Genomic DNA, 57,671 nt, shown 5'->3' with positions numbered 1-57,671 from the left:
TGTCGCCGGCGACGCGGGACTACTTCCTTCCGGGCGGCCGCCCGGTCGCGGCCGGCGACCTGCTCCGCAATCCGGCCTACGCCGACACGCTCGAGGCGCTGCGCGACGGCGGCGCGGACGCCTTCTACGCCGGGCCGATCGCGGACGACGTGGTCGCCGCGGCGCGCTCCGCCGCCCGGCCCGGCGCGCTCGCGGCCGAGGACCTGAAGCGCTACCGCGTGATCGAGCGCGAGCCGGTCTGCGCGCCCTACCGCGTCTACGAGGTCTGCGGCATGGGCCCGCCCTCGTCCGGCGGGATCGCGATCGCGCAGATCCTCGGCATGCTGGAGCCGACCGACCTCGCGCGCCTCGGACCGGACAGCGCCGAGGCGTGGCGGCGGATCGGCGACGCCTCGCGCCTCGCCTTCGCCGACCGCGAGCTCTACGTCGCCGACCCGACCTTCGCGCCGCAGCCGGTCGCCGGACTGGTCGCGCGCGACTACCTGCGGGATCGCGCCCGCCTGCTGGAGCGCGGCCGCGCTCTCGACGCCGCCGAGCCCGGCCGGCCCAAGGGGTCGCGCACGCTCAACCTCGCGCCCGGCCGGGCGCACGACGTTCCGGCGACCAGCCACCTGTCGATCGTCGACGCGCAGGGCAACGTGGTCTCGATGACGACCACGATCGAGGCGGGCTTCGGGTCGCGCCTGATGGCGCGGGGCTTCCTGCTCAACAACGAGCTGACGGACTTCTCCTTCATCCCCGACCGCGACGGCCGGCCGGTGGCGAACCGCGTCGAGCCGGGCAAGCGGCCGCGTTCGACCATGGCGCCGACGATCGTGTTCCGCGACGGCCGCCCGACGCTCGCGGTCGGCTCGCCCGGCGGCAGCCAGATCGTTGGCTACGTGCTGAAGACGCTGGTCGCCCATCTCGACTGGGGGCTGGACGTGGCGCAGGCCGCGGCGCTGCCGAACATGCTGAACCGCTACGGGCCGTTCGAGCTGGAGAAGGGGACCGCGGCCGAGGCGCTGGCGTCGCCCCTGCGCCAGCTCGGCTTCGGCATCGAGACCGACGACCTGACCTCTGGCGTCCATGCGATCGCGATCGGGCCTCACGGGCTCGAAGGCGGCGCCGATCCGAGGCGGGAGGGCGTCGCGATCGGCGAATGAAGGCCGTCGCGTTTTCGGCTCCGCGGGTCTATGCCTCGGGCCCCGTCCCGCGCCGCGCCGGCGCAAGCTCCGCCGTCGACCCATGATCTCGCTGTCCATCGAGACGCTCGGACTGTTCGCGCTCGTCGGCCTGCTCGCGGGCGTCGTCGACGCGATCGCGGGCGGCGGCGGGCTGGTGACGGTGCCGGCGCTGCTGCTCGGCGGGCTCGATCCGGTGTCGGCGGTGGCGACCAACAAGCTGCAGGGCACGATCGGCACCGCCGCGGCGACCGCGCGCTTCGCGAAGGCCGGCATGCTGGAGATGCGGTCCCGCACGCTGTGGCTGCAGGCTGGGCTCGCCTTCGCCGGCGCCGTCCTGGGCTCCGCGCTGGTCTCCTTCGCGCCTGTCGAGGCGATGCGGACCGGGCTGCCGTTCCTGCTGGTCGCGGTCGCGCTCTATTTCGCCTTCGGCCCGGCGCTCGCGGATCTCGACGGCCGCGCCCGCATGACGCCGCTCGCCTTCGCCGTGGGCGTCGCCGCGCCGATCGGCGTCTATGACGGCGTGTTCGGGCCCGGCGCCGGCTCGTTCTACATGATCGGGCTGGTGGCGCTCGCGGGCCTCGGCGCGGTGAAGGCGGTGGCGCGCACCAAGCTCCTGAACCTCTCGTCCAACCTCGCGGGGCTGATCGTGTTCATCCTGGCGGGCCACGTGGTGTGGTCGGCCGGCCTCGCCATGGCGGCGGGCACGCTCGTCGGCGCAAGGCTCGGCGCCGGCCTCGCGCTGAAGCACGGCGTCAGGCTGGTGCGGCCGCTCGTGATTGTCGTCGCGCTTGCCCTGAGCCTCCGCCTCATGCTGGACTCCGGCCACCCGGTGGGGGCGCTCCTGCGGACGATGATCGCCGCGACGCCCTGAACGACGCCCGCCGGCCGCGTCGCTGGACGCCTTCTCTTCCGCCGCGCATCCCAGCGGCGACGTCGCTCGTCCCGTCACAGATGCGCCGGCGGCCGCGGCCACCCGGCCAGCGAAGGAACGCGCCCCATGAAGATCAGCGCTCGCAACCAGTTCAAGGGCAAGGTCGTCGAGGTCACCAGAGGCGCGACGACCGCGCATGTGAAAGTCGACATCGGCGGGCAGGTCGTGACGTCCTCGATCACCAACGCCGCCGTGGACGACCTCGGCCTCGTGGTCGGTTCCGAGGCTTACGTCGTGATCAAGGCCTCCGACGTGCTGGTCGCCGTCGAATGACGCGCCTTTCGACGGCCGTCGCCGTTCTCGCCCTCGCGGCCGCTCCCGCTCTCGCCGCCGAGACCGGCGGCTGCGGCGCTTTCGCCTGGCCGATCGAGCCGGACAAGGCGCTGCTGGCGGCCGCGCCCATGGCCGAGACCGGCGCGCGGCTCGATCTCTCCCGCCCCGCCGCCGTGCGCCTGGTGCTGACGGACGCCGCCAAGGCCGGCTTCGAGCTGCCGCCGGGCAAACCGGCGGCGGCCGCGGCGCCGGCCGGCGCGTTGCGCTTCGAAGCCAGAACCGGCGTCTACCAGATCACCACGACGGAGCGGGTCTGGATCGACGTGGTGCAGGCCGGCAAACGCCTGGACGAGGCGGGGTTCTCCGGTGTGCTCGACTGCGAGGGGGCGCGCAAATCCGTCCGCTTCCAGCTCCAGGACGGACCCGCGACGGTCCAGATCAGCGGCTCGCCGTCGCGCACCGTCGGAATCGCGGTGACAGCCCTGCCGCGGTGAGCGGATCGCGGCCCTGATCGCGCCGCAATCCGCGCGCGACGTCGCGCTTCCGGATCGCCTGCGGGACCTCGCCGATGACGCCGCGCCGCGCCCTGATCAGCCTCGCCTTCGCCGGCGCCGCCCTCGCGGCGACGCCGGTCCTCGCCCGGACCTTTCATCACTGGTTTCCCGGCTTCGCGGAGGCGGCGCTGCCGCCGGGCGAAACGCTGCCGGAGATCGCGGACCTCCCCGTCGTGGCGGTCGCGCCCCGCGCGGGGCCGCCCCGCGCCGCCGTGATCCTGGTCACGGGAAGCGGCGGATGGGCCGACCTCAACCGCAAGCTCGCCGCGGGTTTCGCCGCCGAAGGGATCGCGACGCTCGGTCTCGACAGCCTGCGCTATTTTCTCGCGCCGCGGTCCCCGGACGAAGTGGGGGCCGACGTCGGCCGCATGATCGAAGCCGCCCGCCGCGTCTGGGGCGTCGAGGACGTGGCGCTGGTCGGCTACTCCTTCGGCGCCGACACGGCGCCGGTGGCCTACAACCGGCTTCCGCCGGCCGACCGCGCCGCCGTGCGCGCCGTCGCCATGCTCGGCCTGTCCGACACGGCGGATCTCGCGATGGGCGTCGCCAAGATCGTCGCGCGGATCCAAGGCTACCCGCAGTCGACCGCGGCCGAGGTGGCGCGCGTCGCGCAGGCCCCGGAGCGCCCGGCGATCGTCTGCGTCTACGGCGAGGAGGAGCAGGCGGAGGGCCGCACGCTGTGCCCATCGCTCGACCCGTCGCGCGTGCGCTTGATCGAGACGCCGGGCGGTCATCATTTCGACGGCGATTACAACGCCCTCGCCCACGCCGTGGCGGCGACGCTGAAGCGCGCGTGAGCCGTTGCAAACGAACGGGAGCCCGCGTATAAGCCCGGCTTCCGCGCGGGCCCGGCCGGTTATGGGCTGCCGTGGCGCGCCCTTTTAACTGCTCGAAGCCTCGGGCCTGGCCGGCCTCCCTCGCGGGGGGCGGGCCGATCGCCGGAGGCTTCTCCTCATCGGAGAGCGAAATGCCCAAGATCAAGTCCAAGTCGGCGGCGAAGAAGCGCTTCCGCTTCACCGCGACCGGCAAGGTCATCTCCGCCCAGGCCGGCAAGCGCCACGGGATGATCAAGCGCACCAACAAGCAGATCCGCAACCAGCGCGGCACGACCATCCTGACGCCGCAGGACGCGCGGATCGTCCGGACGTTCCTGCCCTACGGCTGACGCCCTGCTGTTTCGAAGCGCTTTCCCGAACACCTGACTCTGAGAGATTTGACCCATGGCTCGCGTTAAACGGGGCGTCACGTCCCACGCCAAGCACAAGAAGACGCTCGACGCCGCGAAGGGCTTTTACGGCCGTCGCAAGAACACGATCCGCGCCGCCAAGGCGGCCGTCGATCGGTCGATGCAGTACGCCTACCGCGACCGCAAGAACAAGAAGCGCACCTTCCGCGCGCTCTGGATCCAGCGCATCAACGCCGCGGTTCGCGAGCACGGCCTGACCTATTCGCGCTTCATCGACGGCCTGGCCAAGGCCGGCATCGAGGTCGACCGCAAGGTGCTTTCGGATCTCGCGATCCACGAGCCGGCGGCCTTCGCCGTGATCGCCGCCAAGGCCAAGGACGCGCTTCCGCAGGAAGCCGCCTCGGCGTGAACTGAACCGGGCGTCATGGACGCCCGTCTTCAGAACTAACCTCGTCATGGTCCGGCTTGACCGGACCATCCATCTCAGGCGTAGAGCTCTGGGCCCGACATGGGTCCTCCGGTCAAACCGGAGGATGGCGCCGCGGGTGGGATGGCCGTCGGCGCGACGCCGTCCCGAACGGAAGCGGCGTCGCATGACCGATCTCGACAGTCTCAATGCCCTTGAAGCCGACGTGCTGGCGCAGGTCGCCGGCGCCGCCGACGAAGCCGCGCTGGAAGCCGTGCGCGTCGCGGCGCTCGGCAAGAAGGGCTCCGTCTCCGAGAAGCTGAAGACGCTGGGCTCCATGAGCCCGGACGAACGCAAGACCTTCGGTCCGGCGCTCAACGCCCTGCGCGACCGCGTGGCGGCGGCGCTGGCCGAGCGGAAGGCGGCGCTCGCAGACGCCGCGCTTGACGCCCGGCTCGCCTCCGAGCGGCTCGACGTCTCGCTCCCCGTGCGCGAGAGCGGGCTGGAGACCGGCCGCATCCATCCCGTCAGCCAGGTGATGGACGAGCTGACCGCGATCTTCTCCGCCATGGGCTTCTCGGTCGCCGAAGGCCCGGACATCGAGACCGACGAGCTCAACTTCACCGCGCTGAACTTCCCTGTGGGCCATCCGGCGCGGGAGATGCACGACACCTTCTTCCTGCCGGAGAAGGCGGACGGCGAGCGCCTGCTGCTGCGCACGCACACCAGCCCCGTGCAGGTGCGCACCATGCGAAGCGCGCAGCCGCCGATCCGGGTGATCTGCCCCGGCCGCACCTATCGCTTCGACATGGACCAGACGCACACGCCGATGTTCCATCAGGTCGAGGGCCTCGTCATCGACAAGGAGGCCCATCTCGGCCACCTGCGCTGGGTGCTGGAGGAGTTCCTCAAGACCTTCTTCGAGGTGCCGTCGGTCGAGCTCCGGTTCCGCCCGTCGTTCTTCCCCTTCACCGAACCGTCGATGGAGGTGGACGTCCGCTGTCGCAAGCTGCCCAACGAGGTGCGCATCGGCGAGGGCGACGACTGGCTCGAGATCCTCGGCTGCGGGATGGTGCATCCCAACGTGCTGCGCAACTGCGGCGTCGATCCGGACGTCTACCAGGGCTTCGCCTGGGGCATGGGGATCGACCGCATCGCGATGCTCAAATACGGCATGCCGGACCTGCGCGACCTGTTCTCGGCCGACGTCCGCTGGCTGCAGCACTACGGCTTCCGCCCGCTCGATTTCCCGACGCTTGCGGGCGGATTGTCCTCCTGACGCGCGCATCGTCCCGGACGGCCGCAAGGCCGGGCCGGGATCGTTCGCCGATAAGCGCTTGTTCCTGACGACGACCCCGGCTCTGCGCTCCGCTTGGCCGGGATGACGCCGCAAGGCTCTAGGTTCGATCCGATGAAGTTCTCCCTCTCCTGGCTGAAAGAGCATCTCTCCGGCGACGCCGACCTCGTGGAGGTGACGGACACGCTGACCCGCGTCGGGCTGGAGGTCGAGCACGTCGAGGACAAGGCCGGAGAACTGTCGGCCTTTGTCGTCGGCCACATCCTCGACGCCCAGCGCCATCCCAACGCCGACAAGCTGCAGGTCTGCTCGGTCGACATCGGCAAGGGCGCGCCGCTGCAGGTGGTGTGCGGCGCCCCGAACGCCCGCGCGGGGCTGAAGGTCGTGTTCGCCGCGCCCGGAACGGTGATCCCCTCGTCCGGGGTGAAGCTCGGCGCCTCCGAGATCCGCGGCGTCGCCTCGGGCGGCATGCTGTGCTCGGCAAAGGAGCTCGGGCTCTCCGAGGAGAGCGAGGGCATTCTCGAACTGCCCGCGGACGCGCCGGTCGGCCGGCCGTTCGCGCCGTTCATCGGGCTCGACGACCCGGTGATCGAGATCGCCGTGACGCCGAACCGGCCGGACTGCCTCGGCGTCCACGGCGTCGCCCGCGACCTCGCGGCCGCCGAAATCGGCGAACTGATCGAACCGTCGGTCCGCGCGGTCCGTGGCGCGTTTCCCTGCCCGACCTCGGTCCGTTTCGAGTTCGGCGACACGGAGCCGCTGTCGCCCTTCTTCGGCCTGCGCCTCGTGCGCGGCGTCAAGAACGGCCCATCGCCGGACTGGCTGCAGCGCCGGCTGCGCAGCATCGGCCAGAAGCCGATCAACGCGCTGGTCGACGTCACCAACTACCTGACCTTCGACCGCGGCCGCCCGCTGCATGTGTTCGACGCCGCCAAGGTGACGGGCGACCTCGTCGTGCGGCGCGCCCGCGCCGGCGAGAGCGTCGTCGCGCTCGACGGCAAGACCTATGCGCTCGACGCGAGCATGTGCGTGATCGCGGACGACGCCGGCGTGCAGTCGATCGCGGGCGTGATGGGCGGCGCGGCCACGGGCTGCGACGAGGCCACCACCGACGTGCTGATCGAGAGCGCTCTGTGGGATGCGCTCAACATCGCCCGCACCGGCCGCACGCTGAACGTCCACTCCGACGCCCGCCACCGCTTCGAGCGCGGCGTCGACCCGGCTTTCGCGCTGCCGGGCCTCGAACTCGCGACGGGGCTCATCCTCGACATCTGCGGCGGCGAGCCCTCGGAGATCACGACCGCCGGCGACGTTCCCGAGCGCGACCTGATCATCGACTTCCCCGTCTCCGAGGTGAAGCGCCTCGCGGGTCTTGCGGTGACGGCGGCCGAAGTGAAGGCGCCGCTGACGCTGCTCGGCTTCTGGGTGACCGGCCAGGGCGACCATCTCAAGGTGGCCGTGCCGAGCTGGCGCCCGGATGTGTCGGGCAAGGCGGATCTCGTCGAGGAGGTCGTGCGCATCGTCGGGCTCGATCGCGTCGAGGCGACGCCGCTGCCGGCGGGCGCCAGCGTCGGCGGCGCGAAGCTCAGCCCCGCCCAGCGCCGCGCCCGGGTCGCCCGCCGCACGCTCGCCGCGCGCGGGCTGGTCGAGGCCGTGACCTGGTCCTTCGTCTCGAAGACGCAGGCGGAGACCTTCGGCGGGGCGAAGCCCGAGCTCGCGCTCGCCAACCCGATCGCGGCCGACCTGTCCGACATGCGGCCGAGCCTGCTGCCGGGCCTGATCGCCGCCGCCCAGCGCAACGCCGACCGCGGCCTCCCCGACACTGCGCTGTTCGAAGTGGGACAGGTGTTCTGGGGCGACCGTCCGGACGACCAGAAGATCGCCGCGACCGGCCTGAGGCGCGGAACCGCGAAGGCGCGGGGCGCCGGCCGGCACTGGGGCGAGGCGACGCTGCCCGTCGACGCGTTCGACGCCAAGGGCGACGCGCTGGGCGTGCTCGCCAATCTCGGGCTGCAGCCCTCTGCGGTGCAGATCGCGCAAGGGGCGGCGCCCGGCTGGTTCCATCCCGGCCGCTCCGCCGCGCTGCAGCTCGGCCCCAAGGTCGTGCTCGGCGCCTTCGGCGAGCTGCATCCGCGTACGCTGGCCGCGCTCGGCGTCTCCGGTCCGCTCGTGGGCTTCGAATTGATCCTCGACGCGCTGCCGCAGCCGAAGGCGAAGCCCACGCGCGCTAAGCCGCCGTTCGAGGGCTCGGCGTTCCAGCCGCTGTCGCGCGACTTCGCCTTCGTGGTGGATCGCGACGTGGCCGCGGGCGAGCTGATCCGCGCCGCTCAGGCGGCCGAGCGCAAGCTGGTCACGCGGGTCGATCTGTTCGACCGCTACGAGGGGCCCGGCGTGCCGGAGGGCAAGGTCTCGCTCGCCCTCGCCGTGACGCTGCAGCCGCGCGAGAAGACGCTGACCGACGCCGAGATCGAGGAGATTTCGGCCCGCATCGTCGCGCAGGTCGCGAAGGCCACCGGGGCGACGCTGCGCGGCTGACGCCGCGGCGGGCGTCAGCCCGCCTTGGCGCGCGGGGCGGCCGGCGCGATCGCGCCCCAGAGTTCGGCGACCGAGAGCGGCTTGACCACCACCGCGTCGACCCCGGCGCGCTCGAACGCCGCGATCTCGTCGTCGAACGCGCGCGCCGTCACGCCGACGATGCGGATCCCGCTCGCCGGCGCCGGCAGCGCCCGGATCGCGCGCGTCGCGGCGAGGCCGTCGAGGCGCGGCATGGTGGCGTCCATCAGCACCAGGTCGTAGCCGCCGCGCGCGACCGCGGTCACCGCCGCCTCGCCGTCCGTCACCATGTCGTAGCTCAGCCCGAAATGGTCGAGCAGCGTTCCGATGACGCGGCGGTTGATCGCGTTGTCCTCGGCGACGAGCACATGGGGGGAGGGGCCTGCGGGCGCCGGCCGGGCCGCGCCGAGGCGCAGCACGACGCCGACCTCCGCGCCGCCGGCGGGACGGTTCGCGGCCTCCGCCTGCCCGTCCATCGAGGCCGCGAGCTCGGCGACGAGCGCGAGCCCGAGTCCGGCCGCGCCGCGGGATTCGGGGCCCTGCACGAAGGGCTCGAACAGGCGTTGGGGCTCGTCCCCGAGGCCGCGGCCGGTGTCACGCACCGAAAGCCGCAGCGTCACCGACGCCGTGTCGCCCTCGACGCGTTCGAGCGCGAGCTCGATCGCGCCGCGCTCGGTGGCGCGGAGGGCGTTGTCCGCGAGATTGTCCACGATCTGGCGCAGCGCGCCCTCGTCGGCCAGCACGTGATCGGGCACGCCCGCCCCGCGGGTGACGCGGAAGCCGACGCGCTGGAGCGCGGCCCGCGCCGCAATCGGCGGCGCGACGCGCGCGAGGAAGGCGTCGACGTCGAGCTCGCCGACCGTGGGCGCGCGCTCCGCGACGCCGAGCAGGGTGCTGGCGACGCCGAGCAGGTGCTCGGCCGAGGCCTTCAGCGCGCTGGCGTGGCCGCGGGCGGTCTCCGACAGCTCCTCGGCGAGCAGCAGTTCGGCGAGCGCCAGGATTCCGCCGAGCGGGGTGCGGATCTCGTGAGCCGCGACGGCGATGCGCCGCGCCGGATCGGGCGCGTCTCGGTCGTCGAAAAGGCTCGCGGTCGCAGTCATACGGCAGGCGTCTCGTTTTCGGGGGGCGGCGTTCGTCGTCCGGCGAAAGTGACGTTCAGGCTTTAATGATGGGCTAAGCCGATCGCCGAATACATGGTGTTTCACTCCTCATCCCCAGAAGGGTAGGCCTGCGGCGTCCTGCGTTGACCCCTAGCGTCTCAACGCGTATCGCATCGGATGATCCGTCGCCGTCCCCATCTGCTCGCCGGTTCGCCGGCGTCCGGCCCCCGATGTCCCAGCTCATCGCCATCGTCCTGCCGACCTTCGGGCTCATCGGGCTCGGTTTCGTCGCGGCCCACCTGAAGCTGCTGGGCGATCGCGCCGGCGACGGCCTGTCGGACTACGTGTTCCTGATCGCGGTGCCGGCCCTGATTTTCCGGACGCTGGTGGGCGGGGGACCGATCGGCGACAACCCCTGGGGCTACTGGGTCGCCTATTTCGCGGGCGTGGCGGTGGTCTGGACCCTCGGCATGGTGTTCGCGACCCGGCTGTTCGGGCGCGACCGCCGCGAGGCCGCGATCCACGGCTTCGCAAGCGGCCAGTCCAACACCGTGCTCGTCGGCGTGCCGCTGATCCTTCAGGCCTATGGCGACGCGGGCGCGACGCCGCTGTTCCTGCTGTTGGCGATCCATCTGCCGATCATGATGTCGACCGCCGCGCTGCTGATCGAGGCGGCGTCGTCCGAGGGGCGCAAGCTCAAGATCGCCACCGGTCTCGCGCGCACGATCGTCACCCATCCGATCATCCTCGCGCTCGCGGCCGGCGTCGCCGCGAAATCCGCGGGCGTGCAGCCCACCGGCGCCGCGCTCTCGATCGTGGACCAACTCGCCGCCACCGCGAGCCCGTGCGCGCTCGTCGCCATGGGCGTGGCGCTCAAGCGCTACGGCATGCTGAGCGACCGTCTGCCGGTGCTGGCGATCAGCGGGCTGAAGCTGGTGCTGCACCCGTTCCTGGTCTGGGTGCTTGCGGTGCACGTCCTGCCGGTGCCGCCGGTCTGGGCCGGCGTCGCGGTGCTGTTCGCGGCCATGCCGTGCGGCATCAACGCCTATCTCGTCGCGGCCCGCTACAAGGTCGGCGAGCGCACGGCGTCGGCCGCGGTGGCGGTGTCGACGGCACTGTCGGTCGTCACCGTGTCGGGCTGGCTCTGGGTGCTGGGGCTCGTCTGAGCCCTGCGCCGCGCATCATCTGGGAGAAGACCTCATGGCCGAACCGGAACGCCGGACGCTGACGGTGGGGCAGGGCGCCGAGGCGCGCGAGATCGCGGTCCTGCATCGCGCCGGAGAGGGCCCGTGCGTGGTGTGGCTCGGCGGCTTTCGCTCCGACATGACCGCGACCAAGGCCAGCGCGATCGACGCCTGGGGCGCGCGGACCGGCCGCGCGGTCCTGCGGATCGACTATTCGGGGCACGGCGCCTCCAGCGGCCGCTTCGAGGACGGCACCATCGGCTCATGGCTCGAGGACGCGCTCGCCGCGATCGAGGCCTTCGCGGGCCCGGCGCCGGTGCTCGTCGGTTCGTCCATGGGCGGCTGGATGGCCCTGCTCGCGGCGCGGCGGATGGCCCGGCCGCCTTCTGCGCTAGTGCTGATCGCGCCGGCGGTGGATTTCACCGAGGAGCTGATGTGGGCGCGCTTCTCCGACGAGGTGCGTCTCGAAATTCTGGAGACGGGACGCTGGATGCGCCCCTCCGAATACGCGCCGGGTCCCTATCCCATCACCCGCGAGCTGATCGAGGAGGGCCGGCGCCACCTCATGTTGGGCGGCCCGATCCGGGTCGGCGCGCCCGTGCGGATCCTGCAGGGCATGCGCGATCCGGACGTGCCGTGGGAGCACGCCATGCGGCTGGTGGAGCTGCTGGCCGACGACGACGTCGTCGTCACGCTGGTCAAGGACGGCGACCATCGGTTGTCGCGCGATGAAGATATCGGGCGCCTGATCGCGGCCGTGGACGGCGCGGGCGCGGGCGCCTGAGGGGGCTCGCCTCGCGGGAATCGGCGCAGGTAAAGTCGCCAGCGTCCTGATTCGCCGTCGTGGTCGACGGCGATCCGCTCCCGACGGTCGTCATGTCCCTGCTTCGCGTCTTCCGCTCCCGCCCGTTCCAGTCGCGCCCCGACCCGCGGGTCGTCGGCGACGCGCTGGTCGTCGACACGCGGCTGGGCCAGGTCGCGATCTCCGTCCGGCGCAGCGCGCAGGCGCGGCGCATGACGCTTCGCGTGCGCACGGCGGCGCGGGACGTGACGCTGACCCTGCCGGCGCGGACGCCGCTGGGCGCCGCGCGCGACTTCGTCGAGCGCCATGTCGGCTGGATCGAGCAGCGGCTGGCGCGGCTGCCCGAGCGGGTGCCGTTCGCGGCCGGCGAGATCGTGCCGCTGCGCGGCCAGCCGCACCGCATCGCGTTGCGGGAAGGCGTGCGCGGCGTCGTGCGGGTGGAGCCCGGTCTGCGCGGCGACGACCCCACGCTCGCGGTGCACGGCGCGGCGGCGCACATGTCCCGCCGGGTGACCGATTTTCTCAAGCGCGAAGCGCGGCGGGATCTCGCGGCGGCCGTCGCCCGCCACGCCGCGGCGCTCGGCGTCTCGGTCGGGCGGATCTCGCTCAAGGACACCACGACGCGCTGGGGGTCGTGCTCGGTTTCGGGCGATCTCGCCTTCTCGTGGCGGCTGATCCTCGCTCCGGCCCATGTGCTGGACTATCTCGCCGCGCACGAGGTCGCGCACCGCAAGGAGATGAACCACGGTCCGCGCTACTGGGCGAACGTAGCCCGCCTCGCGCCGGACTACGAGCGCTCCGAGGCCTGGCTGAAGGCGCACGGGGCGACGCTGCACCGCTACGGCTGAGGCCCGCGTCTCGAAGCGTGGCGCCTGCGCGCTATGTGAGCGCCCTCCGACGCCCGCCGCGCCAGCCGTTCGATCTCACGCCATGCTTCTGCGACCCGACACGCTCGCGCTGACCGCCGTGCTCGCCCTGCTGACCGCGGTCGGCCCGCTCGCGATCGACATGTATCTGCCGTCGCTGCCTCACCTGACGGCGGCGCTCGGCGCGAGCCCGGCCGGCGGGCAGATGACGCTCTCCGCCTTCCTGCTGGGCTTCGCGGTCGGCCAGATCATCTACGGCCCGCTGTCCGACGCCCGCGGGCGCAAGCCGACGCTGCTCGCGAGCCTCGCGCTGTTCACCTTCGGCAGCGCGCTCTGCGCGATCGCGCCCTCGATCGAGATGCTGATCGCCGCCCGCTTCGTGCAGGCGCTCGGCGGCGCGGGTCCTGTCGTGCTGGCGCGCTCGATCGTCCGGGATCTCTATTCCGGGCCGCGCGCCGCCCGCGAGCTCGCCCGCATGGCGACCATCCTCGGGGTGGTGCCGGCCGCCGCTCCGCTCATCGGCGGCGTGCTGGAGACGCAGTTTGGATGGCGCGCCACCTTCGTGCTGCTGACCGTGGTGCTCGGCCTCGAGATGCTGATCGTCGCCGCCATGCTGCCGGAGACGCTGCGCGTCCGGGCGCCCTCGCTCAGCGTGCGCGCCGCGCTCGCGAGCTACGGCGTGTTGCTGCGGCACAGCGGGTTCCTGTCCTATCTCGGGCTCACGGTGATCGCCTTCGGCGGCCTGTTCGCCTACATCTCGACCTCGTCCTTCATCCTGCAGTCGGTCTACGGGCTGTCCGAGATCGCCTATGGCGCGGCCTTCGCGATCGGAGTGATCGGCTTCATCGGCGGCACGCTGACCGCGGGGCCGCTGGTGCGGACGCGGGGGCTCGACGGCGCGATCGGCGTCGGCTCCGCGGCGGTCGCCTGCGGGGGGACGCTGATGCTCGCGCTCGTGCTGTTCGCGCCGCCGACGCCGGCCTCGGTGGTCGTCCCGATGATGGTCTATCTGTTCGGGGTCGGCCTCGTGATGCCCCAGAGCATGGCCTCGGCCCTGCAGCCGTTTCCGGAGCGCGCGGGCGCGGCGTCGTCGCTCGTCGGCTTCAGCCAGATGGCGTTCGGGGCGCTGGTCGGAATCGCGCTCGGGCGCACGCTTGGCGGCGGCGTGCTGCCGCTGCCGGTCACGGTCGCGTTTTTCGGCGTCGCCACGCTGGCGCTGTTCCGCCTGTCGCGCGCCGCGCGGCGGGGCGTCACGTCCGTCGGAAGATGAGGTAGCTGCCCTTGCGGCCCTCGCGGATCGCCTTGGCCTCGTAGCGCGTGCCGGGCCAGCCGGCCCAGGGCTCGCGCCAGTCCGCGGCGCGCTCCGCGGTCCATTGGAAATCGGGCGAGCGCCGCACATGCTCCAGCGTCCAGGCGACGTAGGTGTCGATGTCGGAGGCGAAGCGGAACGGCGCGCCGGGTTTCAGCACGCGGGCGATACGGGTGAGGTTCTGGTCGGAGACGAAGCGCCGCTTCCAGTGCCGCGTCTTGGGCCAGGGATCGGGATAGAGCAGGTCGACCCGCGACAGCGAGGCCTCCGGCAGCGCGTCGAGCAACTGCGTGGCGTCGTCGTCGAACAGTCGGACGTTGGTCAGCCCGAGACGTGAGACGCCGTCCAGACCCTTGGCGAGGCCGGCGAGAAACGGCTCGACGCCGATGAAGCCGGTCGTCGGATGTGCTGACGCCTCGTGCAGCAGATGCTCGGCGCCGCCGAAGCCGATCTCGAGCCGGACGTCGTCGACGGGATGCGGAAACAGACGCGCGAGGTCGGCGGGAACGGACGCAGGGTCGACCCGCAGCCGCGGCAGGTCGTCGGCGATCAGGGCCGCGCGGCCGGCGCGGAGCGGTTTGCCCCGTCGCCGGCCGAAGAACGAGCCCTCGTAACGCGCTTCGTCGGACATGCTGAACCTGGTCGACGCCCGACGCGGCGCTTCGGTCTTAGAACTGCGACTTGAGAGCTTCGGCCAGGTCCGTCTTCTCCCAAGAGAAGCCGCCGTCGGCGTCGGGCTCGCGACCGAAATGGCCATAGGCGGCCGTGCGGGCGTAGATCGGCTTGTTGAGCTGCAGGTGCGTGCGGATGCCGCGCGGGCTCAAGGAGATGATCTCGCTCAGCACCTTCTCCAGCTTGGCCTCGTCCACGCGGCCGGTGCCGTGCAGGTCGACATAGATCGACAGCGGCTCGGACACGCCGATGGCGTAGGACAGCTGGATGGTGGCGCGGTCCGCGAGGTCGGCCGCGATCACGTTCTTGGCGAGGTAGCGCGCGGCGTAGGCGGCCGAGCGGTCGACCTTGGTCGGGTCCTTGCCGGAAAACGCGCCGCCACCGTGCGGGGCCGCGCCGCCGTAGGTGTCGACGATGATCTTGCGGCCGGTCAGGCCGGCGTCGCCGTCAGGGCCGCCGATCACGAAGGCGCCGGTCGGGTTTACGTGCCAGACCGTCTCGTTGGAGATCCAGCCTTCGGGCAGGGTCTCGCGGATGTAGGGCTCAACGATCGCGCGGATGTCGGCCGAGGACTGGTTCTCGTCGGTGTGCTGGGTCGACAGCACGATCGAGGTGACGCCGACCGGCTTGCCGTTGGCGTAGCGGACGGTGACCTGGCTCTTGGCGTCCGGTCCGAGCGTCGGCTGCTCGCCGGAATGGCGGACTTCCGAAAGCCGCTTCAAGATCGAATGCGAGTAGTGCAGCGGCGCCGGCATCAGGCTCGGCGTCTCCTTGCAGGCGTAGCCGAACATGATGCCCTGGTCGCCGGCGCCTTCGTCCTTGTTGCCGGACGCGTCGACGCCCTGCGCGATATGGGCGGACTGGGCGTGCAGGTAGACGGCGACGTCGGCGTTCTTCCAGTGGAAGCCGTCCTGCTCGTAGCCGATGTCCTTGATGGCGGCGCGGGCGGCCTCGGCGATCTGCTCCTTGGTGACGCTGTCGGGTCCGCGGACCTCGCCGGCGATCACCACGCGGTTGGTCGTGACCAGGGTCTCGCAGCCGACGCGCGACTCCGGGAAGGCACCGAGATAGATGTCGACCACCTCGTCCGAGATGCGGTCGCTCACCTTGTCGGGATGACCTTCGGAAACGGATTCGCTCGTGAACAGATAGTCAGCGCGGGCCAATGCTTGCTCCCTGACCGAAAAGAACGACGGAAACGTTCGATCTAACGAACGTTCCGTTCTTCGCAGATGCGAACATTCCGGTCAAGCGAACGGCCCGCGCTCAGGCCGCCGGCTTGCTTGTGTCGGCCAGCGCTGAAACCAGATCCACGATTTTGCGCCGCACCTTGGAATCGCCGATGCGCACGAACGCCTTGTTGAGCTGGAGGCCTTCGGTCGTGGTGAGAAAGTCGACGACGTAGTCCGAGCCGGGCGCTTCCGCCATGCCGGGCGTGGTCGGCTCCGATCCGGGGGCGTCGTCGAAGAAGTAGGAGACCGGAACGCCCATCACCGTGGCGATCTGCTGCATCCGGCTGGCGCCGATGCGATTGGTGCCTTTCTCGTACTTCTGGATCTGCTGGAAGGTGATGCCGAGCGCTTCGCCGAGCTTTTCCTGACTCATACCGATCAAGACACGCCTCATTCGGACCCGACTGCCGACATGCTTGTCGACCGGGTTCGGCGTCTTCTTAATCATAACTTTCTCCTCGCAGCTCTCGCGTGCGGCGTCACCCCCCGCCGTACAACCCTAAATGGACCGCGCGAACGTCCACGAGCGTTCGGCTTCTCGACGCCATCTGGCGCTGCGGAAATTGGCCACTTCGCGTTTCTAATGTCAAACGCGGCGGCGCGCCCGTATCGCAACCAGCACGAAAAGAACGGGAAAGATGAGAAACAACAAACCTGAGGTAGAGTAATAGGCGGTTGAACCTATCGGAAGGGGCAGCTGCGCGTCGACCACGCCCCGTTCGCCCAGCGGAAGCGAAGAAATTGTGCGCCCATACGCGTCGACCACCATCGAGATACCGCCGTTAGCGGAGCGGACGAGCGGAAGACCTTGCTCCACGGCGCGGACGCGGGCCTGGGCGGCGTGCTGGTAGGGCCCGGGCGTGCGGCCGAACCATGCGTCGTTGGTGACGTTCAGCAGGAAATCGGGCCGATCTCCCGGCGTGATCTCCCAGGGAAAGATCGCTTCGTAGCAGATCAGCGGCCGGAAGCGCGGCCCCTGGGGCAGGGTGATCAGGTTCGCCCGCGTTCCGGACGCGAAGCCGCCTTGCAGCCGGGTGAGCTGCTCCAGTCCGATCGCCTCGAGCAGGCTCTGGAACGGCAGGTACTCTCCGAACGGAACGAGGTGGAGCTTGTCGTAGGTGTCGTCGATCGCGCCGTCGTCGCCGACGAGATGTACGGCGTTCCAGAACGTAGCGCCCGAGCCGTCGGCGGCGCGCTCGCCGCGGACCGCGCCGGTGACGAGCGTCGCGCCGGGTTCGAGGCTCTGCGCGATCCGCGCCAGCGCCTCCGGCGTGCGGGACAGCAGGAACGGGAAGGCGGATTCGGGCCAGACCAGCAGGTTGGCGTCGGCGAAGCCGCGCCGGTCGGGACCGCGCGCCTCGTCGGACAGCGCGACATAGGCGTCCATGATGGTGTCGCGCGCGGCGTCCTGGGACTTCATGTCCTGCGGGATCTCGGGCTGGATCGCGCGCACGGAGACGCGGGTGTCGAAGCCGGTCTCCGCGAGGCCGAGGCGGACGCCGCCGAAGACGGCGAGCGCGGCGAGCGCCGCGACGGCGAACGCGACGCCGCGCTTCGCCGGCCGCGCGTCGGCGAGCGCCGCGGGCGCGGCGAAGATCGCCAGCGCGAGGAAGGTCAGTCCCTCGACGCCGACGACGGACGCGAACTGGCCGAGCCAAGCCTGGTCCGCGAGCGCGTAGCCGAAGGCGTTCCAGGGAAAGCCGGTCAAGATATGGCCGCGCGCGGTCTCGGCGAGGCCGAGCGCGGCCGCGAAGGCCAGCACGCGGGCGGGGGTTCCGCTCCAGAGCGCCCGGGCGAGCGCGAAGCCGAGCGCGTGGAACAGCGCGAGCCCGGCCGGCAGGCCGGCGACCGCGAAGGGCAGGAGCCAGCCGAACACGTCGGCGTCGACGAGGAAGGCGGAGCCGATCCACCACAGGCCGGCGAGGAAGTAGCCGAAGCCGAAGCACCAGCCGGCTCCGGCGGCGGAGAGCAGCGTCCGGCCCTTCGTCGCGCCTGCGGCTCCGTCGATCAGCCAGACCGCGACGGGAAAGGTGAGCGCGAGGACCGGCCAGAGCGAGAAGGGCGGCATCGCCAGCGCCGACGCCGCGCCGGCCGCGAAGGCGATCAGGGCCCTGCGCCAGCCCGAGGCCAGCATGATCGATCCGGCGGCCGCCGCGAGGGTCTCGATGCGTCGCGTCATGGCGGTGTTCCGGTGGGCGCCGGGGCGGCGGCGTCAGGCCGCGTCGGCGGCGCCTCCCGGCGTATCCGATTCGGCGTCCTCGCGCCTGGGCGCCGGCGGGGCGATCCGCACCGACACCACCCGCCGCGGGTCGGCCTCGAGAACCTCCAGCCGGCGGCCGCCCGGGCCCTGCACCACGTCGCCCTGCGCCGGCACACGGCCCGCGAGGGTGACGATCAGCCCGCCGATGGTGTCGACGTCGTCGGAATAGGCGGAGACGTCGAAATCCGTTCCGACCGCCTCGACGACGTCGTCGAGCGAGGCGCGGGCGTCGGCGACGAAGCCGCCGGCGCCGTCGGGGGCGATGCGGGCCTCCTCGGCGTCGTCGTGCTCGTCCTCGATGTCGCCGACGATGGTCTCCACGAGGTCCTCGATCGAGACCAGTCCGTCGACCCCGCCATATTCGTCGACCACCAGCGCGAGGTGGATGTGCAGCGACTGCATGCGCGTCAGCAGATCGGAGACCGGCATCGAGGGCGGCGCGTAGATCACCGGACGCACGAGGTCGAGATCGGCGATGCGCGCCTTGAAGTCGACGCCGCCGGCGTCGAAGCCGCCGTCCGCGGCGGCCCGGGCGATCAGAGCCAGCGCGTCCTTGACGTGCACCATGCCCGCGGGCTCGTCGAGCGAGCCGCGGTGGACCGGGAGCCGGGAATGGCCGGCCTCCTGGAAGGTGGCCAGCAGCTCCGCGAAGTTCATGTCCTCGGAGACGGCGTCGATGTCGGTGCGGGGCACCATGACGTCGTCAACCCGCGTGTCCTTGAGCGCGAGCACGTTGCGCAGCAGCACGCGCTCCAGCGCGCTGATCGACAGGTCGGCCTCGTCGCCGGTCTCGAGCGCTTCCGAAAACTCCTGTCTCAGCGTGGGCGCGGCGCCCAGCCCGACGAAGGAGCGCAATCGCTCGATCCAGTTGTCCTGACGGGCCTCGCCGTCCTGCCCGTGATGGGCGCGGTCGCGGGGCGATGAAGCGGGGGCGTTCATGGTCATGGCCGTTGGAGAAGCGGTTCAGGCGCCAAGGGGAGGTCGGCGTAGGGGTCGGCGACGCCGAGCCGGGCGAGGGCGCGCGTCTCAAGCGCCTCCATCTCCTCGGCCTCGTGGTCGTCGATGTGGTCGTAGCCGAACAGGTGCAGCACGCCGTGGACGACGAGATGCGAGACGTGGTCGGCGAGCGGCTTGCCCTCGTCGCGCGCCTCCGCGGCGACGGTCTCGAAGGCGAGCACCACGTCGCCCAGCATGGGCGCGTCGGCCATCTCGTCCGGCTCGAAGGCCGGGAAGGTCAGGACGTTGGTGGGCTTGTCCTTCTCGCGCCATTCGGCGTTGAGCGCCCGCACCCGCGCGTCGTCGGCGAGCGTCACGGCGAGTTCGGCGTCCGGGCGGGCTTCGAGCCCGGCCTCGTCGAAGGCGGCCGCCACCGCGCGGGCGACGGTCGCCTCGGCGTCGGGCAGGGCGGCCCAGAGTTCGCTGTCGCGCACGGTTTCGAGCGCGACGGGGGGAGATCGGTCGGCGCTCACGTCCGCGGCTCCCCCGCGCAAGGCGCGTGAGGGCGCGTAGAGCGCCTAGTTCGGTCCGGGTTCATCTCGCGTCAAACCTCCGGCGTGTTGTGCGCGCCCTCGTAGGCGCGGACGATCCGGGCGACGAGCTCGTGGCGGACGACGTCGGCGGAGCTGAAGCGCGTCACGCCGATGCCCTCGACATGCTCGAGCAGCCCGACCGCCTCCGCGAGGCCCGAGACCTGGCCGGGCGGAAGATCGATCTGGGTCGGGTCGCCGGTGATGATCATGCGGCTGTTCTCGCCGAGGCGCGTGAGGAACATCTTCATCTGCATCGACGAGGTGTTCTGCGCCTCGTCGAGCAGCACGACGGCGTTCGTCAGCGTGCGGCCGCGCATGAAGGCGAGCGGCGCGATCTCGATCACGCCGGACGTGATGCCGCGCTCGACCTTCTCGGCCGGCATCACGTCGTAGAGCGCGTCGTAGAGCGGGCGCAGATAGGGGTCGACCTTGTCCTTCATGTCGCCGGGCAGGAAGCCGAGGCGCTCGCCGGCCTCGACCGCCGGACGGGACAGGATGATGCGGTCGGCCTCGCCGCGCTCGATCAGCGCGGCGGCCCAGGCGACGGCGATGTAGGTCTTGCCGGTGCCGGCCGGGCCGGTGGCGAACACCAGTTCGTGCTTGCCGAGCGAGCGGATGTAGGCGTCCTGCGCCGCGGTGCGGGCGACGATGGTCTTCTTGCGCGTGCCGACCTGCGCGAAGCCGGGGCGGGGCCCCGCGGTGCCGTCGGTCGGGAAAAGCTGGCCCTGGCTCGCCGCCATGCGGATGGCGCCGTCCACGTCGCCGAGCGCGACGGCCTCGCCGCGCCTGACCCGGTCGTAGAGGCCTTCGAGCACCTTGCGGGCCTGGGCGCAGGCCTCCGCCGGGCCGCGCAGCGCGACATGGTTGCCGCGCACCGTGGCCTCGACGCCGAGCCGCCGCTCGAGAAAGGCGAGGTTCTGGTCGTGGCTGCCGAACAGGCTGGAGGCGTGGCGGTTGTCGTCGAAGGCGATGGTCACGTCGGCCGGGGCCGCGTCCTGGCGGAGCGCGCCGGGCTTGCGGGGGGCGGAGGTCACGTTCTTCAGCGGGTCGAACCCGCGCACCGTCGTTTCCGCGCTCAAGCGGCCGCCTCCGGATTGAAAGGTAGGTCATCCGCCCGTTCCGCGGGGGTCCGCAGAGCGGCGAACAGGCTGTTGGCGCCGACGTCGGTGACGACGGCGCTGACCACGTCCCCGATCGCCGCGCCCGGCGCGACGATCTGAACCGGCTGGAGGTAAGGCGAGCGGCCGGCGAGCTGTCCCGGGTGGCGGCCGGGTCGGTCGAGCAGCACGTCGATCCGGCGGCCGACCAGCGAGCGGGCGAACTCCGCCTGCTGCGCGGCGATCAGCGCCTGCAGCCGCCGCAGCCGCTCGTCCTTGACCGGCTCGGGGACCTGGCCGTCCATGTCGGCCGCGGGCGTGCCCGGACGCGGGCTGTACTTGAAGGTGAAGGCGCTGGCGTAGCCGGCCTCGCGGGCGATCGCGAGCGTCGCCTCGAAGTCGGCGTCGGTCTCGCCGGGGAAGCCGACGATGAAGTCGCCGGACAGCGCGAGGTCCGGCCGGGCGGCGCGGATGCGCCCGATCAGCCGGAGGTACTCGTCGGCGGTGTGCTTGCGGTTCATGGCCGCGAGCACCCGGTCGGAGCCGGACTGCACCGGCAGGTGCAGGTAGGGCATCAGCTTCGCCAGATCGCGGTGGGCGGCGATGAGCTCGTCGTCCATGTCGCGCGGGTGGCTGGTGGTGTAGCGCAGCCGGGCGAGGCCCTCGATCTCGGCGAGCTCGTACATCAGCCGGGCGAGCGACCAGGACCGCCCGTCCGGCCCTTCGCCGTGATAGGCGTCGACGTTCTGGCCGAGCAGCGTCACCTCGCGCACGCCGGCCGCGACCAGCCGCTCGGTCTCGGCGACGATCTGCGAGACGGGGCGCGAGCTTTCCGCGCCGCGGGTGTAGGGCACCACGCAGAAGGTGCAGAACTTGTCGCAGCCTTCCTGCACGGTGACGAAGGCGGTGACGCCGCGGCCGCGGATCGCCTTGGGGGCGGGCGCGGCCAGACGGTCGAACTTGTCCTCGACTGCGAATTCGGTGTCGACGGGCCGGCGACCCTCAGCGGCCTCGCGCAGCAGCTCGGGCAGGCGGTGGTAGCTCTGGGGGCCGACCACGAGGTCGACCACCGGCGCGCGCTTCAGGATCTCGGCGCCTTCGGCCTGCGCGACGCAGCCGGCGACCGCGACCTTCGGGCTGCGGCCGGTCTCCTGCTTCATCTTCCGGATGCGGCCGAGCTCCGAATAGACCTTTTCGGCCGCCTTCTCGCGGATGTGGCAGGTGTTCAGGATGATGAGGTCGGCGTCCTCGGCCGATCCCGCCGCGACATAGCCCTGCGGCGCAAGGGCGTCGGCCATGCGCTCGGCGTCGTAGACGTTCATCTGACAGCCGTAGGACTTCACGAACAGTTTGGGCGGGCTGGCTGTCATTCGGACGTGTCGGTCACGTGGCTTTCGGGTGCTCCTCGCGCGAAGCTTCGCCTCAATCCTTACCGCGAAACCGCCCGCGAGAGAATAGCGCCGACGCGCAACACGCGCGTGCGCCATTGGTCGACTCGCGCGCCGCGCCCGCTCTCGCCGCCAGGGCTCAGCCATCGCAGGCGTCCACGGCTTAAGGCTCCCCCGCGCGGAAACGCGTTCCGCGAGGGGCGGAAGCGTGTCTGTCGGGGCGTGTGGTCGGGACGGGGTGAGTATCGGACGGATGGAGGCGCGGGAACGCCGCAACGTCGATGCTTTGGATTGAGTGAGGGACGCTGCGGCGCCCCGCGCACGGTTTTCGGCAAGTCGAGACGCTCTGGCCACGCCCCGGTCGTAGTGCCGGGGGTTTGACGTGTTGCCGACGGACCATTCGCGATCCGTCCCTCGAACAGGTTCCCGGGACAGGGAAGCCGGTCCCCCCTGGCGCAGGCTCCGCCCCCCTCCCGCGCCGGCGGACGGCCCGCCGACGCCTCCATGGTTGGGAGGAGGCGGGAAAAGCGTGGCTCAGGACACGCGGAATGTCAAGAAAATAATCCTATAACTGCCGGCGTCGCGATCGCTCTTCTTGTCCCGGCCTTGAGCCGGGACCCAGAGCGTCAGGACGTGCGGAAGAGGGCGCGGGCATGACGGCGGAGGTGTCGGCGCGGGCTCGCCGGCGATCGCCGCCGCTAGAGAACCGCGCCGCCGGCCAGCAGCCAGGCCGGGTCGAACCAGCGGTCGGCCGGCCCGTCATAGGGCAGGCGGTTGATGTCCCAGTGCCGGATGTACGGCGCGTAGGCGCCCCAGGCGACCGGGCCGCCGCCGACATAGACCACCCGGTCGGGAAAGCGGGCCAGCACCTCGCGCGGGTCCATCGTGCGGTCGGTGACGAACAGCGTGCGGTCGCCGCGCGCGAACTCCGGTATGGCCTCGATGGTCTTGCGGCCCGCGACGAGCACATGGCCGCGGGTGATGTCGAAGAAGCGGGCGACGTCCTCGACGAAGGGCGCGCGGGGGTCGCCCTCCCACGGCAGCACGCCGTTGAGGCCCATCTGGCCGCGAAGGCCGATGGCGCAGATCGAGCGGACGTCGGGCATAAGGGAGACCTCGGGCTGGCGGCGACGCGACCGGGTCTAGCGCGGCGGCGTCCGGCGGGTCAAAGATCGGCCCGGCGCGGCCGCGACCTTGCGGTTCCGCGGCGAGGCGCGTATATCCCTTGCATCCAATGACATCGTCGACTGGCTCGATGAGCCCTTCGAGGTGGGTCCCTACGGGGCCCGCTCCATGCCCGCTTAAAGTTTTCAGGTATCAATGGCCGACGGCATCGCGACCGAGATCGACAGCCCCCTCGACGAACCCCGCCTCGTGACCGAGAGCGGCGTCGACGCGCGCGTGGCGGCGATCGTCGGGCCGACGCTGATCGACCTCGGCTTCCGGGTCGTGCGGGTGAAGTCGTCCGGCCGCGACGGCTACACGCTGCAGATCATGGCGGAGCGCGCCGACGGCACCTTCACGGTCGAGGACTGCGAGGTCGCGTCCAAGGCGATCTCGCCGGTGCTCGACGTCGAGGATCCGATCGACCGCGCCTACCATCTCGAACTGTCGTCGCCGGGCATCGACCGGCCGCTGGTCAGGGTGTCGGACTTCGCGCGCTGGGCCGGCCATCTCGCCAAGGTCGAGATGGAGGTCCCGGTCGAGGGCCGCAAGCGCTTCAAGGGCGTGCTCGAGGGCGTCGAGGGGACGGACGCGATCCTGCGCCGCGACGACGCCGGCAAGGACGAGCCGGCTCGGGTCCGGCTGCCGATCGCCGACGTCGGTGAGGCGCGGCTGATCCTCACCGACGAGCTGATCCGCGAGGCGCTGCGCCGGGCCAAGGCCGCCGGCCGCGCGCCCGAGGACGCCGACGAGGACATCGAACAGACCGACGACGGCGCGCCGTCGCCGGAGCAGGACGTCGCGGCGACGGGCGGGAAGCCGGCCCGGCGCTGGGGTGGAACCACGAAAGGGAGCGGCCCGAAGGCCGGCCCGAAGGGACGGAGGTGACGTCAATGGCGGTCAGCGCCAACCGGCTCGAGCTTCTGCAGATCGCGGAAGCCGTCGCCCGCGAGAAGGTGATCGACAAGGGCATCGTGCTCGAGGCGATGGAGGACGCGATCCAGAAGGCCGCGCGCTCGCGCTACGGCCAGGAGACCGAGATCCGCGCCGAGATCAACCCGAAGTCGGGCGACATCCGGCTGTCGCGCCTGATGCTCGTGGTCGACCAGGTCGAGAACGACAACATCGAGATCGCCGTCGAGGACGCGCGCAAGCGCAACCCGGCCGCGCAGCCCGGCGACTACATCGCCGACACGCTGCCGCCGTTCGATTTCGGCCGCATCGCCGCGCAGTCCGCCAAGCAGGTGATCGTGCAGAAGGTGCGCGACGCCGAGCGCGACCGCCAGTACCAGGAGTACAAGGACCGCATCGGCGACATCGTCAACGGTCTGGTGAAGCGCGTCGAATACGGCAACGTGATCGTCGATCTCGGCCGCGGCGAGGCGATCGTGCGCCGCGACGAGCTGCTGCCGCGCGAGCTGTTCCGCCCCGGCGACCGCGTCCGCGCCTATGTCTACGACGTCCGCCGCGAGCCGCGCGGGCCGCAGATCTTCCTGTCGCGCACCCATCCGCAGTTCATGGCGAAGCTGTTCGCCCAGGAAGTGCCGGAAATCTACGACGGCGTCATCGAGGTGAAGGCGGTCGCCCGCGATCCGGGCTCGCGCGCCAAGATCGCCGTGATCTCGCGCGACAGCTCGATCGACCCTGTCGGCGCCTGCGTCGGCATGCGCGGCTCGCGCGTGCAGGCGGTGGTGCAGGAGCTTCAGGGCGAGAAGATCGACATCATCCCCTGGTCGTTCGACAACGCCACTTTCATCGTCAACGCGCTGCAGCCGGCCGAGGTCGTCAAGGTCGTGCTCGACGAGGACACCAACAAGATCGAGGTGGTCGTCCCCGACGACCAGCTCTCGCTCGCGATCGGCCGCCGCGGCCAGAACGTCCGCCTCGCCTCGCAGCTCACCGGCTGGGACATCGACATCCTGACGGAGGCCGAGGAGAGCGAGCGGCGGCAGAAGGAGTTCCTGAGCCGCACGCAGGAGTTCATGAACGCGCTCGACGTCGACGAGACGCTCGGCCAGTTGCTGGCGGCGGAAGGCTTCACCTCGGTCGAGGAGATCGCCTATGTGGAGCTCTCGGAGCTGTCCACGATCGAGGGCTTCGACGAGGACACCGCGACCGAGATCCAGCGCCGCGCGCAGGACTACCTCGCCCGCATTGAGGCGGAGCACGACGCCAAGCGCGTCGAGCTCGGCGTTGAGGACGCACTCAAGGAGGTTCCGGGCGTCACCACCGCGATGCTGGTGGCCTTCGGCGAGAACGACATCAAGACGGTCGAGGATCTCGCGGGCTGCGCGACCGACGACCTGATCGGCTGGATCGACCGCTCGGGCCCCGAGCCGCGCCGCGAGGCCGGCGCGCTCGACGGCTTCGACGTGTCGCGCGACGAGGCCGAGGCGATGATCATGCAGGCCCGCGTGAAGGCCGGCTGGATCGACGAGGCCGACCTCGCGCAGCCTGAGGCCGCCGTGGAGGACGAGGACGCCGCTTCGGAACCCGCGCGGGTCTGACGGCGTCGTCGGTGGCGGAGCGTGAGGACGATCGCAAGGCGCCGGAGCGCACCTGCGTCGCGACGCGCCGGGCGCTGCCGGCCGACGACCTCATCCGCTTCGTCCGGGCGCCGGACGGGGCGGTGACGCCGGACCTGAAGCGCGAGCTTCCGGGCCGCGGCGTCTGGGTCACGGCGACCGCGGAGGCGGTGCGCCTCGCGGTGAAACGCAAGGCGATCGCGCGCGGCTTCAAGGAGCCCGCGACGGTCGATCCCGCTCTTCCCGAGCGGGTGGATGAGCTGATGGAGCGCCATGCGCTCGCGATGCTCGGCTTCGCCCAGAAGGCGGGCCGGGTGATCTGCGGCTTCGCGAAGGTCGAGGCGGCGCTCCGCGACGAGCCCGTCATCGCCCTCGTCGAGGCCGAGGACGGGGGCGCCGACGGCGTCCGCAAGCTGGGCCAGGCCCTCGCGCGCCACGGAAAGGCGTCCGAGGTCAGGGTCGTAAGAACGTTCCGCTCCGCCCAATTGGACTTGGCGTTGGGGCGGTCGAATGTGGTACATGCAGCGCTGCTCGCAGGCCCGGTCAGCGCCGCCTTCCTCGCACGATGCGACGCGCTCGTGCGCTACAGAGGCGTGAACGGCGAAGGGCCCGACCCCGCAGACGCTGCGGGGCCGACGAGACGAGGCGCGGGCGAGCCCGCAGGAACGGACAGGGCATGACGGATACGAAGAATACGGGTGACAAGACGCTGACCGCCTCGCCGAAGACGCTGAGCCTGAAGCGTCCGGCGGAGTCCGGCGTCGTGCGCCAGAGCTTCAGCCACGGACGCACGAACGCCGTGGTGGTCGAGAAGGTCAAGCGTCGGGTGGTCGGGCCCGGCGAGGCGAAGCCTGCGCCCGCCGCGAGCGCCCCGCCCGCGGCTCCCCGTCCGACGCCGCCTGCGGCTCCCGCCGCGCCCCAGCGCCCAGCCCAGCCGGCGCGCCCGAACGTCGGCGCCCGTCCCGGCTCCGGCATGGTGCTGCGTACGCTGACCTCCGACGAGATGGGCGCCCGCGCCCAGGCGCTCGCCGGCGCCCGCGTCCGCGAGGCCGAAGACCGCAAGAAGGCCGAGGAAGAGGCGCGCGCGCGCATCATCCGGGAAGCGAACGAGGAGCGCGAGCGCCTCGCCGCCGAAGCCCGCAAGCGCGAGGAAGACGCCCGCCGCCAGCAGGAGGACGAGGCCAAGCGTCGCGCCGAGGCCGAGGCGTCGAAGCGTCTCGGCGAGGAGGCGGCCGCGGCGGCTTCCGCGTCGCCCGCGCCGTCGTCGTCCGCTCCGAGCTCCGCTCCGTCGTCCCCGTCGTCCGCGCCGCGCCGTCCGAGCGCGCCGTCGTCGGCCGCGCCCGGCATGCGTCGCCCGACCAGCGCGCCGGAATCCGAGGAGCCCGCGCGCGCCGCGCCGCGCCGCCTGGGCGCCGCGCCGTCGCGTCCCGCCGTTCCGGCGAAGCCCGAGCGCACCAAGGCCGCTCCGACGAAGGAGCGCGGCCGCCTCACCATCGCGACCGCCACGGGCGCGACCGGCGAGGACCGCACCCGCTCCGTCGCCTCCTACCGTCGCCGCGTCCAGCGCATGTCGGGCAAGGGGCATCAGGAGCCCAAGGAGAAGCTGGCCCGCGAAGTGGTTATTCCCGAGACGATCACCGTTCAGGAACTCGCGAACCGCATGTCGGAGCGCGCGGTCGACGTGGTGCGCCTGCTGATGAAGCAGGGCGTCATGAAGAAGATCAACGAGCTGATCGACGCCGACACCGCGCAGCTCATCGCGGAGGAGCTCGGCCACACCGTCAAGCGGGTCGCCGAGTCCGACGTCGAGGAAGGCCTGTTCGACGTCGCCGACGTGGAGGGCGAGGCTCTGCCGCGTCCGCCGGTGGTCACCATCATGGGCCATGTCGACCACGGCAAGACGTCGCTGCTCGACGCCATCCGCCACACCGCTGTGGTGAAGGGCGAGGCCGGCGGCATCACCCAGCACATCGGCGCCTATCAGGTGACCTCGCCGCTCGGCGGCAAGATCACCTTCATCGACACGCCGGGCCACGCCGCGTTCACCGCGATGCGCCAGCGCGGCGCGCGCGCGACCGACATCGTGGTGCTGGTGGTGGCCGCCGACGACGGCGTCATGCCGCAGACGGCGGAGGCCATCAACCACGCCCGCGCGGCCGGCGTTCCGATCATCGTGGCGATCAACAAGATCGACAAGCCGGACGCCAAGCCGGACAAGGTGCGCAGCGAACTGCTGCAGTACGAGATCCAGGTCGAGTCGCTGGGCGGCGAGACGCTCGAGGTCGAGGTTTCGGCCAAGGAGAGGCTCAACCTCGACAAGCTGCTCGAGGTCATCCAGCTGCAGTCCGAAATCCTCGATCTCAAGGCCAATCCGGACCGTCCGGCCGAGGGCATCGTGATCGAGGCCAAGCTCGACCGCGGCCGCGGTCCGGTCGCAACCGTGCTGGTCCAGCGCGGCACGCTGAAGCAGAGCGACATCGTCGTCGCCGGCTCGGAATGGGGCCGCGTGCGCGCCCTGATCGACGATCAGGGCGCTACGGTTCCCGAGGCGGGTCCGTCCACGCCGGTCGAGATCCTCGGCTTCAACGGCGCGCCGGAGGCGGGCGACCGTCTCGCGGTGGTCGAGAACGAGGCCCGCGCCCGCGAGATCGCCGACTACCGCACGCGCCAGAAGCGCGAGCAGGCGGCCGCGCGCGCCACGGTGCGCGTCTCCGGTCTCGAGGAGATGATGTCGCAGATCAAGACGGCGGGCCGCAAGGAGCTGCCGCTCGTGATCAAGGGCGACGTGCAGGGCTCGGTCGAGGCGATCGTGCAGGCGCTCGAGAAGGTCGGCAACGACGAGGTCGGGGTGCGCGTGCTGCTCTCCGGCGCCGGCGGCGTGACCGAGAGCGACGTGATCCTCGCGGCGGCCTCCAAGGCGGCGGTGCTCGGCTTCAACGTCCGCGCGCTGAAGGAGGCGCGCGACGCCGCCGACCGCACCGGCACCGAGATCCGCTACTACAACATCATCTACGATCTGGTGGACGACATTAAGTCCACCATGTCCGGGATGCTGTCGCCGGAGCGGCGCGAGGACTTCCTCGGCAACGCCGAGATCCGCGAGATCTTCGCGGTGTCCAAGGTCGGCAAGATCGCCGGCTGCCTCGTCACCGAGGGCGTGGTGCAGAAGGGCGCGAGCGTGCGCCTCATCCGCGACAACGTCGTCATCCACGAGGGCAAGCTCGCGACGCTCAAGCGCTTCAAGGACGACGTCCAGGAAATCCGCGCCGGCACCGAATGCGGCATGTCGTTCGAGAACTACCAGGACATGCGCGCCGGCGACGTGATCGAGTGCTACCGCGTCACGGAAGTGAAGCGCACGCTCTAAGCGCGTCCGACGTTCGAACCGTTTGCGACCCGCGGCTCACGCCGCGGGTCGTTCGTTTATCCGCTCACGGCCGGTCCGATCCCGGCCCTGACGGCGTAGCCGGCCCATCCGGCCGCCGCATAGGCGCACGAGGAAGAATGTCTCACGTCATCGGCCGCGGGCCGAATTCACCTTCACGCCATTATTTGGCGACGTCGCTTGTGGCGACCGTTTCCTTCTGCTTGGCGGCGTCGCCTGTTGCGGCTGAAGTCTGCGACAAGAGCTTGGGAGCGCCATGGGCGCTCGGCTTCGCCACAGGGTTTACCGTTCTGGGCGCGTTGGCGGCGGCTGGCCTGGGCTGGCTATGGCCGAGCTATGTCGCAAGCGTCCTTCTCCTCGTCTTCGGTCAACTCTGGTTCTGGAATTTCTTCACCAGCGACCAAGTCGCTCATGCCGAGTTACGGGAGGGCTGCGAGCCGTTGGCTTCGCTTGTGCTTCTCGGTGGAGCTGCCCTCGTTCTTGTTCTTGGTCGATCCGCCAAAAAGCTCCGGCGCCAAGGCGGCCGTCGATAACCATGTCCGCGTGAGCCGCGCCCGTGTTTTGTGGCGCAACGCGCCCACTCTGGAGATTAAAGTGTCCCGTTCTTCCCAGGGCTCCAAAGCCCCGTCGCAGCGCATGCTTCGCGTGGGCGAGCTCGTGCGCCATGCGCTGGCCGACGTGCTCCAGCGCGGCGAGGTGATGGACCCCGTGCTGGAGAAGCACGTCATCACCGTGCCCGAGGTCCGCATGACGCCGGACCTCAAGCTCGCCACCGCCTATGTCATGCCGCTCGGCGGCAAGGACGTGGCCAAGGTGCTGAAGGCGCTCGAGGCCAACCGCAAGCAGATCCGCATGCTGGTGGTGAGCCGCCTCGCGCTGAAGTCCGCGCCGGACATCCGCTTCCGCGAGGACGAGAGCTTCGCCGAAGGCGCCCGCATCGACGCGCTGCTGCGCTCGCCGGAGGTTTCCCGCGATCTCGACGCCGACGGCGGGTCCGAGGGCGACGACCGATGAGCCGCCGCAAGAAGGGCCTCGACATCTCCGGCTGGCTGGTGCTCGACAAGCCGGTGGGCGTCACCTCCACACATGCGGTGTCGAAGTCGCGCTGGATCTTCCAGGCGAAGAAGGCGGGCCACGCCGGCACGCTCGACCCGCTCGCTTCCGGCATCCTGCCAATCGCCTTCGGCGAGGCCACCAAGACGGTGCCCTTCGTCATGGACGGGCGGAAGATCTACCGATTCGAGGTGACGTGGGGGGGCGAGACCAACACCGACGACACCGAGGGCGAGACGGTCGCGACCTCCGACGCGCGGCCGTCGCGCGAGGCGATCCTCGCGCTGCTGCCGTCGTTCCGCGGCGTGATCGAGCAGGTTCCGCCCCAGTTCTCCGCGATCAAGATCGACGGCCAGCGCGCCTACGACCTCGCCCGCGACGGCGAGGAGGTGGAGCTCGCGGCGCGCACGATCGAGGTGCACCGGCTCGACCTGATCGAGGCGGACGCCGACAAGGCGGTGTTCGAGGCGGAGACCGGCAAGGGCGCCTATGTGCGCGCGCTCGCCCGCGACATGGGACGGGCGCTCGGAACGCGGGGCCATGTGACGGCGCTGCGGCGGACGGCCGTCGGCGGCTTCACCGAGGAAGACGCGATTTCGCTGGACGAACTGGAGCGTTTGCGACAGGGTGCCGGCGGCGAGCAGGAGCTCGCGGAATGCCTCCTTCCGGTTGAGACGGCGCTGGACGACATCCCGGCGCTCGCCGTCAGTCAGGCGGAGGCGGCACGGCTGCTCAACGGGCAGCCCGTGCTGCTGCGCGGACGGGATGCCCCGACCTATCAGGGCTCTGTCTCCGTGACGGCCGGCGGCGCGTTGATCGCGCTCGCCGAGATCGAACGCGGCGAACTCCATCCCCGACGCATTTTCCACCTCGACCGGGCGTGACGTCCGGCCGGGATCCGACAGTTGATCGAACCAGAGAGACCCCGATGTCGATCACCGCTGAACGCAAGAAAGAAATCGTGGCGCAGTACGCCACCAAGCCCGGCGACACCGGTTCGCCGGAAGTGCAGGTCGCCGTGCTCACCGAGCGCATCGCCAACCTGACCGGCCACTTCAAGAGCCACGCCAAGGACAACCATTCCCGCCGCGGCCTTCTGAAGATGGTGAGCGCGCGCCGCTCGCTGCTGGACTATGTGAAGTCCAAGGACGTCGCTCGCTACCAGAGCCTGATCGAGCGTCTCGGCATCCGCCGCTGACGCTTCGCTTCGACGGCCGCGCAGAACCGCGGCCGTCATGCCCGGCCCTTCGGCCGGGCATCCACGACTTGAGCGTGGAGCGCCGGAGGCGAAGTCGTGGACGCCCGCGAAGGCGGGCATGACGGCGCTGTAGGCGCAGAGGCTGCGGTCCGATCCGCGGCCCAATCGTAAGACAAGGCCGTCGGCGCAATGGGGCGCCGGCGCCATGCAAGCAAAGGGATCCGGGAGGCCATCGGGCCCCGGACGCCATGGGGCAGGATCGCAGGGCGCTTCTGCGACGTCCGACGTTTCGGACGCCGCACAGCCGGAAAGGTCGACGCGAGGTCCGACGTTCGGACCGCGCTGGCCCGGAGGCTTGGGAGCAAGCGTCGCGCCGTCTTGCCCGTGGCTTTCAGACTGCCCGACGGCTGTCCCGGTCCTATGACCGCTAGGACAGAGAATGTTTGAGATTCATCGCGAGAAGATCGAATGGGCCGGCCGCACGCTGACGCTTGAGACGGGCCACGTCGCCCGCCAGGCCGACGGCGCCGTGCTCGTCACCTATGGCGAGACCACCGTGCTCGCTACCGCAGTCTCGGCCAAGGCGCCGAAGGCCGGCGTCGACTTCTTCCCGCTGACGGTGAACTACACCGAGAAGTACTACGCCGCGGGCCGCATCCCCGGCGGCTACTTCAAGCGCGAGCGCGGCCCGACCGAGAAGGACACGCTCACCTCCCGCCTGATCGACCGTCCGATCCGCCCGCTGTTCGCGGACGGCTACAAGAACGACACCCAGGTCGTCGTCACGGTCCTCTCCTACGACCTCGAGAACGACCCCGACATCGTCGGCATGATCGGCGCCTCCGCCGCGCTGACGCTCTCGGGCGTTCCCTTCATGGGCCCGATCGGCGGCGCCCGCGTCGGCTACATCGACGGCGAATACGTGCTGAACCCGGTGCAGGACCGCATGGAGGGCTCGGCGCTCGACCTCGTGGTCGCCGGCACCCAGGACGCCGTGCTGATGGTCGAGTCGGAAGCCAAGGAGCTGTCCGAGGAGGTCATGCTCGGCGCCGTGATGTTCGGCCACAAGGGCTTCCAGCCCGTGATCGACGCCATCATCCGCCTGGCCGAGAAGGCCGCCAAGGAGCCGCGCGACCATCAGGTCGAGGACGTCTCCGATCTTGAGAACAAGCTGCGCGCGCTGGTCGAGGCCGACCTCCGCGAGGCTTACAAGATCAAGAAGAAGCAGGATCGCTACGAGGCCGTCGGCGCCGCCAAGAAGAAGGCGCTCGCCGCCCTCTCCGGCGAGGGCGTCGAGAACCCGGTCGATCCGCTGAAGCTCGGCGCGGTGTTCAAGGAGCTCGAGGCCAAGATCGTCCGCTGGGGCATCCTGGACGACAAGATCCGCATCGACGGCCGCGACCTGACCACCGTCCGTCCGATCCTCGCGGAAGTGGGCGTGCTGCCCCGCACCCACGGTTCGGCCATCTTCACCCGCGGCGAGACGCAGGCCCTCGTGGTCGCGACCCTCGGCACCGGCGAGGACGAGCAGTTCATCGACTCGCTCGGCGGCACCTACAAGGAGCGCTTCCTGCTCCACTACAACTTCCCGCCCTATTCGGTGGGCGAGACCGGTCGCATGGGCGCGCCCGGCCGTCGTGAAGTCGGCCACGGCAAGCTCGCCTGGCGCGCGATCCACCCGATGCTGCCGAAGGCGGACGAGTTCCCCTACACGCTGCGCATCGTGTCCGAGATCACCGAGTCCAACGGCTCGTCGTCGATGGCCTCCGTCTGCGGCGCCTCGCTTTCGGCCATGGACGCCGGCGTGCCGCTGAAGCGGCCGGTGGCGGGCATCGCCATGGGTCTGATCCTCGAGGACGAGAAGTTCGCCGTGCTCTCCGACATCCTCGGCGACGAGGACCATCTCGGCGACATGGACTTCAAGGTGGCCGGCACCGAGCAGGGCGTCACCGCGCTGCAGATGGACATCAAGATCGCCGGCATCACCGAGGAGATCATGAAGGTCGCCCTCGCCCAGGCGAAGGACGGCCGTCTCGGTATCCTCGGCGAGATGTCCAAGGCGATCGCGGCGGGCCGCACCGAGCTCGGCGAATACGCGCCGCGCATCGAGGTCATCAAGATCCCGACCGACAAGATCCGCGAAGTGATCGGCACCGGCGGCAAGGTCATCCGCGAGATCGTGGAGAAGACCGGCGCCAAGGTGAACATCGAGGACGACGGCACCGTGAAGGTGGCCTCCAGCGACGGCAAGGCGATCACCGCCGCGCTGAACTGGATCAAGTCGATCGCCTCCGATCCGGAAGTCGGCGTGATCTATGACGGCACGGTCGTGAAGGTGGTCGAGTTCGGCGCCTTCGTGAACTTCTTCGGCGCCAAGGACGGCCTCGTCCACGTGTCGCAGATCAGCCGCGAGCGCGTCGCCAAGGTCTCCGACGTCCTCAAGGAGGGCGACAAGGTCAAGGTGAAGCTCATGGGCTTCGACGACCGCGGCAAGACCCGCCTCTCCATGAAGGTCGTCGACCAGACCACGGGCGAGGACCTCGAGGGCAAGGCCTCCGAAGGCGGCGAGGCGGCGGCTCCGGCCGAGGCCTCCGAAGGCGGCGAGGAGCGTTCCGGCGGTCGCCGCGGCGGTCGTCGCCGTCGCGAGGAAGCGGCCGAGTGAGGCTCGCGCTCACGCGGGACTGAAAATGCGAAAGGCGGCCTCCGGGCCGCCTTTCTTTTTGCGCGTCGTCCGTCGCGTTCCCGCCCGCGCGATGGTCAGGCGCTCAGGCGTTCCGGCCCGGCCTGCTGCTGCGGGACCGCCGTCGCCTCGCCGGTCGCTTCCGAGGCCGTGCCGACCTTGCCGTGGACGAGGTCATGAATGAAGCCGAGCTTCGCGATCACCGGCTCCGACAGCACGAACGGGTAGGCGTCCGCGAGGCCCATCGAGCGGTTGAGCGCGTTCAGCGCCGACGACAGCGCGAGCCAGGACTCGCTGATCTCGCGGATCGGCGTCCTGGCCGAGAAGGCGTTGAAGTCGATCTCCGCGGTCAGCAGGTCCTCGCGGTCGACGCGCGGATCGACCTTGAAGCCCCACGACCGGCCGGTGTCGAGCGTGTCGGTGATGTGGAGGTAATGCGCCCAGGTCTCCGCGAAGTCCTCCCACGGGTGGGCCGCGGCGTAATGCGAGACGAACTCGTTCTGCCAGCCGGGCTTCGGGCCGTTGGCGTAATGCGCCTGCAGCGCCTGGTCGTAATCCTGGCTGTCGTCGCCGAACACCGCGCGGCACTGTTCGAGCGCGCCGCCGTCGCGGACCAGACGGTCCCAGTACCAGTGGCCGACCTCGTGCCGGAAATGGCCGAGCAGGGTCCGGTAGGGTTCGCTCATGGAGGTGCGGCGGCTCTCGCGCTCGGCGTCGTCGGCTTCGGCCAGCGCGATGGTGATCAGGCCGTCGTCATGGCCGGTCATCACGTGCTGCGCGCTGTTGGGATCGTTGCTGAGAAACTGGAAGCCGAGCCCCTCCGGGTGCTCGGCGCGGGTCTGGAGCGGCAGGTTGAGCCGCAGCAGCGAATAGAACAGCCGGCGCTTCGCCACCTCCATCTTCTGCCAGAGGGCGAGATTGTTGCCCTCCGCAACGTTCGGGACCGTCAGGTTGTGGCGGCAGGTCTGGCAGAACGCGTCCGGACCGTCCGCCGGCACGAGCCAGTTGCAGACGCCGTGCTCATAGTTCGCGCAGTAGCGCCACGGCCGGTCGTCGGCCTTGGCGCCGACCGAGCGCCATGCGCCGTCGGCCTGCTCGAGCGCCAGCATCTGGTTCGACCCGGCTTCGTAGCCGAGCGCGTGGTTGCAGCGCTCGCAAACGACGTTCTCGAAGAACACGACATGCCGGCAGGAGGGGCAGGAGAACAGTTTCATGGGGTCGATCCTCGAAGCCGCTCGCGGCGGCGTGCGCGACGCTGAAATGCGCGTGACCGCGCCTCGGTTCCTGGAAATCGACCGGGCGCCTTCAATATGTGCGCCGGCGCCTCGGCGCCCGCCGTCTGGGCGGCTTGCTGCGGCGCGGTCGAAGGTTAGGATGAGCGCGCCCGCCCACGGAGCCGCCCCTCGATCCATGTCGATCCTCGCCGCCCTGCACCACGTCACGCACTACAAGTACGACCGTCCCGTCACCCTCGGCCCGCAGGTGATCCGCCTCCGCCCGGCGCCGCATTCCCGCACCAGGGTCCCGTCGTACTCGCTGAAGGTCACGCCGGCGAACCACTTCATCAACTGGCAGCAGGATCCGTTCGGCAACTACCTCGCGCGCTTCGTGTTCCCGGAGCCGACGACCGAGTTCAAGGTCGAGGTCGATCTGCTCGCCGACATGACGGTCTACAACCCGTTCGACTTCTTCGTCGAAGACAGCGCGCAGAGCTGGCCGTTCGACTACGCCGAGGACCTGAAGTCCGACCTGAAGCCCTATCTCGAGGCCGAGCCGCTCGGGCCGAGGCTCGAGGCGTTCCTGGCCGAGATCGACCGCAGCGAGACCCGGACGGTCGATTTCCTCGTGAACTTCAACCGCGAGCTGTCGCAGCGCATCAAGTACCTCATCCGGCTTGAGCCGGGGGTGCAGACGCCCGAGGAGACGCTGGAGCTGGCCTCCGGCTCCTGCCGCGACACCACCTGGCTGCTGGTGCAGACGCTGCGCCGGCTGGGCTTCGCGGCGCGCTTCGTCTCGGGCTACCTGATCCAGCTCAAGCCCGACCGCGTCGCGCTCGACGGGCCGATCGGCACGACGGTCGACTTCACCGACCTGCACGCCTGGGCGGAGGTCTATCTGCCCGGCGCCGGCTGGATCGGCCTTGACGCCACCTCCGGCCTGCTCACCGGCGAAAGCCACGTGCCGCTCGCCGCCACGCCGCACTACCGCTCCGCCGCGCCGATCTCCGGGGCCGCGAGCTTCGCCGAGGTCGACTTCGCCTTCGACATGACGGTGGACCGCGTGGCCGAGCGGCCGCGCGTGTCGTTCCCGTTCTCCGACGAGAGCTGGGCGGCGCTCGACGCGCTGGGCGAGAAGGTCGACGCCGAGCTCGCCGCCAACGACGTGCGCCTCACCATGGGCGGCGAGCCGACCTTCGTGTCGATCGACGACTTCCAGTCGCCGGAATGGAACGCGGACGCCACCGGGCCGCAGAAGCGGGCGCTGGCCGACGACCTGATCCGCCGGCTGCGCGACCGCTTCGCGCCCGGCGGCTTCCTGCATTACGGGCAGGGCAAGTGGTACCCCGGCGAGACCCTGCCGCGCTGGACCTTCTCCCTCTACTGGCGGAAGGACGGCAAGCCGATCTGGAAGAACCCGGACCTCATCGCGCGCGAGAAGACCTCGGCCGCGGCCGACATCGCCGGCGCCGAGACGCTCGCGACCGAGATCGCGGCGCGGCTCGGCGTGCCGCGCGACAACGCGCAGCCGGCCTTCGAGGACCCGTCCTACTGGCTGGTGCGCGAGGCGCAGCTTCCGGAGAACGTCGATCCGTCCAACCCGAAGCTGGCCGACGCCGAGGAGCGCGCGCGCATCGCGCGCGTGTTCGACCGCGGGCTGACCACGCCGACGGGCTACGTGCTGCCGATCCAGGCGTGGCAGGCGCAGGGGCTGCGCTGGGTGTCGGAGCGCTGGGGCACGCGGCGCGGCAAGCTGTTCCTGTCGCCGGGCGACAGCGCGCTCGGCTACCGCCTGCCGCTCGGGGCGCTGCCCTATCTCACCAGCTCCGAGTTCCCCTACTTTTTCCCGACCGACCCGGTGCGCGAGCTGGAGCCGCTGCCGGACCCGGGCGAGATCGCGATCGCGCACCGCCAGCGGCAGATCTCGACGCCGGACCAGCCGGTCTGGCAGGCGCCGCCGACGATGCAGAACGAGATCGTCGGCTATGTCCGCACCGCGCTGTCGGTCGAGCCGCGCGACGGCAAGCTCTGCGTCTTCATCCCGCCGATGGAATCGGTCGAGGCCTATCTCGACCTGCTCACGGCGATCGAGGACGCGGCGGATGAGAACGGCCTGCCGGTGCAGATCGAGGGCTACGCCCCGCCGCACGATCCGCGCGTCAACGTCATCCGCGTTGCGCCCGATCCGGGCGTGATCGAGGTCAACATCCACCCGGCCTCGTCGTGGCGCCAGGCGGTGGAGATCACCACCGGCGTCTACGAGGACGCGCGCCAGTCGCGCCTCGGGGCCGACAAGTTCATGATCGACGGCAAGCATGTCGGCACCGGCGGCGGCAACCACGTGGTCGTCGGCGGCGCGACGCCGCTCGACAGCCCGTTCCTGCGCCGGCCGGACCTGCTGAAGTCGCTGGTGCTGCACTGGCAGCGCCATCCCTCGCTCAGCTACCTGTTCTCCGGCCTGTTCATCGGCCCGACGAGCCAGGCGCCCCGCATCGACGAGGCCCGCCACGACCAGCTCTACGAGCTCGAGATCGCCATGGCGAACGTGCCGGCGCCGGGCGAGGGCTGGCCGCCCCCGGCCTGGCTGGTGGACCGGCTGTTCCGAAACCTTTTGATCGACGTCACCGGCAACACCCACCGCTCCGAGATCTGCATCGACAAGCTCTATTCGCCGGACGGGCCGACCGGCCGGCTCGGCCTCGTCGAGTTCCGCGGCTTCGAGATGCCGCCGGACGCCCGCATGAGCCTCGCGCAGCAGCTGCTGATTCGCGCGCTGATCGCGAAGTTCTGGCGCGAGCCCGCGCAGGGCTCTTTCGTGCGCTGGGGCACGCGCCTGCACGACCGCTTCATGCTGCCGGCCTTCGTGTGGGCGGACTTCCTCGACGTGCTCGAGGACCTGAAGCGCTCGGGCCATCCGCTGCGGGCGGAGTGGTTCGAGGCGCAGGCCGAGTTCCGCTTCCCGTTCTGCGGCCGGATCGAGCGCGAGGGCGTCGCGCTGGAGCTGAGGCAGGCGCTGGAGCCCTGGCACGTGATGGGCGAGACCGGCGCGATCGGCGGCACGGTGCGGTTCGTCGATTCGTCGGTCGAGCGGCTGCAGGTCCGGCTCACCAACGCCGATCCCGCCCGCTATATCGTCACCTGCAACGGGCGCGCCCTGCCGCTCGGGCCGGGCAGCGGCGCCGGCGAACTGGTCGCAGGCGTGCGGTTCAAGGCCTGGCAGCCGGCGTCCGGCCTGCACCCGACGATTCCGGTGCATGCGCCGCTGACCTTCGACATCTACGACAAATGGTCCAAGCGCTCGATCGGCGGCTGCGTCTACCACGTGGCGCATCCCGGCGGGCGCAACTACGACACCTTCCCGGTCAACGCCTACGAGGCCGAAGCGCGGCGGCTCGCGCGGTTCGAGGACATCGGCCACACCGCCGGCGTCTACGAGCCGGTGATCGAGGCGCCCGATCCGGGCTTCCCGCACACGCTCGACCTGCGTCGTCCGCCGCGCTTCGCGGCCTGACGCCGCAGGCCCGAGCGGCGGCGCGGGCGCCGGAGACGGTCGCAATCGGCCGCCGCCGGCGCCATGATGCGTCCACGCCTGGAGCATCCGAAACCGCCGTGCCCGACACCAAGACCCTCGAAGCGCCGCCGCGGGCCGTTCCGGGCGACCTGTTGCGCGGATATGCGCCGCCCACCGGCGTCTACGACGAGATGCGCGGTCCCGACGGGCAGGTGCGGCCCCATTACCGGCCGCTGATCGCGGCGCTCGCGCGCATGAGCGAGGCGGAGCGGGCGCGCCGGTTCGGCAGCGCCGCGCAATATCTGCGCGAGGCGGGCGTCTTCTATCAGGTCTATGGCGGCGCCGACGACGGCCGCCACACCCGCGACTGGCCGCTCGCGCACCCGCCGCTGATCATCGGCGCGTCCGAATGGGCGCAGCTCGAAGCGGGCCTCGTCCAGCGCGCCGAGTTCCTCGAGCGCCTGATCGGCGACCTCTACGGCGAGCGCCGGCTGGTGCGCGACGGCGTGCTGCCGCCCGCCATCCTCGGGCGCAACCCCGAGTTCCTGCGGCCGCTCGCCGACCAGGGCCGCTCGGGCCAGCCGCTGATCCGCTTCATCGCGGTCGACCTCGGGCGCGGGCCCGACGGGCGCTGGTGGGTGCTGGGCGACCGGACGCAGGCGCCGTCCGGCGCCGGTTTCGCGCTCGAGAACCGGGTCGCGACCTCGCGGGCCTTCCCGGACCTCACGCGCGACCTGAAAATCCAGCGCATCGCGGGCTTCTTCCAGAAGTTCCGCGAGACGCTTTACGGGCTCGACGACGCCCGCGGTCTTCGCGTGGCGCTGCTGACGCCGGGGCCGCACAACGAGACCTATTTCGAGCACGCCTATCTTGCGCGCTATCTCGGCTTCCTGCTGCTCGAAGGCGGCGACCTCGCCGTGCACGGCTCGTCGGTCGAGGTGCGCACCGTCGACGGTTCGAAGCCAATCCGCGTGCTGTGGCGGCGGCTCGATTCGGACTTCGCCGATCCGCTGGAGCTGTTCCCGCGCTCGCGCATCGGCACGCCTGGGCTGGTCCGCGCCGTCCGCGCCGGCGCGGTCGAGCTCGTGAACGCGCTGGGCTCGGGCATTCTGGAGACCCGCGCGCTGCTCGCCTTCCAGCCGGCGCTCGCCCGCGCGCTGCTCGGCGAGGAGCTCAAGCTCCCGACCGTCGCCACCTGGTGGTGCGGGCAGGAGGCGGAGCGCGCCTATGTCTCCGAACGCCGCGACCGGCTGTCGCTCGCGGCGGCGTTTCCGCCGGCCTCGGGCGGCGGCGAGCGCCGCCAGCCGCTCGACCTCGGCATCAGGCGCTCGGCCTCGGACCGGCTGCTCGACGAGCTCGCCGGCGACGGCGTCAACGTGGTGGGGCAGGAGATCGTCGGCCTTTCGACCGCGCCGGTCTTCGTCGAGGGCCGGCTGCAGGCGCGGCCCGTGACGCTGCGCGTCTTCCTCGCCCGCGGCGAGGACGGCTGGCGGGTGATGCCCGGCGGGTTCGCGCGGGTGTCGAGCTCGCGCGACCCGCTCGCGGTGTCGATGCAGTCCGGCGGCCATTCGGTCGACGTGTGGGTGCCGTCCGAGCGCGAGGAGCGCCAGGTCTCGCTGCTGACGGAGCGCCGCGCGGGCTTCGCGCGCCGTCTGCCGAGCGCGCCTCCCGCCCGCGCCGCCGACAACCTGTTCTGGCTCGGCCGCTACGTGGAGCGCGCCGAAGCCGCGACCCGGCTGGTGCGCCTGCACGCGGCCCGGCTGGCGGAGGGCGAGCGCGCCGGCGCGCTTGAGGCCGCGGTCGGCGAGCTGCTCGCCGAGATCGGCGTCGAGGCGATGGTCGGCGACGCCTCCGGCGGCCTGCTGGAGCTCGCGGGCCAGGCCTTCGCGACGGCGTCCCGCATCCGCGACCGGTTCTCGCCCGACGGCTGGCGGGTGCTGAGCGAGGTCGTCGACATGATCGAGGCCTACCGCGCCGCGCCGGAGCCGGGCGACCTGGTCGGGCTCGCGAGCGGCGTGCTGACGCGGCTCGCGGGCTTCGCCGGCCTCGTGCACGACAACATGTACCAGTTCACGGGCTGGCGCTTCCTGCAGTGCGGCCGGCGGGTGGAGCGCGCGCAGAACACGGCGCTGGTCGCGGCGGCGCTCGCCTCGAACAGGATCCCCGAGGGCGGCCTCGAGGCGCTGCTCGAGTTCACCGACAGCCGCGTCACCTACCGCCGGCGCTACTCGGTCGACCTGTCGCGCTCCACCGTGCTCGACCTCGTCGCGCTCGACCCGCTGAATCCGCGTTCGGTCGCCTTCCAGGTCAACGCCATCAAGGCGCTGCTCGACGAACTGCCGGGGATGCGGCGCGGCGAGGCGCCCGATCCGCTGTTCCGCCGCACCGCGCGGCTGCAGGTGCGGCTGGCGACCGGCGACGCCGACGAGGTGACGGAGGCCTTCCTGACGCGCGTCGCCTCCGACTGCGGCGCGATCTCCGACCTGCTGTCCCAGCGCTATTTCGCGGCCGCCCCGCAGCAGGGCTTCGAGCGGCTGGAGGCGGAATGATCTACGACCTCGAGCTCGTCATCGCCTACGACTACCCGTCCGAGGTCAAGGACGCGCGGCACATCCTGCGCGTGCGCCCGAGCGTCGAGCTCGGGCAGGAGACGCTCTCGACCCAGCTCGCCATCCGACCGCGGCCCGACGAGACGCTGCGCGAGCAGGATTTCTTCGGCAACGCGCTCGACCATGTGCTGCTGTTCCCGCCGCACGAGGCGCTGTCCGTCACCATGAAGGCGCGGGTGAAGGTCACGCGCGAGCTTCCCGATCTCGACGCCACGCCGTCGGTCGCCGAGATCGCCGAGGCCGCCTTCGTGGCGCGCGACACGACCGGGCGGGGGCCGATGCACTATCTCGGCGACAGCCGCATCGTGCGCTTGTCGGAGCCGCTGACCGACTACGCCCGCGAGATGATCGACCCGGCGGCGCCGGTCGGCGCGGCGATGCTGCGCTTCGCCGAACAGATCCGGAAGGACTTCACCTACAAGCCCGGCGCGACCACGGTCGACACGCCCGTGCTGGAGGCCTTCGCCGCGCGCGAGGGCGTCTGTCAGGATTTCGCGCACATCATGATCGCGAGCCTGCGCGGCATCGGCGTTCCGGCGGCCTATGTCAGCGGCTTCCTGCGCACCATTCCGCCCGAGGGCAAGCCGCGGCTCGCCGGCGCCGACGCCATGCACGCCTGGGTCAACGTCTGGCTCGGGCACGAGCTCGGCTGGCGCGGGTTCGATCCGACCAACGCCATGACCGTGCTGAACGACCATGTGGTGGTGGCGGTCGGGCGCGACTATTCCGACGTCGCGCCCATCGACGGGGTGCTGATCACGGCGGGCCCGCAGAAGACCCGGCATTCGGTCGACGTCGTCCCCGTCGAGGACGAGGGCGTTCAGCCGGGCCTTGCGGCCGCGAGCGCGTAGTTCACCGCGGTGTCGGAGCTCGGCGTCCAGACGTTGCGGAGCGGATTGAAGCGGATGCCGCGAAGCTCCGTGCGCTCCAGCCCCGCCGCGGCGCAGGCCGCCGTGAGCTCGTCCGGGGTGACGAACTTCTCGTAGGTGTGGGTGCCCCTCGGCAGCCAGCGCAGCACGTACTCCGCCCCGACGATGACGAGCGCATGGGCGAGCGCCGTGCGGTTGATGGTCGACAGCAGCAGCAGCCCGCCGGGCTTCACCAGCTTTGCGAGCGTCGCGACGAAGCCGGGCACGTCGTTGACGTGCTCGACCACCTCCGAGGCGACGACGACGTCGAACGCGGCGCCTTCCCCGACCAGCGTCTCGGCCGCCGCCGCGCGGTAGGCGATGGCGAGGCCGGCCTCGGCCGCGTGCGCCTCGGCGACCGGAATGAGGTCGGCCGCCGGATCGATCCCCGTCACCTCCGCCCCAAGCCGGGCCAGCGGCTCGGCCAGCACGCCGGCGCCGCAGCCGACGTCGAGCAGCGTCAGCCCGCCGAGCGGCCGGATCGCGCGCGCGTCGCGCCCGAACCGCGCCGCGGCGGCGTCCCGGAAGATCGCGACGCGGGCCGGGTTGAAGCGGTGGAGCGGCTTCATGGGGCCGTCGGGGTCCCACCAGCGCGACGCCAGCGCGTCGAAACGGGCGACTTCGTCGCGGTCGAGACTGGCGGCGTCAGGCGTCGTCATCGAAGGCTCGTCTCCGGCGTTGTGTCGGCCAAGGCCGGCGGCTATCTATACGCGCCTTTTTCCGGACGCGGGTTTTTCGCGCCCGGCCGTCCGCCAGTCTCGAGTCCGATCCCGTCCATGGCCCGCATCGTAATGAAGTTCGGCGGCACGTCCGTCGCGAACGTGGAGCGCATCCGCAACGTCGGCGCCCATGTCAAACGCGAGGTCGACGCCGGACACGAGGTCGCGGTCGTGGTCTCGGCCATGGCGGGCGCCACCAACCAGCTCGTCGCCTGGACCCGCGAGGCCGGCGCGATCCACGACGCCCGAGAATACGACGCCATCGTCGCCTCGGGCGAGCAGGTGACGTCCGGCCTGCTCGCGATCGTGCTGCAGGGCATGGGCGTGCCGGCGCGCTCTTTCCAGGGCTGGCAGATCCCGCTGCTCACCGACAAGACCCACGGCTCCGCCCGCATCGAATCGATCGACGGCTCCGCGCTCGTCTCGCGGCTGACGGACGGGCAGGTGCCGGTGATCGCCGGCTTCCAGGGCCTCGCCCCCGACAACCGCATCGCGACGCTCGGGCGCGGCGGTTCCGACACCAGCGCGGTGGCGATCGCGGCCGCGGTGGGCGCCGACCGCTGCGACATCTACACCGACGTCGACGGCGTCTACACGACCGATCCCCGCATTGTCCCGAAGGCCCAGCGGCTCGACCGCATCGCCTTCGAGGAGATGCTCGAAATGGCCTCGCTCGGGGCCAAGGTGCTTCAGGTGCGCTCGGTCGAGATGGCCATGGTGCACAAGGTCCGGGTGTTCGTGCGGTCGAGCTTCGACGCGCCGGACGCGCCGCAGGTCGGCCCCAACGGCCTGCCCCCCGGAACGCTCATCTGCGACGAGGACGAGATCGTGGAACATCAGGTCGTCACCGGCATCGCCTATTCCAAGGACGAGGCCCAGATCACGCTCCGCCGGGTGGAGGACAAGCCGGGCGTCGCCGCGGGCGTGTTCGGCCCGCTGGCCGAAGCGGCGATCAACGTGGACATGATCGTCCAGAACATCTCCGAGGACGGCCGCACCACCGACATCACCTTCACGCTGCCGACCTCCGACCAGGCGCGCGCGCTGGAGATCCTCGAGACCCGCAAGGCGGAGATCGGCTTCACGCTGCTGAACACCGCGGCCGACGTCTGCAAGGTGTCGGTCATCGGCATCGGCATGCGCAGCCACGCCGGCGTTGCGGCCCAGGCGTTCGAGGCGCTGGCGAAGCGCGGCGTCAACATCCGCGCCATCACCACGTCCGAGATCAAGATCTCGGTGCTCATCGACGCGGCCTACACCGAGCTTGCCGTCCGAACGCTCCATTCGGTATACGGGCTCGACAAGGCCTGACCGCGGCAGGCTTGACGACGCGGCCCCGGCCGCGGAGGCAAGGGGCGGCCCCCGATCCGGAGAGCGGAAGATGCGAGGCGCGTATGGCGGCCCGCGCGTGCTTTTGCGCCGGCTGCGGGAGGTCATGGCGGAGCCGGTCACGGCCCAGGAGCGCCTCGACCGCATCGTCGTTCTGATCGCCGCCAACATGGTGGCCGAGGTCTGCTCGGTCTACGTGCTGCGCGTCGACGGCGACCTCGAGCTCTACGCCACCGAAGGCCTGAACCGCGCCGCCGTCCACCTGACGACCATGCGCAAGGGCGAGGGCCTCGTCGGCCTCGTCGCGGACGAGGCCGAGCCGGTCAACCTGTCCGACGCGCAGTCGCACCCGTCCTTCTCCTACAAGCCGGAGACGGGCGAGGAGATCTACCACTCGTTCATGGGCGTGCCGATCCTGCGCGCGGGCAACACGCTCGGCGTGCTGGTGGTGCAGAACAAGGCGCACCGCTCCTACTCCGACGAGGAGATCGAGGCGCTGCAGACGACGGCGATGGTCATCGCCGAGATGATCGCGAGCGGCGAGCTCGCGACGCCCGGCGGCGGCGTCGAGCCGGTGGGGCGGCGGCCCACCCATGCCGGCGGCGTCGCGCTGTCGGAGGGCATCGGCCTCGGCCACGTCGTGCTGCACGAGCCGCGCGTGGTGGTGAAGAACTTCATCGCCGAGGACGCCAACGCCGAACTCAAGCGCCTCGACGCGGCGCTCGCCAATCTCCGGGCGTCGATCGACGTGCTGCTCGACGAGGGCGACGTCGCCCGCGCCGGCGAGCACCGTGACGTGCTCGAGGCGTTCCGCATGTTCGCGAACGACCGCGGCTGGGGCAAGCGGCTGCAGGAGGCGGTGCTGACCGGCCTCACCGCCGAGGCCGCCGTCGAGCGCGTCCAGTCCGACACCCGCGCGCGCATGCAGCGCCAGACCGACCCCTATCTCCGGGAGCGCCTGCACGACCTCGACGACCTCGCGAACCGCCTGCTGCGCGAGCTGACCTCGCCGGGGCAGGGCATGGCTCCCGCGGTGACCGAACTGCCGGAGAACGCCATCGTCGTGGCGCGCTCGATGGGACCGGCGGCGCTGCTCGACTACGACCGCTCGCGCCTGCGCGGGCTGGTGCTGGAGGAGGGCTCCGGCTCCAGCCACGTGGCGATCGTGGCCCGCGCGCTCGGCATCGCCGCCGTCGGCCAGCTCGAGAACGCGACCGGGCTGGTGGAGGCCGGCGATCCGATCATCGTCGACGGCGTCTCGGGCGAGGTCCATGTGCGCCCGACGCCCGACGTCGAGCGCTCCTACGCCGACAAGGTCCGGTTCCGCGCCCGCCGCCAGGAGCAGTACCGCGCGCTCCGCGGCGTGCCGACCCGCACCCGCGACGGCGTGGACGTCTCGCTGCTGCTCAACGCCGGCCTGCTGGTGGACCTGCCGCACATCGAGGAGACCGGCGCCGACGGCGTCGGCCTGTTCCGCACCGAGCTGCAGTTCATGGTGGCCTCCTCGCTGCCGAAGACCTCGGTCCAGGAGGCGCTGTACCGGTCGGTGCTCGACGCGGCGGGAGGAAAGCCCGTCAGCTTCCGCACCCTCGATGTCGGCGGCGACAAGATCCTCCCCTACATGCGCCAGGAGCCGGAGGAGAACCCCGCGCTCGGCTGGCGCGCGATCCGGCTCGGGCTCGACCGGCCGGCGCTGCTGAGGACGCAGGTGCGCGCGATGCTGCGCGCCGCCTCCGGCCGCGAGCTGCGCATCATGTTCCCGATGGTCGCCTCGGTCGCCGAGTTCGACGAGGCGCGCTCCGTCGTGGAGCGCGAGCGCGCGCGGCTCGAAACCCACGGCCATCGCCCGCCGGCGCAGATCCGGCTCGGCGTCATGGTCGAGGTGCCGTCGCTGCTGTTCAACCTCGACGAGATCGCGCGCCGCGTCGACTTCATGTCGGTCGGCTCGAACGACCTGATGCAGTTCCTCTACGCGGTGGACCGCGGCAATGCGCGCGTCGCGAACCGCTTCGACACGCTCGACGTCGCGTTCCTGCGTGCGCTACGGCAGGTGGCCGAGGTCGGCCGGCGCCACGGCACGCTGGTGACGCTGTGCGGGGAGATGGCGGCGCGGCCGCTGGAGGCGATGACGCTGGTCGCGATCGGATACCGTTCGATGTCGGTTTCTCCCGCGGCGGTCGGCCCGGTGAAGGCCGCGCTGCTCGACCTCGACGTCGGCGAGCTGCGCGCCCTGGTCGATCCGCTGCTCGCCGCTGCGGACGGGCCGACCAGCCTGCGGGCCGCGCTCGGCGCCTACGCCGCGAAGCGGGGACTGCAGGTCGAACCGTGACCGTCGATCTTCCGAACGAACGGCTCGACGCCGTGCTCGAGCGGTTCGCCGCCGTGGAGCATGCGCTCGGCGCGACCACCGACGGCGCCGCGCTGGCGAAGCTCGGGCGCGAGCGGGCCGATCTCGCGCCGGTCGTCGAGGCGATCGACGCGCTGCGCGCGATCGAGACCGAGATCGCCGATCTCGACCAGATCGCCGCCGATCCCCAGAGCGACGCGGATCTGCGCGCCTTCGCCGCCTCCGAGCGCGAGGAGGCCGCCGCCCGCCGCGACGCGGCGGCTTCGGCGCTGCAGCTCGAGCTGCTGCCCAAGGACGAGGCCGACGCCCGCGGCGTGATCCTCGAGGTTCGGGCCGGCACCGGCGGAGACGAGGCCGCGCTGTTCGCGGGCGATCTGTTCCGGATGTATCAGCGCTACGCCGACTCCTGCGGCTGGAAGGTCGAGGTGCTGTCCGCGAGCGAGGGCGCGATGGGCGGCTACAAGGAGATCGTCGCCGAGATCGCCGGCGCGGGGGCCTATGGCCGGCTGAAGTTCGAATCCGGCGTGCACCGCGTGCAGCGGGTGCCCGCGACCGAGGGCTCGGGTCGGATCCACACCTCGGCGGCGACGGTCGCGGTGCTGCCCGAGGCGGAGGAGGTCGACGTCGCGCTGGACGACTCGGAGCTGCGCTTCGACGTGTTCCGGGCGCAAGGCGCCGGCGGCCAGCACGTCAACAAGACCGAATCCGCCGTGCGCGTCACGCATCTGCCGACCGGCATCGCGGTCGCGGTGCAGGACGAGCGCTCGCAGCACAGGAACCGTGCCCGAGCCATCGCGCTGCTGCGCGCAAAACTCTACGACATCGAGCGCGAGCGGGTCGACGTCGCCCGCGCCGACGCCCGCCGCGTCCAGGTCGGGTCCGGCGACCGCTCCGAGCGCATCCGCACCTACAATTTCCCGCAGGGGCGCGTCACCGACCACCGGATCAACCTCACGCTCTACAAGCTCGACGACGTGATCGCGGGCGAGGCGCTGGGCGAGCTGATCGACGCGCTCGCCGCCGAGCAGCGCGCCCGCCTGCTCGCCGCAGAGGACGCCGCGGCGTGACGATCGGCCGGGCGCTGCGGGAGGCCGCCGCCCGTCTCGCCGAGGCCGGGGTGGACACGCCGGACCTCGACGCCCGCGTGCTGGCGGGCCAGGCCTTCGGCCTCGACCGCGCCGGGCTGATCGCGCAAGCCGACGCGCCCGCGCCTCGGGAAGCGGCCGCAGAGCTCGCCGCGCTCGTCGACCGCCGCGTCGCCGGGGAGCCGGTCGCGCGCATTCTCGGGCGGCGGGAGTTCTGGGGGCTCGACTTCGCGCTCGCGCCGGCGACGCTGACGCCGCGGCCGGACACCGAGACCCTCGTCGAGGAGGCGCTGAAGCGCGCGGGTCCCCGCGACCGGCCGCTCGCGATCGCCGATCTCGGAACCGGAACCGGCTGCATCCTGCTGGCCCTCCTGAACGAGCGGCCGAACGCCTTCGGCGTCGGGGTCGACCGCTCGGCGGAGGCGGCCGCGGCGGCGCGCGCGAACGCCGTGGCGCTCGGCCTCGGCGCGCGCTCCGCCTTTGTGGCGGGCGACTGGACGACCGCGCTCAAGGGCGGCTTCGATCTCGTCGTCTCCAACCCGCCCTACATCGCCAGCGCCGACATCGGCGGTCTTGACGTGGAGGTGCGGGAGCACGATCCGCTCGCCGCGCTCGACGGCGGCGCGGACGGCCTCGACGCCTACCGCGCCATCGTCGCCGATCTGCCGCGGCTGCTGGCGCCGGAGGGCGTGGCCGTGCTCGAGCTCGGCGCCGGCCAGGAGGACGAGGTCGCCGCGCTTGCTCGGGACGCCGGTCTCGCCGTCCTCGGCCCCGCGCGGCGCGATCTCGGCGGCGTGCCGCGCGCCCTCGCGCTCGGCCGCGTCGCCTCTTAAGCGGCTGTTATCGCCAAAAACCCCTTGGAAAGCGAAGGGCGGGACGCTATGTTCGGCGTCGGAATCGTCCGACGCCCGCGTCGCCTTGCGCGACGGCCAGAGAGCGATGGACGGATAGTTTCGAAGCGGTTCGCGCAAGTGGGCGCAGGACATGCTTTGGAAGATCGACGCACAGCTTCGATCACGCTTGCCCGCCGCATCGCGATGTCTGGTCGCGGGGCGGTGCGGCCGGTCGGGTCTCGCGCGCGCCTCCGGCGTGCGGCGAAGGCTGGATCGGCGGCCGTAGCATATGCGCGGCGCGCAGGCGGACCGAGGTCTCGTCGGTTCCCGGCCTTCAGGGGCCCTCAGAACAGAACGAGTGCTGATTTGAACGCCATGAGGCAAGGACAATCGAAGCGCCTTCGCGGTCGCAATCGCGGCGGAGGAGGAGGCGGCGGCGGTGGCGGCGGCGGCAAGGGCCCCAATCCGCTGACGCGCTCTTACGAGTCGAACGGGCCGGACGTGAAGATCCGGGGCACGGCCGGCACCATCGCCGACAAGTACGTGCAGCTGTCGCGCGACGCGCAGTCTTCCGGCGATCCGGTCGCCGCGGAGAACTACCTCCAGCACGCGGAGCATTACTACCGCCTGCTGGCCGCGGCGCAGGCGCAGTACCAGCCGCATCAGACCTTCGTGCGCGCGGACGCCGACGATTTCGCCGATCCGCTGGACTTTGACGAGGAGCCCGAAGGCGAGGCGGGCACCCAGCCGCAGGCCGCGGCTCCCGCTCCGGCGAATGGCGGCCAGCCCGGCTACGGCGGCCAGCCGCGCAACGGCAATGGCGCCAACGGCAATGGCGGCCGCAACGGCTACGCCAACGGACGCGAGGGCGACCAGCCGCGCCGCTTCGACCGCAACGAGCGCCGCGACCGTCAGGACCGGCCCGAGCGCGGCGAACGCCAGCCGCGCGGCGACTGGCAGGAGCGCGGCGAGCGCGCGGAGGAGACGGCCAATGTCGGCGGTCTCCCGGCGTTCATCACCGGCTCCACGCCGCAGCCGGCCTTCGTCGGCGAGGTCGCGGCCCCTGCGCCGGCTCCCGCGCCGGAGCCGGAGCCCGTGATCGAGGCCGCGCCCGCCGCGGCGTCGCCGGAGGTTCCCGAGACCGCCGAGGGCGAGGACGCTCCGCGCGCCGCCGGACGCGGCCGGCGCCGCCGTTATGGCCGCGGCCGCGCCGCCGAGGGCGAGACGGCCCAGGCCGACGCGCCGGCGAGCGAAGCCGCCTCGGACTAAGCGCCTTCGGGCGTCGCCGCGGACATCGCGAAAACATCTGGTGAGGCCGGGGGCGACCCCGGCCTCACTTTTATTTTACGCCGCCCGTCCGGCGCCGCTGTTCGCCGCCGCGCGGCGCGACATCTCCGACGCCGGAACCTCTCCGGAACGGTCGGATCTGATGAACACGGTCGCCGCGCTCACCGCCCTGAACTTCTTCATGGCCGACGTCCGGGACGGGCTCGGCCCCTACCTCGCCATCTTCCTTCAAGGCCGGTCCTGGTCGCCGATCGACATCGGCCTCGTCCTGACGATCGGCGGCCTCGCCGGCATGCTCGCCACCACGCCGCTGGGCGCCTTCGTGGATTCGACCCGACGCAAGCGGCTGGTCACGATCGGCGCCGGCCTCGCGGTCACGCTCGCCTGCCTCGCCATCCTGTTCTACCCGAGCTTCCTCTTGGTCTCCGCGAGCCAGGTGCTGTCCGGCATCGCCGGCGCGGCGATCCCGCCCGCGATCGCGGCCATGACGCTCGGCATCGTCGGCCCGGCCGAGTTCTCGCATCAGGTCGGCCGCAACGAGGCCGCGAACCATGGCGGCAACGTCGCGTCGGCCATGGCCTGCGCCGCCGCGTCCTACGTCGTCGGAGTCGAGGCGGTGTTCTTCGTCATGACGATCATGGCGGTGGCCTCGATCGCGGCGACGCTCGCGATCCGCGAGAGCGCGATCGACCACGCGGTCGCCCGCGGCCTCGAAACCGGCGAAGCCGACGACGGGAAATCCGGCTACGCCGTGCTGCTCAAGACGCCCGCGCTGCTCGCCTTCGGCGTGATCCTGATGCTGTTCCACTTCGGCAACGCCGCCATGCTGCCGCTCGTCGGCCAGCGCATCGAGGCGCTCGGGCTCGGCAACGCCGTGCTCTGGACCAGCATCGCGGTGGTCGTGGCCCAGGCCGTGATGGTGCCGATCGCGCTGATCTCGGCGCGAATCGCCGAGCGCTACGGCTATGCGCCGCTGCTGTTCGCGGCGCTCGTCGCCCTGCCGGTCCGCGGGATCGTCGCGGCCTCGACGCCGGAGGCCTGGATCGCGATCCCGGTGCAGGCGCTCGACGGCGTCGGCGCGGGCATCCTCGGCGTCGTCACGCCGGCGCTGGTCGCGCGCATTCTCCGCGGCACCGGCCGATTCAACGTCGGCCTCGGCGCGGTGATGACGGCGCAGGGCGTGGGCGCGGCGCTGAGCATGACCGCGGCCGGCGTCATGGTCGAGCGCGGCCGCGACTGGCTGGCGGCGGTCGGCGTCGAGACGGGCCTGACCGGCTACGGCGTCGCCTTCCTCGGCCTCGGCGCCGCGGCGACGGTGGCGCTCGCGCTGTTCGTCGCCGCGATGCGGATCATGCCGCTCGCGCGCGAATCCGGCCATGTGGCCGCCAAGGGCGGCGGCGCCGCTCCGACGCCCGCGCCCGCGTGATGGCGCGGCGTCTACGCCAGCTCCACCGTGTCGCCGACGGCGATCCGGCCGGGCGCGACCACTTCGGCGTAGACGCCGCAATCGGCATGGCCGAGCGTCTTCATCAGCGTGCGGGGAATCGGAAGGTCGCGCTCAGCGGTCGTCGGGTCGACCTCCGTCGCGGCGCAGCGCACGGTGCGGTCGGTGACCTTCAGCCGGACGTCGCCGATCCGGAGCTCGCGGCCGACCCACCCGAGCTCGGCCCAGGCGTCGGCGCCGGCGATCTCGATGTTGCCGCGGAAGCGCAGGGGATCAACGGGCCGTCCCATCATGTCCGCGACGGCGGCGACGCTGCCGTGGCTGATGATCGAGACGACGCCGCGCGCGGTGTCGGAGAAGGTGTGGCCCTGCGGCGCCGGAAGCACCTGCAGGGGGCCGCGCCGCTCCTCGCCCATGAAGTCCGAAAGCCAGGCCTCGACCTGTTCGCGGCCGTCGCGGGAGCCGAGATCCGCTTCGATCGCAAGCTCGCCGCCGCGCTCGATCGTGAGCCGTCCGTCGTCGTAGCGCGTCCGGAGCCCGGCAAGCCGCGCGTTCCGCATCAGGCACAGGAAGCGGGTTTTCGGCAGTTTCGCGGGCCGCGCGGGGTCGAAGCCCGACGGCCCGTTCTCAACCGCGAAGGCCCGGTCGCCCGCGATCGGCCGCCCGGCCTCAAGATCGACCGATGCGAGGTCTTCGGGCGAAAGGCCCTTCACGGGATAGCGCCGCAGCGCGACGATACGGGACGCAGACATCCGATGCTCCTTGACGGCGGTCGACGAAACGCGCCGCCAATCGTTGCACCATCCCCTTTTGTGATGAATTGGCAACACCCATATCGCGTCTGGAGGTCGCCGAACCGGGGCCTCCTCCCGCCCGCCGGGCGGGAAACGGCTGAGGCGCCGCCAGCCGCCCTACAACGCGACGGCCGCCGGGCCGTTTGCGGGGCGGCCGCTCCGGCGCGCTCGTTAGGAGGGATGCATGAACCCCGAAATCTACACTGAACGCGTCCGCGGATTTCTTCAGGCCGCGCAGACGGCGGCGACCAACGCCGGCCACCAGCAGCTTCTGCCTGAGCATGTGCTGAAAGTGCTGCTCGACGACCCCGAAGGCCTCGCCTCCGGGCTGATCGAGCGCGCCGGCGGACGTCCCGCCGACGCCCGCGCCGCGGTCGAGGCCGCCTTGCGCAAGGCGCCGCAGGTCAGCGGCTCCGGCGGCGGCAACCTCTATCTCGCGCCCGCCACCTCGCGCGTGTTCACCGCCGCCGAGCAGCTCGCCAAGAAGGCCGGCGACCAGTTCGTCACCGCCGAGCGGCTGTTGACCGCCTTCGCGCTGGAGAAGGACACCGACGCCGGCAAGGCGCTGGCCGCCGCGGGCGTCACGCCGCAGGCGCTGAACGGCGCGATCGAGGAGCTGCGCAAGGGCCGCACCGCGGACAGCGCGACGGCCGAAAACGCCTATGACGCGCTGAAGAAATACGCCCGCGACCTCACCGCCGTCGCCCGCGAGGGCAAGCTCGACCCGGTCATCGGCCGCGACGAGGAGATCCGCCGCGCCATCCAGGTCCTGTCCCGCCGCACCAAGAACAACCCGGTGCTGATCGGCGAGCCCGGCGTCGGCAAGACCGCCATCGTCGAGGGGCTGGCGCTCCGCATCGTCAACGGTGACGTGCCGGAATCGCTTCAGGACAAGCGCCTGCTCGCGCTCGACATGGGCGCGCTGATCGCCGGCGCGAAGTACCGCGGCGAGTTCGAGGAGCGCCTGAAGGCGGTGCTGTCCGAGGTGCAGTCGGCGGCGGGCGGGATCATCCTGTTCATCGACGAGATGCACACGCTCGTCGGCGCCGGCAAGGCGGACGGGGCCATGGACGCCTCCAACCTGCTGAAGCCCGCGCTCGCCCGCGGCGACCTGCACTGCGTCGGCGCCACCACGCTCGACGAGTACCGCAAGCACGTCGAGAAGGACGCCGCGCTCGCCCGCCGGTTCCAGCCCGTCTTCGTGTCCGAGCCGACGGTGGAGGACACCATCTCCATCCTGCGCGGCATCAAGGAGAAATACGAGCTGCACCACGGCGTGCGCATCGCGGACTCCGCGCTCGTCGCCGCCGCGACGCTGTCGAACCGCTACATCACCGACCGCTTCCTGCCCGACAAGGCGATCGACCTCATGGACGAGGCCTCGGCGCGCCTCCGGATGCAGGTGGATTCCAAGCCCGAGGAGCTCGACGAGTACGACCGCCGCATCATCCAGCTCAAGATCGAGCGCGAGGCGCTGAAGAAGGAGACCGACGACGCCTCCCGGGACCGGCTGGTCAAGCTGGAGACCGAGCTCGCCGACTTGCAGGAGAAGGCCGACGCGCTGACCGCGCGCTGGAAGAACGAGAAGGACAAGCTCGGCCGCGCCCAGACCCTCAAGGAGAATCTGGACAAGGCCCGCATCGAGCTGGAGCAGGCCCAGCGCAAGGGCGACCTCGCCCGCGCCGGCGAGCTCGCCTATGGCGTGATCCCGAAGCTCGAGCGCGAGCTGAAGGAGACCGAGGACGCCGGCGTCGCCGGCTCCATGGTTCAGGAGGTGGTGACGCCCGACGCCATCGCGCAGGTGGTGTCGCGCTGGACCGGCGTGCCGGTGGACAAGATGCTGGAGGGCGAGCGCGCCAAGCTGCTGCGCATGGAGGACGAGCTCGCGAAGCGGGTCGTCGGCCAGGGCGAGGCGGTGCAGGCGGTCTCGACCGCGGTGCGGCGCGCCCGCGCCGGCCTGCAGGACCCGAACCGGCCGATCGGCTCGTTCATGTTCCTGGGCCCGACCGGCGTCGGCAAGACCGAGCTGACCAAGGCCCTGGCGTCGTTCCTGTTCGACGACGACCAGGCGATGGTGCGCATCGACATGTCGGAATACATGGAGAAACACGCCGTCGCCCGGCTGATCGGCGCGCCTCCCGGCTATGTGGGCTACGAGGAGGGCGGCGCTCTCACCGAAGCCGTGCGGCGCCGGCCCTATCAGGTCGTGCTGTTCGACGAGGTCGAGAAGGCGCATCCCGACGTGTTCAACATCCTGCTGCAGGTGCTCGACGACGGGCGCCTGACGGACGGGCAGGGCCGCACGGTCGACTTCCGCAACACGCTGCTGATCATGACCTCGAACCTCGGGTCCGAGTATCTGGTCAACCAGCCCGACGGCGAGGACACCGACGCCGTGCGCGATCAGGTGATGGCGGTGGTGCGGTCGCACTTCCGGCCGGAATTCCTGAACCGCGTGGACGACATCGTGCTGTTCCACCGCCTGAAGCGGGACCAGATGGGCGCGATCGTGGACATCCAGCTCGGCCGGCTGCGCCGCCTGCTGGAGGACCGCAAGATCACGCTCGACCTGGACCAGAGCGCGCGCGACTGGCTCGCCGAGAAGGGCTACGACCCGGCCTACGGGGCGCGGCCGCTGAAGCGGGTGATCCAGAAATACGTGCAGGATCCGCTCGCCGAGCTGATCCTCGCGGGCGACGTGCGCGACGGCCAGCATGTGCCGGTCACCGCCACCGGCTCCGGCCTGATGGTCGGGCCGCGGGCGGTCGCCGCTGCGGCCTGATCGCCGCGCCGTCGCCGCCGCGGTCCGGGATCGTCCGGGCCGCGGCGCCGCGCCGGAGGGGGGAGCCATGGACGACGATCTCGACGGCATGTCGCGGGACGAGCTGGCGGCCGAGGTCCGGCGCCTGCGCGCCGGCGTCGGCGCCCACCGGGATGCGAGCGGGCACGACCTCTGCTGGCATCATCCGGAGCTGTGGGCGCTGCTGCCCGAGCGGATCGAGCCCGACATCGCCGTGCCGTCCTGGCCGCGCTTCCTGCGCGGCTGCGTCCGCTACCGCGAGAGCCTCGACCGGCAGAAGCCCGACGCCGCCGTCCACGATCGCGAGTTCGGTGACTGAAGCGGCTCAGCCGCCCTGCGCGACGCTCGCCGCGCGGGCCGCGTTGGCGGAGCCGCCGCGTCCGAGCAGCCCCTCGATCCGCTCGCGCTCGCGCTGGAAGCCGGCCAGCATCTCGCCGTCGAGCTCGCGACCGCGCGGCAGCTTCACCTTCATCGGGTTCACGAACCGGCCGTTGACCAGCACCTCGTAATGGAGATGCGCCCCGGTCGAGAGGCCGGTGGAGCCGACGAAGCCGATCACCTGCCCCTGCCGCACCCGCGCGCCCGGCGTCACGCCCCGGCCGATGCCCGACATGTGATTGTAGGTGGTCTCGTAGCCGTTGGCGTGCTGCAGCACGACCTGACGGCCATAACCGTTGGCCCAGCCGGCCTTCTCGACCGTGCCGTTGCCCGAGGCGACGATCGGCGTGCCGACCGGGGCCGACCAGTCGACGCCCGTGTGCATCTTGGAATAGCCAAGCACGGGATGGCGCCGGAAGCCGAAGCCGGAGCGCATGACGCCGCCGTTCATCGGCTTGCGCATCAGGAACTTCTTCGCCGACTTGCCGGTCTCGTCGTAATAGTCGGCGAGCCCGTCGTCCTCGGTGAGGTAGCGGAAGAAGCGCCGCTGCTCGCCCGCGAGGCTGAGCGCCATGTAGGCGACCTCACCCTCGCCGTTGAGATCGTCGTCGGCGCCGTAAAACACCTCGAAGCTGTCGCCGGCCCCGACCGGGCGGTTGAAGTCGACGTCGTAGGACACGATGCGGACCATCTCGTCGATGACGGCCTTCGGCACCTGGTTCCGCAGCGCGGCTTCATAGAGGCCGTTGTAGAGCCGCATGCGGCTCGGCGTGCCGGGCCGGGCGACCTCGTCGGCGATCTCCTCCGCGCTCGGCTCCTCCGCGAAGTCGTCCATGTCCGCGATCGCGACATAGTCGCCCTGGTCGGACAACGCGACCGAGCCGACATGCTCGCCGCCGGCGTCGAACAGGCTGGCGCGCACCGGCTGCAGCCGGTTGAGGCCCGGCGCGGCCGAGCGGCCCATCAGCACCTTCAGCCGCTGGCCGGCCTTGACGCTGGCGAGCCCGTAGCCGTCGCGGCCGGCGAACCGCCGCGCGATCGCGCGGGCGTCGTCGGGGGCTGCGCCCGCGAGCTCCACCAGCGCGGCCTCGAGCGCGCCGTCCGCCGTGATCTGGATCGAGCGTTCACCCGGGCCGGTCGCGCCGGGATCCGGCGCCGGCGCCGATTTGGCGACGAGCGTGACGTTGGCGGCGGCGCGGCCGTCGAACGGCGTCCCGATCGCGGCCGCCATGGATTCGGCGGCGTAGGCGAGCCGGCTCTGGGCGCCCGGCGGAAGCTGGGTCGTCGGTTCGAAGCGCGACGCCATCTCGAAGGCGGCGGCCTCGCGCACGCGGGCGCGCACGTCCACCGGAGGAACGGTCGGGCCCTCGTCGGCGTCCATCCGGCGTCCGCCGAGGTCGCTCACAACGAAGGACAGGTCGCCGTCCGAATCGGCTGGCGTCGCCGCGCGCGCCTGCGGCGCGTCCGCGAGCACCTTCAGCGGATCGAACGGCGGCACTTCCGAGGCGCGGTCGGTCGGCTGGCGCGCGAGGCTCGCCGACACGCGCACGAACGGGCGCATCTTCACCACCTCCCGCGCCCCATGGCGGGTGATGGCGCTGACGCGAATCACCTGCCGCGCCGAGACCGACTCGGCTTCCGGCGTCAGACGGTCGCCCTTGCGTGAGACCGCGGAGAGGCGCTCGCCGTCGGGACGGGCGACCATGGCGAGCAGCCGGGGCGCGTCGGCGCCGCGGGTCTCGCTCTCGAGGGTCGAATAGATCGCGCCGCCGAGCAGGCCGGCGCCGGCCATGCCGGTCAGCACCGTTCCGGCGAGCCAGCGGAAACTGACCGCGCGCGGGTCCGGCGGGCCCTCGTCGCCGTTGCCGACCCGCAGAGGCGGCTCGACGCCGAGCTCGATCGCGGCCGGGCCGGGCATATGGCTGCGCTGGGCGCGTCCTGCGTTCAAGACGATGGCGGCCTTATCCTCAGGGGGCGACGGTCGGATTGGGCGCGCAAGTTAACCCGACCTTTCCTCCACGCCAACGCGAAACCGAATCTCGCCCGCCTGGGCCCTAGGGGCGGACGAATCGGGACGCTCCCGAATCGACGGGGCTTCGGAAATTAGCGGGACATCACAATAGGTTACTGGCGCACAGTTAGGGATGCTTCCCTCTCCGATGGCCCAAGCGGCCGAGCCGGGTGGAGCGGAATCCCGCCCTCCGGGGGGAGGTACGGCGCTTTCCGAGGGGCCCGACTCTCCGCGTCGCGGGGATCGCGGAGGGGAGGCGAAGGCGCTCGGTTCTCAGGCGCGGAGGGCCGTCGAATGCCTTCCTATGAGGCGCCCGCGGTCATCCAGGCGTCATTTTTTCGAAACATCGCGTTGACACCCGGGAGGGGCGGGGATACATAGCCCTCACACCGGACGACGGGGCGGCCAACAGCGGGCCTCGGCGATCCGGTTAACAGTCTCTCTCTTGTAGGTGTCGCCGAGCGTTCGGTGTTTACCGGATGCGAGGATGACTTTTGCGGTTGCCGGCGGTGACGCTGGGAACTGGACGCGGCCGGTTCTGGTCGTGGGCTCTTTGACAGTGTGGATAATTGAAAGAGAAACGTGGGCG

At 71.3% G+C, this 57,671-nt stretch carries 46 protein-coding genes (1 of these 46 running past the window's edge); 32 read left to right on the top strand and 14 right to left on the bottom strand.

Going from position 1 to position 57,671, the window contains the following annotated elements; genetic code table 11:
• From ggt to pheT, 9 genes are all read left to right on the top strand, one after another.
• Positions 1-1,145 carry the 3' portion of a gamma-glutamyltransferase gene (ggt, locus tag ACFSCV_RS09350; RefSeq protein ID WP_378799213.1) on the top strand. It extends 661 nt beyond the left edge of the window, so the window shows 1,145 of its 1,806 coding nt (coding positions 662-1,806); its start codon lies off the left edge, out of view; its stop codon occupies positions 1,143-1,145.
• Between the two features lie 82 nt (positions 1,146-1,227).
• Complete coding sequence (locus ACFSCV_RS09345; protein WP_378799211.1) at positions 1,228-2,037, top strand: TSUP family transporter; 810 nt, start codon at positions 1,228-1,230, stop codon at positions 2,035-2,037.
• Positions 2,038-2,163: 126 nt separating this feature from the next.
• Positions 2,164-2,370 carry a TOBE domain-containing protein gene (locus ACFSCV_RS09340; protein WP_378799209.1) on the top strand — a complete coding sequence of 69 codons (207 nt, stop codon included), beginning with the start codon at positions 2,164-2,166 and terminating at the stop codon, positions 2,368-2,370.
• Positions 2,367-2,864, top strand: a complete 498-nt coding sequence (locus tag ACFSCV_RS09335) for a hypothetical protein (protein WP_378799207.1) — start codon at positions 2,367-2,369, stop codon at positions 2,862-2,864. The genes ACFSCV_RS09340 and ACFSCV_RS09335 overlap by 4 nt, the downstream gene beginning before the upstream one ends.
• Positions 2,865-2,938: 74 nt before the next feature.
• Positions 2,939-3,721, top strand: coding sequence for an AcvB/VirJ family lysyl-phosphatidylglycerol hydrolase (locus ACFSCV_RS09330; RefSeq protein WP_378799205.1), 783 nt, complete (start codon positions 2,939-2,941; stop codon positions 3,719-3,721).
• Between the two features lie 170 nt (positions 3,722-3,891).
• Positions 3,892-4,089, top strand: coding sequence for a 50S ribosomal protein L35 (rpmI, locus tag ACFSCV_RS09325; protein ID WP_020187175.1), 198 nt, complete (start codon positions 3,892-3,894; stop codon positions 4,087-4,089).
• A gap of 55 nt (positions 4,090-4,144) precedes the next feature.
• Entirely contained in the window at positions 4,145-4,519 is a 375-nt protein-coding gene (gene rplT / locus ACFSCV_RS09320) for a 50S ribosomal protein L20 (RefSeq protein WP_378799203.1), read from the top strand.
• A 184-nt stretch (positions 4,520-4,703) separates the two neighbouring features.
• On the top strand, positions 4,704-5,795 hold the full coding sequence (pheS, locus tag ACFSCV_RS09315) for a phenylalanine--tRNA ligase subunit alpha (RefSeq protein WP_378799201.1): 1,092 nt from the start codon (positions 4,704-4,706) through the stop codon (positions 5,793-5,795).
• 132 nt (positions 5,796-5,927) lie between these two features.
• The gene (gene pheT / locus ACFSCV_RS09310; RefSeq protein ID WP_378799199.1) at positions 5,928-8,348 is read left to right on the top strand and encodes a phenylalanine--tRNA ligase subunit beta; all 2,421 of its coding nucleotides are present in this window, start codon (positions 5,928-5,930) and stop codon (positions 8,346-8,348) included.
• A gap of 14 nt (positions 8,349-8,362) precedes the next feature.
• Here pheT and ACFSCV_RS09305 read toward each other — a convergent pair whose 3' ends face one another.
• Entirely contained in the window at positions 8,363-9,466 is a 1,104-nt protein-coding gene (locus ACFSCV_RS09305; protein WP_378799197.1) for a response regulator, read from the bottom strand.
• Between the two features lie 230 nt (positions 9,467-9,696).
• Between ACFSCV_RS09305 and ACFSCV_RS09300 the strand changes: the two genes are divergently transcribed.
• The 4 genes from ACFSCV_RS09300 (at position 9,697) to ACFSCV_RS09285 (ending at position 13,588) form a co-directional block, all read left to right on the top strand.
• Positions 9,697-10,632, top strand: coding sequence for an AEC family transporter (locus tag ACFSCV_RS09300; RefSeq protein ID WP_378799195.1), 936 nt, complete (start codon positions 9,697-9,699; stop codon positions 10,630-10,632).
• 34 nt (positions 10,633-10,666) lie between these two features.
• On the top strand, positions 10,667-11,434 hold the full coding sequence (locus ACFSCV_RS09295) for an alpha/beta hydrolase (RefSeq protein WP_378799193.1): 768 nt from the start codon (positions 10,667-10,669) through the stop codon (positions 11,432-11,434).
• A 92-nt stretch (positions 11,435-11,526) separates the two neighbouring features.
• The gene (locus ACFSCV_RS09290) at positions 11,527-12,300 is read left to right on the top strand and encodes a M48 family metallopeptidase (protein WP_378799191.1); all 774 of its coding nucleotides are present in this window, start codon (positions 11,527-11,529) and stop codon (positions 12,298-12,300) included.
• A gap of 82 nt (positions 12,301-12,382) precedes the next feature.
• The gene (locus ACFSCV_RS09285; protein ID WP_378799189.1) at positions 12,383-13,588 is read left to right on the top strand and encodes a multidrug effflux MFS transporter; all 1,206 of its coding nucleotides are present in this window, start codon (positions 12,383-12,385) and stop codon (positions 13,586-13,588) included.
• Here the strand turns inward: ACFSCV_RS09285 and trmB are convergent.
• From trmB to ACFSCV_RS09240, 9 genes are all read right to left on the bottom strand, one after another.
• Positions 13,569-14,258, bottom strand: a complete 690-nt coding sequence (gene trmB / locus ACFSCV_RS09280) for a tRNA (guanine(46)-N(7))-methyltransferase TrmB (protein ID WP_378799187.1) — start codon at positions 14,256-14,258, stop codon at positions 13,569-13,571. The genes ACFSCV_RS09285 and trmB overlap by 20 nt on opposite strands.
• A gap of 37 nt (positions 14,259-14,295) precedes the next feature.
• A complete protein-coding gene (gene metK, locus ACFSCV_RS09275; protein ID WP_378799185.1) occupies positions 14,296-15,465 on the bottom strand; it encodes a methionine adenosyltransferase in 1,170 nt (389 codons plus the stop codon).
• A gap of 100 nt (positions 15,466-15,565) precedes the next feature.
• Positions 15,566-15,979: a helix-turn-helix domain-containing protein gene (locus ACFSCV_RS09270; RefSeq protein ID WP_378799183.1), complete on the bottom strand. Its 414-nt coding sequence runs from the start codon at positions 15,977-15,979 to the stop codon at positions 15,566-15,568.
• A 138-nt stretch (positions 15,980-16,117) separates the two neighbouring features.
• The gene (gene lnt, locus ACFSCV_RS09265; RefSeq protein WP_378799181.1) at positions 16,118-17,710 is read right to left on the bottom strand and encodes an apolipoprotein N-acyltransferase; all 1,593 of its coding nucleotides are present in this window, start codon (positions 17,708-17,710) and stop codon (positions 16,118-16,120) included.
• A 33-nt stretch (positions 17,711-17,743) separates the two neighbouring features.
• Positions 17,744-18,730 (bottom strand): hemolysin family protein, encoded by a 987-nt coding sequence (locus tag ACFSCV_RS09260; RefSeq protein WP_378799179.1) that lies wholly within the window; start codon positions 18,728-18,730, stop codon positions 17,744-17,746.
• A 2-nt stretch (positions 18,731-18,732) separates the two neighbouring features.
• Positions 18,733-19,260, bottom strand: a complete 528-nt coding sequence (ybeY, locus tag ACFSCV_RS09255; RefSeq protein ID WP_378799177.1) for an rRNA maturation RNase YbeY — start codon at positions 19,258-19,260, stop codon at positions 18,733-18,735.
• A 71-nt stretch (positions 19,261-19,331) separates the two neighbouring features.
• Positions 19,332-20,399, bottom strand: a complete 1,068-nt coding sequence (locus tag ACFSCV_RS09250) for a PhoH family protein (protein WP_378799176.1) — start codon at positions 20,397-20,399, stop codon at positions 19,332-19,334.
• A complete protein-coding gene (gene miaB, locus ACFSCV_RS09245; RefSeq protein ID WP_378799174.1) occupies positions 20,396-21,787 on the bottom strand; it encodes a tRNA (N6-isopentenyl adenosine(37)-C2)-methylthiotransferase MiaB in 1,392 nt (463 codons plus the stop codon). Before miaB ends, ACFSCV_RS09250 begins: the two co-directional genes overlap by 4 nt.
• Before the next feature lie 716 nt (positions 21,788-22,503).
• Entirely contained in the window at positions 22,504-22,911 is a 408-nt protein-coding gene (locus ACFSCV_RS09240; protein ID WP_378799172.1) for a dihydrofolate reductase family protein, read from the bottom strand.
• Between the two features lie 214 nt (positions 22,912-23,125).
• Between ACFSCV_RS09240 and rimP the strand changes: the two genes are divergently transcribed.
• From rimP to pnp, 8 genes are all read left to right on the top strand, one after another.
• The gene (gene rimP, locus ACFSCV_RS09235) at positions 23,126-23,857 is read left to right on the top strand and encodes a ribosome maturation factor RimP (RefSeq protein WP_378799170.1); all 732 of its coding nucleotides are present in this window, start codon (positions 23,126-23,128) and stop codon (positions 23,855-23,857) included.
• 5 nt (positions 23,858-23,862) lie between these two features.
• Positions 23,863-25,476 carry a transcription termination factor NusA gene (gene nusA / locus ACFSCV_RS09230; protein WP_378799168.1) on the top strand — a complete coding sequence of 538 codons (1,614 nt, stop codon included), beginning with the start codon at positions 23,863-23,865 and terminating at the stop codon, positions 25,474-25,476.
• Between the two features lie 11 nt (positions 25,477-25,487).
• Entirely contained in the window at positions 25,488-26,174 is a 687-nt protein-coding gene (locus ACFSCV_RS09225; RefSeq protein ID WP_378799166.1) for an RNA-binding protein, read from the top strand.
• Positions 26,171-28,861, top strand: coding sequence for a translation initiation factor IF-2 (infB, locus tag ACFSCV_RS09220; RefSeq protein WP_378799164.1), 2,691 nt, complete (start codon positions 26,171-26,173; stop codon positions 28,859-28,861). The genes ACFSCV_RS09225 and infB overlap by 4 nt, the downstream gene beginning before the upstream one ends.
• A gap of 654 nt (positions 28,862-29,515) precedes the next feature.
• A complete protein-coding gene (gene rbfA / locus ACFSCV_RS09215; protein ID WP_378799321.1) occupies positions 29,516-29,893 on the top strand; it encodes a 30S ribosome-binding factor RbfA in 378 nt (125 codons plus the stop codon).
• Positions 29,890-30,816, top strand: a complete 927-nt coding sequence (gene truB, locus ACFSCV_RS09210) for a tRNA pseudouridine(55) synthase TruB (protein WP_378799162.1) — start codon at positions 29,890-29,892, stop codon at positions 30,814-30,816. Before rbfA ends, truB begins: the two co-directional genes overlap by 4 nt.
• A 44-nt stretch (positions 30,817-30,860) precedes the next feature.
• Positions 30,861-31,130, top strand: a complete 270-nt coding sequence (gene rpsO, locus ACFSCV_RS09205; RefSeq protein WP_378799160.1) for a 30S ribosomal protein S15 — start codon at positions 30,861-30,863, stop codon at positions 31,128-31,130.
• A 439-nt stretch (positions 31,131-31,569) separates the two neighbouring features.
• Entirely contained in the window at positions 31,570-33,792 is a 2,223-nt protein-coding gene (gene pnp, locus ACFSCV_RS09200) for a polyribonucleotide nucleotidyltransferase (RefSeq protein ID WP_378799158.1), read from the top strand.
• Positions 33,793-33,887: 95 nt separating this feature from the next.
• Here pnp and ACFSCV_RS09195 read toward each other — a convergent pair whose 3' ends face one another.
• Positions 33,888-35,024 carry a zinc-binding metallopeptidase family protein gene (locus ACFSCV_RS09195; protein ID WP_378799156.1) on the bottom strand — a complete coding sequence of 379 codons (1,137 nt, stop codon included), beginning with the start codon at positions 35,022-35,024 and terminating at the stop codon, positions 33,888-33,890.
• Positions 35,025-35,220: 196 nt separating this feature from the next.
• Between ACFSCV_RS09195 and ACFSCV_RS09190 the strand changes: the two genes are divergently transcribed.
• From ACFSCV_RS09190 to ACFSCV_RS09180, 3 genes are all read left to right on the top strand, one after another.
• The gene (locus tag ACFSCV_RS09190; RefSeq protein WP_378799319.1) at positions 35,221-38,538 is read left to right on the top strand and encodes a transglutaminase family protein; all 3,318 of its coding nucleotides are present in this window, start codon (positions 35,221-35,223) and stop codon (positions 38,536-38,538) included.
• A gap of 98 nt (positions 38,539-38,636) precedes the next feature.
• Positions 38,637-41,087, top strand: a complete 2,451-nt coding sequence (locus ACFSCV_RS09185) for a circularly permuted type 2 ATP-grasp protein (RefSeq protein ID WP_378799154.1) — start codon at positions 38,637-38,639, stop codon at positions 41,085-41,087.
• A complete protein-coding gene (locus ACFSCV_RS09180) occupies positions 41,084-41,998 on the top strand; it encodes a transglutaminase family protein (RefSeq protein WP_378799152.1) in 915 nt (304 codons plus the stop codon). The genes ACFSCV_RS09185 and ACFSCV_RS09180 overlap by 4 nt, the downstream gene beginning before the upstream one ends.
• Here the strand turns inward: ACFSCV_RS09180 and ubiG are convergent.
• A complete protein-coding gene (ubiG, locus tag ACFSCV_RS09175) occupies positions 41,968-42,714 on the bottom strand; it encodes a bifunctional 2-polyprenyl-6-hydroxyphenol methylase/3-demethylubiquinol 3-O-methyltransferase UbiG (RefSeq protein ID WP_378799150.1) in 747 nt (248 codons plus the stop codon). The two genes, ACFSCV_RS09180 and ubiG, sit on opposite strands and share 31 nt — an antisense overlap.
• A 117-nt stretch (positions 42,715-42,831) precedes the next feature.
• Between ubiG and ACFSCV_RS09170 the strand changes: the two genes are divergently transcribed.
• The 6 genes from ACFSCV_RS09170 (at position 42,832) to ACFSCV_RS09145 (ending at position 51,081) form a co-directional block, all read left to right on the top strand.
• A complete protein-coding gene (locus ACFSCV_RS09170) occupies positions 42,832-44,085 on the top strand; it encodes an aspartate kinase (protein ID WP_378799148.1) in 1,254 nt (417 codons plus the stop codon).
• Between the two features lie 70 nt (positions 44,086-44,155).
• Positions 44,156-46,432 carry a phosphoenolpyruvate--protein phosphotransferase gene (ptsP, locus tag ACFSCV_RS09165; protein WP_378799146.1) on the top strand — a complete coding sequence of 759 codons (2,277 nt, stop codon included), beginning with the start codon at positions 44,156-44,158 and terminating at the stop codon, positions 46,430-46,432.
• Positions 46,429-47,517: a peptide chain release factor 1 gene (prfA, locus tag ACFSCV_RS09160; RefSeq protein WP_378799144.1), complete on the top strand. Its 1,089-nt coding sequence runs from the start codon at positions 46,429-46,431 to the stop codon at positions 47,515-47,517. The genes ptsP and prfA overlap by 4 nt, the downstream gene beginning before the upstream one ends.
• Positions 47,514-48,368 carry a peptide chain release factor N(5)-glutamine methyltransferase gene (gene prmC / locus ACFSCV_RS09155; RefSeq protein WP_378799142.1) on the top strand — a complete coding sequence of 285 codons (855 nt, stop codon included), beginning with the start codon at positions 47,514-47,516 and terminating at the stop codon, positions 48,366-48,368. Before prfA ends, prmC begins: the two co-directional genes overlap by 4 nt.
• A gap of 375 nt (positions 48,369-48,743) precedes the next feature.
• Positions 48,744-49,637, top strand: coding sequence for a DUF4167 domain-containing protein (locus ACFSCV_RS09150; protein ID WP_378799140.1), 894 nt, complete (start codon positions 48,744-48,746; stop codon positions 49,635-49,637).
• A gap of 40 nt (positions 49,638-49,677) precedes the next feature.
• A complete protein-coding gene (locus ACFSCV_RS09145) occupies positions 49,678-51,081 on the top strand; it encodes an MFS transporter (RefSeq protein ID WP_378799138.1) in 1,404 nt (467 codons plus the stop codon).
• Positions 51,082-51,092: 11 nt separating this feature from the next.
• On the opposite strand, the gene ACFSCV_RS09140 is transcribed toward ACFSCV_RS09145, so the two are convergent.
• Positions 51,093-51,851 carry an MOSC domain-containing protein gene (locus ACFSCV_RS09140; protein WP_378799136.1) on the bottom strand — a complete coding sequence of 253 codons (759 nt, stop codon included), beginning with the start codon at positions 51,849-51,851 and terminating at the stop codon, positions 51,093-51,095.
• A gap of 226 nt (positions 51,852-52,077) precedes the next feature.
• On the opposite strand from ACFSCV_RS09140, the gene clpB reads away from it, so the two are divergent.
• Complete coding sequence (gene clpB / locus ACFSCV_RS09135; RefSeq protein WP_378799134.1) at positions 52,078-54,675, top strand: ATP-dependent chaperone ClpB; 2,598 nt, start codon at positions 52,078-52,080, stop codon at positions 54,673-54,675.
• Between the two features lie 67 nt (positions 54,676-54,742).
• Positions 54,743-55,012 carry a hypothetical protein gene (locus ACFSCV_RS09130; protein ID WP_378799133.1) on the top strand — a complete coding sequence of 90 codons (270 nt, stop codon included), beginning with the start codon at positions 54,743-54,745 and terminating at the stop codon, positions 55,010-55,012.
• A 6-nt stretch (positions 55,013-55,018) separates the two neighbouring features.
• Here ACFSCV_RS09130 and ACFSCV_RS09125 read toward each other — a convergent pair whose 3' ends face one another.
• On the bottom strand, positions 55,019-57,019 hold the full coding sequence (locus tag ACFSCV_RS09125) for a M23 family metallopeptidase (RefSeq protein ID WP_378799131.1): 2,001 nt from the start codon (positions 57,017-57,019) through the stop codon (positions 55,019-55,021).
• Positions 57,020-57,671 lie beyond the last annotated feature (652 nt).

It is taken from the genome of Methylopila henanensis, from assembly GCF_042681025.1.
Taxonomy (GTDB): Bacteria; Pseudomonadota; Alphaproteobacteria; order Rhizobiales; family Methylopilaceae; genus Methylopila; species Methylopila henanensis.
Note: the sequence above shows the minus strand (reverse complement) of the source record. Positions and strands in the feature narration are given on the sequence as shown.

Bases quoted from the DNA above. Each gene is read 5' to 3' on its own strand.
- ACFSCV_RS09330 (WP_378799205.1), top strand. From the start codon at position 2,939: ATGACGCCGCGCCGCGCCCTGATCAGCCTCGCCTTCGCCGGCGCCGCC.
- ACFSCV_RS09295 (WP_378799193.1), top strand. From the start codon at position 10,667: ATGGCCGAACCGGAACGCCGGACGCTGACGGTGGGGCAGGGCGCCGAG.
- ACFSCV_RS09190 (WP_378799319.1), top strand. From the start codon at position 35,221: ATGTCGATCCTCGCCGCCCTGCACCACGTCACGCACTACAAGTACGAC.
- ACFSCV_RS09345 (WP_378799211.1), top strand. From the start codon at position 1,228: ATGATCTCGCTGTCCATCGAGACGCTCGGACTGTTCGCGCTCGTCGGC.
- ACFSCV_RS09140 (WP_378799136.1), bottom strand. From the start codon at position 51,851: ATGTCTGCGTCCCGTATCGTCGCGCTGCGGCGCTATCCCGTGAAGGGC.
- ACFSCV_RS09340 (WP_378799209.1), top strand. From the start codon at position 2,164: ATGAAGATCAGCGCTCGCAACCAGTTCAAGGGCAAGGTCGTCGAGGTC.
- pheT (WP_378799199.1), top strand. From the start codon at position 5,928: ATGAAGTTCTCCCTCTCCTGGCTGAAAGAGCATCTCTCCGGCGACGCC.
- pnp (WP_378799158.1), top strand. From the start codon at position 31,570: ATGTTTGAGATTCATCGCGAGAAGATCGAATGGGCCGGCCGCACGCTG.
- ACFSCV_RS09195 (WP_378799156.1), bottom strand. From the start codon at position 35,024: ATGAAACTGTTCTCCTGCCCCTCCTGCCGGCATGTCGTGTTCTTCGAG.
- ACFSCV_RS09305 (WP_378799197.1), bottom strand. From the start codon at position 9,466: ATGACTGCGACCGCGAGCCTTTTCGACGACCGAGACGCGCCCGATCCG.
- rpmI (WP_020187175.1), top strand. From the start codon at position 3,892: ATGCCCAAGATCAAGTCCAAGTCGGCGGCGAAGAAGCGCTTCCGCTTC.
- ACFSCV_RS09180 (WP_378799152.1), top strand. From the start codon at position 41,084: ATGATCTACGACCTCGAGCTCGTCATCGCCTACGACTACCCGTCCGAG.
- miaB (WP_378799174.1), bottom strand. From the start codon at position 21,787: ATGACAGCCAGCCCGCCCAAACTGTTCGTGAAGTCCTACGGCTGTCAG.
- pheS (WP_378799201.1), top strand. From the start codon at position 4,704: ATGACCGATCTCGACAGTCTCAATGCCCTTGAAGCCGACGTGCTGGCG.
- ACFSCV_RS09335 (WP_378799207.1), top strand. From the start codon at position 2,367: ATGACGCGCCTTTCGACGGCCGTCGCCGTTCTCGCCCTCGCGGCCGCT.
- ACFSCV_RS09285 (WP_378799189.1), top strand. From the start codon at position 12,383: ATGCTTCTGCGACCCGACACGCTCGCGCTGACCGCCGTGCTCGCCCTG.
- ACFSCV_RS09130 (WP_378799133.1), top strand. From the start codon at position 54,743: ATGGACGACGATCTCGACGGCATGTCGCGGGACGAGCTGGCGGCCGAG.
- ACFSCV_RS09240 (WP_378799172.1), bottom strand. From the start codon at position 22,911: ATGCCCGACGTCCGCTCGATCTGCGCCATCGGCCTTCGCGGCCAGATG.
- truB (WP_378799162.1), top strand. From the start codon at position 29,890: ATGAGCCGCCGCAAGAAGGGCCTCGACATCTCCGGCTGGCTGGTGCTC.
- ubiG (WP_378799150.1), bottom strand. From the start codon at position 42,714: ATGACGACGCCTGACGCCGCCAGTCTCGACCGCGACGAAGTCGCCCGT.
- rplT (WP_378799203.1), top strand. From the start codon at position 4,145: ATGGCTCGCGTTAAACGGGGCGTCACGTCCCACGCCAAGCACAAGAAG.
- nusA (WP_378799168.1), top strand. From the start codon at position 23,863: ATGGCGGTCAGCGCCAACCGGCTCGAGCTTCTGCAGATCGCGGAAGCC.
- ACFSCV_RS09170 (WP_378799148.1), top strand. From the start codon at position 42,832: ATGGCCCGCATCGTAATGAAGTTCGGCGGCACGTCCGTCGCGAACGTG.
- infB (WP_378799164.1), top strand. From the start codon at position 26,171: ATGACGGATACGAAGAATACGGGTGACAAGACGCTGACCGCCTCGCCG.
- clpB (WP_378799134.1), top strand. From the start codon at position 52,078: ATGAACCCCGAAATCTACACTGAACGCGTCCGCGGATTTCTTCAGGCC.
- rbfA (WP_378799321.1), top strand. From the start codon at position 29,516: ATGCTTCGCGTGGGCGAGCTCGTGCGCCATGCGCTGGCCGACGTGCTC.
- ACFSCV_RS09150 (WP_378799140.1), top strand. From the start codon at position 48,744: ATGAGGCAAGGACAATCGAAGCGCCTTCGCGGTCGCAATCGCGGCGGA.
- ACFSCV_RS09270 (WP_378799183.1), bottom strand. From the start codon at position 15,979: ATGATTAAGAAGACGCCGAACCCGGTCGACAAGCATGTCGGCAGTCGG.
- rimP (WP_378799170.1), top strand. From the start codon at position 23,126: ATGGCCGACGGCATCGCGACCGAGATCGACAGCCCCCTCGACGAACCC.
- trmB (WP_378799187.1), bottom strand. From the start codon at position 14,258: ATGTCCGACGAAGCGCGTTACGAGGGCTCGTTCTTCGGCCGGCGACGG.
- ACFSCV_RS09290 (WP_378799191.1), top strand. From the start codon at position 11,527: ATGTCCCTGCTTCGCGTCTTCCGCTCCCGCCCGTTCCAGTCGCGCCCC.
- ptsP (WP_378799146.1), top strand. From the start codon at position 44,156: ATGCGAGGCGCGTATGGCGGCCCGCGCGTGCTTTTGCGCCGGCTGCGG.
- ACFSCV_RS09260 (WP_378799179.1), bottom strand. From the start codon at position 18,730: ATGAACGCCCCCGCTTCATCGCCCCGCGACCGCGCCCATCACGGGCAG.
- rpsO (WP_378799160.1), top strand. From the start codon at position 30,861: ATGTCGATCACCGCTGAACGCAAGAAAGAAATCGTGGCGCAGTACGCC.
- lnt (WP_378799181.1), bottom strand. From the start codon at position 17,710: ATGACGCGACGCATCGAGACCCTCGCGGCGGCCGCCGGATCGATCATG.
- ACFSCV_RS09300 (WP_378799195.1), top strand. From the start codon at position 9,697: ATGTCCCAGCTCATCGCCATCGTCCTGCCGACCTTCGGGCTCATCGGG.